Origin of the sequence: Mesorhizobium sp. B2-4-13, assembly GCF_006658535.1 — a bacterium.
Lineage (GTDB): Bacteria > Pseudomonadota > Alphaproteobacteria > Rhizobiales > Rhizobiaceae > Mesorhizobium > Mesorhizobium australicum.
The window spans coordinates 568,028-625,698 of sequence record NZ_VFVB01000003.1; the positions used below are offsets into that span (position 1 = coordinate 568,028).

50 protein-coding genes and 1 riboswitch (2 of these 51 running past the window's edge) are annotated in these 57,671 nt (G+C 64.6%); of the genes, 20 read left to right on the top strand and 30 right to left on the bottom strand.

Features of this window, described 5'->3' with window-relative positions; translation table 11 throughout:
* Both FJ936_RS10760 and FJ936_RS10765 read left to right on the top strand, forming a co-directional pair.
* Positions 1-1,151 carry the 3' portion of a sigma-54 dependent transcriptional regulator gene (locus FJ936_RS10760; protein ID WP_140787962.1) on the top strand. 205 nt of this gene lie to the left of the window's left edge, so the window shows 1,151 of its 1,356 coding nt (coding positions 206-1,356); the start codon falls outside the window, past its left edge; it ends in the stop codon at positions 1,149-1,151.
* A 28-nt stretch (positions 1,152-1,179) separates the two neighbouring features.
* Positions 1,180-1,605, top strand: a complete 426-nt coding sequence (locus tag FJ936_RS10765) for a GNAT family N-acetyltransferase (protein WP_140787964.1) — start codon at positions 1,180-1,182, stop codon at positions 1,603-1,605.
* Here FJ936_RS10765 and FJ936_RS10770 read toward each other — a convergent pair whose 3' ends face one another.
* The 9 genes from FJ936_RS10770 to murA form a co-directional block, all read right to left on the bottom strand.
* Positions 1,606-2,721 carry an anhydro-N-acetylmuramic acid kinase gene (locus FJ936_RS10770; RefSeq protein ID WP_141906552.1) on the bottom strand — a complete coding sequence of 372 codons (1,116 nt, stop codon included), beginning with the start codon at positions 2,719-2,721 and terminating at the stop codon, positions 1,606-1,608.
* Positions 2,721-3,728 (bottom strand): serine hydrolase, encoded by a 1,008-nt coding sequence (locus FJ936_RS10775; protein ID WP_140787965.1) that lies wholly within the window; start codon positions 3,726-3,728, stop codon positions 2,721-2,723. The genes FJ936_RS10770 and FJ936_RS10775 overlap by 1 nt, the downstream gene beginning before the upstream one ends.
* A gap of 250 nt (positions 3,729-3,978) precedes the next feature.
* Positions 3,979-5,727 (bottom strand): ABC transporter ATP-binding protein, encoded by a 1,749-nt coding sequence (locus tag FJ936_RS10785; protein ID WP_140787967.1) that lies wholly within the window; start codon positions 5,725-5,727, stop codon positions 3,979-3,981.
* Positions 5,724-6,563, bottom strand: a complete 840-nt coding sequence (locus FJ936_RS10790) for an ABC transporter permease (protein ID WP_140617422.1) — start codon at positions 6,561-6,563, stop codon at positions 5,724-5,726. Before FJ936_RS10790 ends, FJ936_RS10785 begins: the two co-directional genes overlap by 4 nt.
* Positions 6,563-7,522 carry an ABC transporter permease gene (locus FJ936_RS10795; protein WP_140715197.1) on the bottom strand — a complete coding sequence of 320 codons (960 nt, stop codon included), beginning with the start codon at positions 7,520-7,522 and terminating at the stop codon, positions 6,563-6,565. The genes FJ936_RS10790 and FJ936_RS10795 overlap by 1 nt, the downstream gene beginning before the upstream one ends.
* Before the next feature lie 31 nt (positions 7,523-7,553).
* A complete protein-coding gene (locus FJ936_RS10800) occupies positions 7,554-9,065 on the bottom strand; it encodes an ABC transporter substrate-binding protein (protein WP_140787969.1) in 1,512 nt (503 codons plus the stop codon).
* Positions 9,066-9,185: 120 nt separating this feature from the next.
* Entirely contained in the window at positions 9,186-10,109 is a 924-nt protein-coding gene (gene murQ / locus FJ936_RS10805) for an N-acetylmuramic acid 6-phosphate etherase (protein ID WP_140787971.1), read from the bottom strand.
* Between the two features lie 169 nt (positions 10,110-10,278).
* Entirely contained in the window at positions 10,279-11,160 is an 882-nt protein-coding gene (locus FJ936_RS10810; RefSeq protein ID WP_140787973.1) for an N-acetylglucosamine kinase, read from the bottom strand.
* Positions 11,157-12,413 carry a UDP-N-acetylglucosamine 1-carboxyvinyltransferase gene (gene murA / locus FJ936_RS10815; RefSeq protein WP_141906553.1) on the bottom strand — a complete coding sequence of 419 codons (1,257 nt, stop codon included), beginning with the start codon at positions 12,411-12,413 and terminating at the stop codon, positions 11,157-11,159. Before murA ends, FJ936_RS10810 begins: the two co-directional genes overlap by 4 nt.
* A gap of 151 nt (positions 12,414-12,564) precedes the next feature.
* Between murA and FJ936_RS10820 the strand changes: the two genes are divergently transcribed.
* Complete coding sequence (locus FJ936_RS10820; protein ID WP_140661518.1) at positions 12,565-13,425, top strand: MurR/RpiR family transcriptional regulator; 861 nt, start codon at positions 12,565-12,567, stop codon at positions 13,423-13,425.
* A gap of 4 nt (positions 13,426-13,429) precedes the next feature.
* Here the strand turns inward: FJ936_RS10820 and FJ936_RS10825 are convergent, their stop codons facing one another.
* From FJ936_RS10825 to FJ936_RS10835, 3 genes are all read right to left on the bottom strand, one after another.
* Positions 13,430-14,785 (bottom strand): glutamine synthetase family protein, encoded by a 1,356-nt coding sequence (locus FJ936_RS10825; RefSeq protein WP_141906554.1) that lies wholly within the window; start codon positions 14,783-14,785, stop codon positions 13,430-13,432.
* Positions 14,786-15,027: 242 nt separating this feature from the next.
* Complete coding sequence (locus FJ936_RS10830) at positions 15,028-15,726, bottom strand: GntR family transcriptional regulator (RefSeq protein ID WP_015318974.1); 699 nt, start codon at positions 15,724-15,726, stop codon at positions 15,028-15,030.
* Between the two features lie 183 nt (positions 15,727-15,909).
* Positions 15,910-17,970, bottom strand: coding sequence for a N,N-dimethylformamidase beta subunit family domain-containing protein (locus FJ936_RS10835; RefSeq protein WP_141906555.1), 2,061 nt, complete (start codon positions 17,968-17,970; stop codon positions 15,910-15,912).
* A gap of 433 nt (positions 17,971-18,403) precedes the next feature.
* On the opposite strand from FJ936_RS10835, the gene ftsZ reads away from it, so the two are divergent.
* Positions 18,404-19,441, top strand: coding sequence for a cell division protein FtsZ (ftsZ, locus tag FJ936_RS10840; protein ID WP_141906556.1), 1,038 nt, complete (start codon positions 18,404-18,406; stop codon positions 19,439-19,441).
* 74 nt (positions 19,442-19,515) lie between these two features.
* Here ftsZ and FJ936_RS10845 read toward each other — a convergent pair whose 3' ends face one another.
* The gene (locus tag FJ936_RS10845) at positions 19,516-20,241 is read right to left on the bottom strand and encodes an MgtC/SapB family protein (RefSeq protein WP_141906557.1); all 726 of its coding nucleotides are present in this window, start codon (positions 20,239-20,241) and stop codon (positions 19,516-19,518) included.
* A gap of 265 nt (positions 20,242-20,506) precedes the next feature.
* Here FJ936_RS10845 and FJ936_RS10850 point away from each other — a divergent pair, with 265 nt between their 5' ends.
* The 10 genes from FJ936_RS10850 to FJ936_RS10895 all read left to right on the top strand — a co-directional run bounded on the left by FJ936_RS10850 (position 20,507) and on the right by FJ936_RS10895 (position 32,321).
* Positions 20,507-21,481: a sugar-binding transcriptional regulator gene (locus FJ936_RS10850; RefSeq protein WP_015318970.1), complete on the top strand. Its 975-nt coding sequence runs from the start codon at positions 20,507-20,509 to the stop codon at positions 21,479-21,481.
* Positions 21,482-21,526: 45 nt separating this feature from the next.
* A complete protein-coding gene (locus FJ936_RS10855) occupies positions 21,527-22,972 on the top strand; it encodes an extracellular solute-binding protein (RefSeq protein WP_141906558.1) in 1,446 nt (481 codons plus the stop codon).
* 158 nt (positions 22,973-23,130) lie between these two features.
* Positions 23,131-24,054, top strand: a complete 924-nt coding sequence (locus tag FJ936_RS10860; RefSeq protein ID WP_015318968.1) for a sugar ABC transporter permease — start codon at positions 23,131-23,133, stop codon at positions 24,052-24,054.
* Between the two features lie 9 nt (positions 24,055-24,063).
* Positions 24,064-24,921, top strand: a complete 858-nt coding sequence (locus FJ936_RS10865; protein WP_140715182.1) for a carbohydrate ABC transporter permease — start codon at positions 24,064-24,066, stop codon at positions 24,919-24,921.
* Between the two features lie 2 nt (positions 24,922-24,923).
* Positions 24,924-26,042, top strand: a complete 1,119-nt coding sequence (locus tag FJ936_RS10870; protein ID WP_141906559.1) for an ABC transporter ATP-binding protein — start codon at positions 24,924-24,926, stop codon at positions 26,040-26,042.
* Positions 26,039-27,163: an ABC transporter ATP-binding protein gene (locus FJ936_RS10875; protein WP_141906560.1), complete on the top strand. Its 1,125-nt coding sequence runs from the start codon at positions 26,039-26,041 to the stop codon at positions 27,161-27,163. The genes FJ936_RS10870 and FJ936_RS10875 overlap by 4 nt, the downstream gene beginning before the upstream one ends.
* On the top strand, positions 27,163-28,716 hold the full coding sequence (locus FJ936_RS10880) for an FGGY-family carbohydrate kinase (RefSeq protein WP_041163902.1): 1,554 nt from the start codon (positions 27,163-27,165) through the stop codon (positions 28,714-28,716). Before FJ936_RS10875 ends, FJ936_RS10880 begins: the two co-directional genes overlap by 1 nt.
* A 10-nt stretch (positions 28,717-28,726) precedes the next feature.
* Positions 28,727-29,767 carry a 2-hydroxyacid dehydrogenase gene (locus tag FJ936_RS10885; RefSeq protein ID WP_181763120.1) on the top strand — a complete coding sequence of 347 codons (1,041 nt, stop codon included), beginning with the start codon at positions 28,727-28,729 and terminating at the stop codon, positions 29,765-29,767.
* A 46-nt stretch (positions 29,768-29,813) separates the two neighbouring features.
* Positions 29,814-31,331 carry a glycerol-3-phosphate dehydrogenase gene (locus tag FJ936_RS10890; protein ID WP_140787988.1) on the top strand — a complete coding sequence of 506 codons (1,518 nt, stop codon included), beginning with the start codon at positions 29,814-29,816 and terminating at the stop codon, positions 31,329-31,331.
* A gap of 48 nt (positions 31,332-31,379) precedes the next feature.
* Positions 31,380-32,321, top strand: a complete 942-nt coding sequence (locus FJ936_RS10895) for a TIM barrel protein (protein WP_140661507.1) — start codon at positions 31,380-31,382, stop codon at positions 32,319-32,321.
* A 54-nt stretch (positions 32,322-32,375) separates the two neighbouring features.
* On the opposite strand, the gene fba is transcribed toward FJ936_RS10895, so the two are convergent.
* Positions 32,376-33,440 (bottom strand): class II fructose-bisphosphate aldolase, encoded by a 1,065-nt coding sequence (gene fba, locus FJ936_RS10900; RefSeq protein WP_015318960.1) that lies wholly within the window; start codon positions 33,438-33,440, stop codon positions 32,376-32,378.
* Positions 33,441-33,711: 271 nt separating this feature from the next.
* On the opposite strand from fba, the gene FJ936_RS10905 reads away from it, so the two are divergent.
* From FJ936_RS10905 to FJ936_RS10915, 3 genes are read left to right on the top strand one after another with little or no spacing between them, the layout of a single operon-like run.
* Entirely contained in the window at positions 33,712-34,482 is a 771-nt protein-coding gene (locus tag FJ936_RS10905; protein ID WP_140661506.1) for a DeoR/GlpR family DNA-binding transcription regulator, read from the top strand.
* 18 nt (positions 34,483-34,500) lie between these two features.
* Positions 34,501-35,259: a triose-phosphate isomerase gene (locus FJ936_RS10910; RefSeq protein ID WP_141906561.1), complete on the top strand. Its 759-nt coding sequence runs from the start codon at positions 34,501-34,503 to the stop codon at positions 35,257-35,259.
* Positions 35,260-35,284: 25 nt separating this feature from the next.
* Complete coding sequence (locus FJ936_RS10915; protein ID WP_140787991.1) at positions 35,285-35,728, top strand: RpiB/LacA/LacB family sugar-phosphate isomerase; 444 nt, start codon at positions 35,285-35,287, stop codon at positions 35,726-35,728.
* A gap of 115 nt (positions 35,729-35,843) precedes the next feature.
* Here FJ936_RS10915 and dhaL read toward each other — a convergent pair whose 3' ends face one another.
* From dhaL to FJ936_RS10935, 4 genes are all read right to left on the bottom strand, one after another.
* The gene (dhaL, locus tag FJ936_RS10920; RefSeq protein ID WP_181763121.1) at positions 35,844-36,479 is read right to left on the bottom strand and encodes a dihydroxyacetone kinase subunit DhaL; all 636 of its coding nucleotides are present in this window, start codon (positions 36,477-36,479) and stop codon (positions 35,844-35,846) included.
* Between the two features lie 10 nt (positions 36,480-36,489).
* Positions 36,490-37,497 carry a dihydroxyacetone kinase subunit DhaK gene (locus tag FJ936_RS10925; RefSeq protein ID WP_140787993.1) on the bottom strand — a complete coding sequence of 336 codons (1,008 nt, stop codon included), beginning with the start codon at positions 37,495-37,497 and terminating at the stop codon, positions 36,490-36,492.
* A 75-nt stretch (positions 37,498-37,572) separates the two neighbouring features.
* The gene (locus FJ936_RS10930; protein WP_015318954.1) at positions 37,573-38,046 is read right to left on the bottom strand and encodes a 6,7-dimethyl-8-ribityllumazine synthase; all 474 of its coding nucleotides are present in this window, start codon (positions 38,044-38,046) and stop codon (positions 37,573-37,575) included.
* Positions 38,047-38,123: 77 nt separating this feature from the next.
* Positions 38,124-38,268: riboswitch (FMN riboswitch) on the bottom strand.
* Positions 38,269-38,370: 102 nt separating this feature from the next.
* Positions 38,371-39,546, bottom strand: coding sequence for an MFS transporter (locus FJ936_RS10935; RefSeq protein WP_140787995.1), 1,176 nt, complete (start codon positions 39,544-39,546; stop codon positions 38,371-38,373).
* A gap of 48 nt (positions 39,547-39,594) precedes the next feature.
* Here FJ936_RS10935 and FJ936_RS10940 point away from each other — a divergent pair, with 48 nt between their 5' ends.
* Positions 39,595-40,134 carry an Lrp/AsnC family transcriptional regulator gene (locus FJ936_RS10940; RefSeq protein ID WP_015318952.1) on the top strand — a complete coding sequence of 180 codons (540 nt, stop codon included), beginning with the start codon at positions 39,595-39,597 and terminating at the stop codon, positions 40,132-40,134.
* A gap of 17 nt (positions 40,135-40,151) precedes the next feature.
* Here the strand turns inward: FJ936_RS10940 and FJ936_RS10945 are convergent, their stop codons facing one another.
* Together FJ936_RS10945 and oiaX are read right to left on the bottom strand one after the other, a co-directional pair.
* Positions 40,152-41,480 (bottom strand): four-carbon acid sugar kinase family protein, encoded by a 1,329-nt coding sequence (locus FJ936_RS10945; protein ID WP_141906562.1) that lies wholly within the window; start codon positions 41,478-41,480, stop codon positions 40,152-40,154.
* A 2-nt stretch (positions 41,481-41,482) separates the two neighbouring features.
* Positions 41,483-42,733, bottom strand: a complete 1,251-nt coding sequence (gene oiaX / locus FJ936_RS10950) for a 3-oxo-isoapionate-4-phosphate decarboxylase OiaX (protein ID WP_140787999.1) — start codon at positions 42,731-42,733, stop codon at positions 41,483-41,485.
* Between the two features lie 212 nt (positions 42,734-42,945).
* Here oiaX and FJ936_RS10955 point away from each other — a divergent pair, with 212 nt between their 5' ends.
* Complete coding sequence (locus tag FJ936_RS10955) at positions 42,946-43,659, top strand: transcriptional regulator NanR (protein ID WP_140617398.1); 714 nt, start codon at positions 42,946-42,948, stop codon at positions 43,657-43,659.
* Here FJ936_RS10955 and FJ936_RS10960 read toward each other — a convergent pair.
* The 10 genes from FJ936_RS10960 to FJ936_RS11005 all read right to left on the bottom strand — a co-directional run bounded on the left by FJ936_RS10960 (position 43,635) and on the right by FJ936_RS11005 (position 56,638).
* Entirely contained in the window at positions 43,635-45,494 is a 1,860-nt protein-coding gene (locus FJ936_RS10960; protein ID WP_140788001.1) for a hypothetical protein, read from the bottom strand. The two genes, FJ936_RS10955 and FJ936_RS10960, sit on opposite strands and share 25 nt — an antisense overlap.
* Entirely contained in the window at positions 45,491-46,525 is a 1,035-nt protein-coding gene (locus FJ936_RS10965) for a Gfo/Idh/MocA family oxidoreductase (protein WP_141906563.1), read from the bottom strand. Before FJ936_RS10965 ends, FJ936_RS10960 begins: the two co-directional genes overlap by 4 nt.
* A 2-nt stretch (positions 46,526-46,527) precedes the next feature.
* Positions 46,528-47,592, bottom strand: coding sequence for an ABC transporter permease (locus FJ936_RS10970; RefSeq protein ID WP_140788005.1), 1,065 nt, complete (start codon positions 47,590-47,592; stop codon positions 46,528-46,530).
* The gene (locus tag FJ936_RS10975; RefSeq protein ID WP_140788007.1) at positions 47,592-49,133 is read right to left on the bottom strand and encodes a sugar ABC transporter ATP-binding protein; all 1,542 of its coding nucleotides are present in this window, start codon (positions 49,131-49,133) and stop codon (positions 47,592-47,594) included. Before FJ936_RS10975 ends, FJ936_RS10970 begins: the two co-directional genes overlap by 1 nt.
* Positions 49,130-49,792: a DUF2291 family protein gene (locus FJ936_RS10980; RefSeq protein ID WP_015318944.1), complete on the bottom strand. Its 663-nt coding sequence runs from the start codon at positions 49,790-49,792 to the stop codon at positions 49,130-49,132. The genes FJ936_RS10975 and FJ936_RS10980 overlap by 4 nt, the downstream gene beginning before the upstream one ends.
* 138 nt (positions 49,793-49,930) lie before the next feature.
* A complete protein-coding gene (locus FJ936_RS10985; protein ID WP_140788009.1) occupies positions 49,931-50,872 on the bottom strand; it encodes a D-ribose ABC transporter substrate-binding protein in 942 nt (313 codons plus the stop codon).
* A gap of 269 nt (positions 50,873-51,141) precedes the next feature.
* Positions 51,142-51,969: a phosphogluconate dehydrogenase C-terminal domain-containing protein gene (locus tag FJ936_RS10990; protein ID WP_015318942.1), complete on the bottom strand. Its 828-nt coding sequence runs from the start codon at positions 51,967-51,969 to the stop codon at positions 51,142-51,144.
* Between the two features lie 95 nt (positions 51,970-52,064).
* Positions 52,065-53,072 (bottom strand): ABC transporter permease, encoded by a 1,008-nt coding sequence (locus FJ936_RS10995; protein ID WP_140788011.1) that lies wholly within the window; start codon positions 53,070-53,072, stop codon positions 52,065-52,067.
* Positions 53,069-55,543 carry an ATP-binding cassette domain-containing protein gene (locus FJ936_RS11000; protein ID WP_141906564.1) on the bottom strand — a complete coding sequence of 825 codons (2,475 nt, stop codon included), beginning with the start codon at positions 55,541-55,543 and terminating at the stop codon, positions 53,069-53,071. Before FJ936_RS11000 ends, FJ936_RS10995 begins: the two co-directional genes overlap by 4 nt.
* A 72-nt stretch (positions 55,544-55,615) precedes the next feature.
* Complete coding sequence (locus tag FJ936_RS11005) at positions 55,616-56,638, bottom strand: ABC transporter substrate-binding protein (RefSeq protein ID WP_140617391.1); 1,023 nt, start codon at positions 56,636-56,638, stop codon at positions 55,616-55,618.
* A gap of 352 nt (positions 56,639-56,990) precedes the next feature.
* Between FJ936_RS11005 and nanR the strand changes: the two genes are divergently transcribed.
* A protein-coding gene (gene nanR, locus FJ936_RS11010; protein WP_140788015.1) for a transcriptional regulator NanR crosses the window boundary here: on the top strand, positions 56,991-57,671 show its 5' portion. 36 nt of this gene lie beyond the right edge of the window; 681 of the gene's 717 nt are visible here — the first part of the coding sequence; its start codon is at positions 56,991-56,993; its stop codon lies beyond the right edge, outside the window.

Here is a 57,671-nt window from a genome sequence, read left to right on the forward strand (position 1 = left end):
ACCGCGTCAAGGCTGTTGATCCCGACTTGCCGGTGATCCTGGTCACCGGGCATGGCGATGTCGATCTTGCGGTCGCCGCGCTCAAGGATGGGGTCTATGATTTCATCCCGAAACCCTATGCGGGGGAGCGTCTGGTGGAGGCGCTGAAACGTGCATCGGAGAAGCGGCGGCTGGTGATGGAAAACCGGCGGCTCCGCGAAGCCGCCGCACTTGCCGCGGACGGCATGCCGTTGATCGGCGAAGCGCCGGCCATAAGGCGGTTGCGCGAGACCTTGCGCCAGATCGCCGACATGGACGTCGACGTGCTGGTGGAAGGCGAGACCGGAACCGGCAAGGAAGTGGTGGCCGACCTCCTGCACCGGTGGGGCCGGCGGCGTGCAAAGCCGTTCGTGGCACTGAACTGCGGCGCTCTGCCCGAGACCGTCATCGAAAGCGAGCTGTTCGGCCACGAGGCCGGCGCGTTTACCGGGGCGCAGCGACGGCGGATCGGCAGCATAGAGCATTCCAGCGGCGGCACGCTGTTCCTCGACGAGATCGAATCCATGCCGCCGGCCCTGCAGGTCAAGCTGTTGCGGGTGCTGGAGACGCGCAGCCTCACCCCGCTCGGCTCGAACGAAACAAGGCGCCTCGATCTCCGGGTCGTCGCGGCGACCAAGGTCGATCTCGGCCGGCAGGACCAGCGCGGCGGTTTTCGCGAGGATCTCTATTTCCGCCTTAACGTGGTGACGCTGCGCATTCCGCCGCTGCGCGAGCGGCGCGGCGATATCGAGATGCTGTTCGGCCACTTCCTTGGCAAGGCGGCGAAACGGTTTGGCCGGCCTGTCGCCAAGGTGAACGCCGCCGTGAGCCATCATCTCCAGTCGCATGACTGGCCGGGCAATGTGCGCGAACTCGCCCATTTCGCCGATCGCGTCGCGCTCGGTCTTGGTCCCGATGACGAAACCAGGTCCTCGCCCGCACGACTGCCAGCGCCTGCCGCCGCACTGCCGGAGCGGGTCGGGCATTACGAGGCGCAGCTCATCCGCGACGCGCTGCGCGACCATGGCGGCGACGTGCGCGGCGCCATCGACGCGCTCGGCGTGCCGCGCAAGACGTTCTACGACAAGCTCAAGCGCTATGGCATCGCCGCATCTGACTTCCGTCCCTCTTGACGTTTCCAAGCGAGTATCCCGAAAAGCCATGAACACGATACTTGAAACGACCGCCGCTCCCCTTCCGGAAGAACTCGCCTTTCTCAGCGAACGGCTGACGGCGTTCAACGACGGCGATGTCGGCGCGTCCGAAAGGAAGGCGCTGGCGGTGTTCGTGCGCGACGAGATCGGGGCGATCGTCGCCGGCATTTCAGGCTACACCGCCTGGGGCTGGCTCTACGTGCAGTGGCTGTGGGTCGACGAAAGGCTGCGCGGCCAGCACATGGCAGGCCGGATGCTCGACGCGGCCGAACGCGAAGCCGTGGCGCGCGGCTGCCAAAACGCCTGGATCGACACATTCAATCCCAACGCCGCCAAGGTCTATCAGAGGCAAGGCTACCAGCCTTTCGGGACGCTGGCCGATTTCCCGGTCGGCCGCAGCCGCATCTTCCTGCGGAAGAAACTGGTCGACTGATCAGCCAGCCAGCTTTCCGCCGCGCATCGGCCGCGGCGCGCCCGTCGTGCTCGGGAAACTGATCGGCAGGCCGCGCAGCACGCGAACCGCGAGGAAGGCAAAACACTCCGCCTCCACCGCGTCGCCGCTCCAGCCGAGGCTTTCGGCCAGCACGACCTCGACCCCGGCGCGGCTGGCGAGCATCGCCATCATTGTCGGGTTGTGGCGACCGCCACCGCTGACCACCAGCATCTTCGGCCGGCTGGGCAGAAGGTCGAGCGCCTTGCCGACAGCGGACGCGGTGAAGGCGGTGAGCAGGGCCGCGCCATCCTCGGCGCTCAGGCTGTCGGCCATGGCCGCGCCGAAATCGAAACGGTCGAGTGATTTCGGATAGGCCTTGGTCAGATAGGGATGCTGCAACAGCTTGGCGAGCCGGGCTTCGTCCACCTTTCCCGCGCCGCCAAGCGCGCCGTCGCGGTCCATTTCGCCGAGCCCCTTCGACTTGATGAAGTCGTTGAGCGGCGCGTTGGCGGGGCCGGTGTCGAAGGCGATGACATTGTCGGCGCCGTCCCACCAGGTGATGTTGGCGACGCCGCCGAGATTGAGCACCGCCACCTCGCCACTGGCGCCGGCGCCGCGCATCAGCGCGGTGTGATAGGCAGCGGCCAAAGGCGCGCCTTGTCCGCCGGCGCGCATGTCGGCCGAGCGGAAATCGTAGGCGACCTTGGTGCCGAGGATGGCATGCATGAGCTCGCCGTCGCCGAGCTGCCGGGTCTGGCCGAGCCGTCCGACCTGCGGCGCGCGATGCAGCACGGTCTGGCCGTGAAAGCCGACGACCCCGATCTCGGCCATCGTCATGCCGTAACCTTCCACGAGTTCCTTCACCGCCGCCGACTGCGCGCGCGTCAGCGCCTCTTCGGCCTTGCGAAAAATCGCAGGTTCCGGCCCGGTGAAATTCCAGGCCCGCGCCGCCGCCAGCGTCTCTTCCAGCAGCGACCGGATCGACGCGGGATAGGGCATCAGCCGGTAAGTGCCGAAATCGTCTATCCGCTCGCCATCGGTCTTGATCAGGGCGACATCGATGTTGCCGTCAAGCACCGTGCCGGTCATCAGGCCGACGGCCCAGATTGGTTCCATCATTGAGCTCCATTGATGAGGTCGCCGACCGCTTGCCGAAGCTGAACGATGCCGCTGTCGAAATGACGTGTCGGATGGATCCGGTTGGTAAGCAAGGTCCACGCCTTGCCCTTGTCGAAGTCGATCCACAATCCTGTGCCGGTGAAGCCGGTGTGGCCGATCGTTCCCGGACCGCACAGCGCACCGCCGGACCAGCCTTGGTAAGGGCGCTCCCAGCCATGGGTGCGGGTGGCCGACAGGGGCTCGCGCATCAGCGCGATCAACCGTTCGGATGCGCCGGTTCCGTCCAGCAATCCCCAGGCGAAATCGAGCACCGAAGCAGCTGTGCCGAACAGGCCGGCATGACCCGCACCCTGCAGCGCCGAGCAATTGTCGTCGTGGACCTCGCCGGACAGCACGCGATGGCGCCAGGTGCAGTCCTCGGTCGCCGCGGCGGCATCGGGTTCCGCGAACCAGGCAAAGCCTGGGCCGGGTTCCATGGCGCGGATGCTCTTGCCCGACAGCCGCTCCATCGCAAAGCCGAGCAGGATGAAGTTGATGTCGGAATAGACAGGATCGCGCGCCCGCCATTCGCGCTGCAGGACGAAGGCGCGCAGCAGCTCGGGGTCCCGCCCATAGGTGTAGATCGGCTCGACGGCCGGAAAGGGCGTCTGGTGGCCCAGGCACTGGCGAAACGTCACCTCCCGCTCCCATGCGTTCGCGTCATACTGGCGAAGGTCGGGAAGCAGGGAAATCAGCGGCGCGTCGAGATCGATGATGCCGTCCTGCGCCAGCGCCAGGATACGCGGCGTGGTAAAGATCACCTTGGTCAGCGACGCCAGGTCGAACCAGGTCTCAACAGTCATCGGCCTGACCTTAGGCACAAGCTGCGCGGAGCCGATCGCTCTGGTGATGCGCTCGCCATTTCTGCCGACCAGGCCGAGCACGCCGCCGGGAATGCGCTTGGCCGCCACTGCCGCTGCGAGCGGTTGGAACGCGCGATCGAAGAGCCGGGCGAGGGGGCTCAATGCCGGCCACCGCACGTGGGCATGTCGTCAAACGGAAAAGTCGGCGATCCTTCGCACCCCCCTCTGTCCTGCCGGACATCTCCCCCGCAAGGGGGGAGATTGGCCGTAATAGCGGCTCTCGCGAATCGCCGACGTCGCAGGAAGGGGCGGGATGCCGAAGCTGCTAATCTCCCCCCTTGCGGGGGAGATGGCTGGCAGGCCAGAGGGGGGTGCTGTCCCGCCGACCGTGCATATCCCAGTGCACCGTCCATCACACCTCCACCCTCGCCATATGATCCCCGCCAAACTGCTCCCATCGCGCCGGCGCCGGCTCAAACCCTGGCGGGCGCACCAGCGAAGGCACCTGGCGTGTGTCGATCTCGAAATGCTCGCGCCGACGGTCGATAGCCGGAACGGCTGATATGAGCTTCTTCGTATAGGAATGTCTCGGCTTCGACAGCACGGACTGTGCGTCGCCGATCTCGACGATCTGGCCGGCATAGATGACGGCGATGCGGTGCGCGATCCGCTCGACCACCGCCATGTCATGCGAGATGAACAGATAGGCCAGCCCAAACTCGCGCTGCAGGTCGACCAGCAACTCCAGCACCTTGGCCTGCACCGACACATCGAGCGCCGACACTGCTTCATCGAGGACCACGACGGACGGGTTGAGCATCAGCGCGCGCGCAATGCACAGCCTTTGCCGCTGGCCACCGGAGAATTCATGCGGATAGCGCTCGAGGCTGTTCTTGGGCAGGCCGACGCGTTCCAGCAGGCGCGCCATTCTGGCCCGCGTTTCGGCATCCACCCGGCCGCCGGTGGCGATCACGGGTTCCGCCAGAATGCTCTCGATCGTCAGCCTTGGATTGAGAGAGGCATAAGGGTTCTGGAACACCATCTGTATGGGCCTGGCGCTGCGCCTCGGCGAGGCCGCTCGGGCGCCGACCGAGAAGCCGCCGCGCGCCGGCCGCACAAGCCCTAGCACCGCCTTGGCGGCAGTGGATTTGCCCGAACCGCTTTCGCCGACGATGGCCAGCGTCTCGCCGTGCATCAGGTCGAAATCGACGCCGTCGACGGCATGCACCGCGCCGGTGGCGCGGCTGAAGAAACTGCTCTTGAGGGGAAACCGAACCACGAGGCCATCGACCTTCAAGGCCGGTTCGGCGCTCGCGCCGTTGTCGCGTTGCCCATCCGAGCGCGTCGCGCGACCGCTGGCGAAATGCGGCACGGCGTGCAGCAGATGCTGGGTGTAGGGATGCTGGGGGCTGTCGAGGATCCGGTTGAGCTCACCCTGTTCGACGGCCTGCCCGTTCTGCATCACCATCACCTTGTCGGCGATGCCGGCAACCAGGCCGATATCGTGGGTGATGAAGATGACGGACATGCCGCTTTCGCGCTTCAGCTCGGCAAGCAGCGCCATGATCTGTGCCTGCACGGTAACGTCGAGCGCCGTCGTCGGCTCGTCGGCGATCAGCAGGCGCGGGTTGCAGGCCAGTGCAATGGCGATCATCACCCGCTGCAGCATGCCGCCGGACAGCTGGTTGGGCGTGTATTTCAGCCGCCTTGCGGCATCGGGAATGCGCACGCGGTCGAGTGCGTCCTTGGCTGCCGCAGTAGCCTGCCGGCCGGTCAGGCCGCGATGCAGGCGGAACGATTCCTCGATCTGGGTGCCGATGGTCAGCACCGGGTTGAGCGAGGTCATCGGTTCCTGAAAAATCATGCCGATCTCGGCGCCGCGAATGCCGGTCAGTTGCGGTTCGGTCGCGGTCGTCAACTCGAAGACGGTCCCATTGGCCCGCTTGAGCTTCATCGAGCCGCCAGTGATGCGGCCGCCACCGAAATCGACGAGCCGGTTGATCGACAGCGCCGTCACCGACTTGCCCGAGCCGCTTTCGCCGACAATGGCCAGCGTCTCGCCATCGGCGATATCGAAACTGACGCCGCGCACCACCTCGTTGGCCCGGGGGTCGCGGCCGAAGCCGACGCGCAGGTCCGAGACTGACAAGAGCGGGGTCATGCGAACGCGCTCCGCATCCTCGGGTCGAGGATGTCGCGCAAGGCGTCGCCCAAAAGGTTGAAGCCCAGAATGCTGATCATGATCGCCAGGCCTGGGAAGATCAGCAGCCAGGGTGCCGTTTCCATCAAATTGCGGCTGTCGCTCAGCATCAGGCCGAGCGACGCGGCGGGCGGCTGCGTGCCAAGGCCGAGAAAGCTCAAGCCGGCTTCGGTCAGCAGCGCCCAGGCGAGCGCCAGCGTCACCTGCACAGTCAACGGCGCCACGAGGTTGAGCAGCAGGTGGCGCGTGACGATATAGCTCGAACTGCTGCCGAAGGTTCGCGCGGCATCGACGAATTCGCGTGTCTTGAGCGACAGCGCGGGGCCCCGCACCACGCGCGTGAAAATCGGCGTGTAGACGATGCCGATGGCAACGACGCTGGTCCAGGTGCCGGGGCCGGCAACGGTGACGATGAGCAGCGCCAGGAGGATCGCCGGGAAGGCCAGCAGCACGTCCATGATCCGCATCACGACGCCGTCCCAGCGGCGCCCGAGCCAGGCGGCGGCCAACCCCAGGATCGTTCCGGCAAGCGCCGCGAAGGCCACCGAGAAGAAGGCGACGGTAAAAGACTGGCCGATGCCCGCCATCAGGCGGCTGGCGACGTCGCGGCCGAACAGGTCGGTGCCCATCCAGTAGGCGGCGCTGGGCGCATGCAGCCGGTCGATACGGTACTGCGTGATCGGATTGTGCGGCGTCAGCCCGAGCAGGCCGAGGATGGCAAGCAGCAGATAGACGCACACGATGACGCCGCCGATGCGGCCGCTGCCATGGCCGAAGATGGCACGCAGGATGCGCATCACTGTTCCCCCAGCCGGATGCGCGGATCGAGCGCGACATAGGCGAGGTCGACCAGGAGATTGACGATCATGAAGTTGAAGGCGATGAACAGCACGCTGCCCTGCACCAGCGCGTAATCGCGCTGCAGGATCGCGTCGAGCACCATGCGTCCGAGGCCGGGCAGGGCGTAGATCTGTTCGACGATGACGGCGCCGCCCAGGAGGTAGCCGAATTCTATGCCGCTCAGCGTCACGACAGGGATCAGCGCATTGGGAAGCGCATGCCGCCAGATGACGCTGCGCGCCGAAGCGCCCTTGCTGCGTGCGGTGCGCACATAATCGTCGCTCAACACGTCGAGCATTGCCGATCGCGCAATGCGGGTGACCGACGCCGCGAAGGCAAAGCCCAGCGTGATGGCGGGCAGGATCAACTGGCTGAGATTGCGCAAGGGATCCTGCCAGAGCGGCACGAATTCACCCATCGCCGGCAGTACGCCGAAGCCCGCCGACAGCGTGTAGATGATCAGCAAGCCAAGCACGAAGCTCGGCGTCGACTGGCCGATCATGGCGACGACGCGCACACCGAGATCGGACAGCTTCTCGTTGTGAGTGGCGGCGTAGATGCCGGCCGGCATGCCGACGGCAAGTGCAATGATCATAGAGAGGAGCGCCAGCTCCAAGGTCAGCGGGAAGCGCTCGAGGATGACGTCGAGAACCGGCCTGCCATAGGTGACGGATATGCCGAAATTGCCGTGCAGGATGCCGCCGATCCAGCGCCAGTACTGGACGAACCAGGGCTGGTCGATGCCGAAATAGGCGGCGAGCGAATCCCGTTGTGCCGGCGTCAGCAGGCCGGCCTCGGTGCCCAGCATCGCCGTGATCGAATCGCCGGGCACCATCCGGATCGCGACGAAGACCAGGATGGACACGCCAAGCAGCACGAGAGGAAACGTCGCCAGCCGTCGCAGGAGATAGTTCACGCCAGGAAGACCTCTCGTCCCGTTGCCGAAGCTACTGGATCGTCACCTTGCTCAGGCTGAACAGCGTGCCGGTCGGCGTCGGCACGAACCCGGATATGTTCTTCTGTTGCGCCGTATAGCTATAGGAGGTGTAGAGCCAGATCCACGGCGACATTTCGGCGAGGTGCTTCTCGAATTCGGCGAAGATCGCTTTGCGTTTGGCCGGATCGGTCTCTGCGCGGCCCTGCTGCATCAGGCTGTCGAGCGTATCGTCGATGTAGTTCGCCACCTTTTGCAGATTGCCTGATTTGGTCCAGTAGCGGTTGTACATGGTATAGGGGTCGGCCCGGCCGCCATTGAGCGCGATCGCCATGTCGAAATCGCCCTTCAGCCAGGCGTCGACATAGACGTTGAGCTCCATCATCTTGATATCGAGTTTGACGCCGATTTCGGCGAGCTGCGACTGGATGACCTGGGCTTCGGCCGCTGCCGTCGGCGGCTCGCCCGTGGCGCCGATCACGGTCGCCGAAAAGCCGTCGGCAAAGCCGGCCTCGGCCATCAGCTTCTTGGCCTTTTCGACATCGCGCTTGTAGCAGAACAACTGGCTGGGATCGGTGGCCAGCGCCGGGATGGTCAGCGGTCCGGTGACCTTGCCTTCGCCCAGCGCGGCGGTGTCCAGCACCTCCTGCCGGTCGATGGCGCAGGAGATCGCCTGGCGCACCTTGAGCTCGGTCATCGGCTTCCGCGACGGGTTGAGCTGTAGCACGTTGTAGGCCAGCACCGGCACGCGGTTCAATTGCAAGTTGGCTTCCTTCGGCACCAGCGTGGCGACGAGCGGATCGTTGAGCAAGGCGAAATCGATCTGCTTGGTGCGCATGGCGGCGAGGATCGCCGCCTCGTCGGGCAGCACACTGATCTCGATGCCGTCGACGCCGGTCGCGCCGCCGGCCCAGTTCTTGTTGGCGCTCAAGACTTCCTTGGCGTTGGGATCCCACTTGTCGAGCTTGAACGGGCCCGAACCGACCGTCCTGGTGCCGATCGAGCCGGCCTTGATCTCGGCCACCGGAACGATGGCCGCGTTGACGTCGCTCATTGCCGTCAGGATAGGCGCGTCGGCCTGCGACAGGTGGAACACGACGGTCGCTGCATCCGGCGTGTCGATGCTGGCGATCGACAGGAAGTTGGCGCGGGCGGCGGCGCCGGTCTTCTCGTCGAGAATGCGCTCGAACGACGCCTTCACGTCGGCCGGGGTCACCGCCGTGCCGTCCTGGAATTTCGCCTTGGGATCGAGCTTGAAGGTCAGCTCCTTGCCGTCCTTCGAAAACTCCCAGGAGGAGGCGATGGCGGGGATGATCCGCAGGCTGGCGTCGACGCGCACCAGCGGCTCATAGATCAGCTCCAAAAGCCGCAGCGACGAAAAGGCCGTCTGCTTGTGCGGATCAAGCCCGGTGGCGTCCTGGGACCAGGCCATGTGCAGCGTCGCCGCCTGCGCCGAAACCGTCCCGATGCCGAGCATCGCGGCAAGGGTGATGCCCGAAAGCAGCCTTCTTGTAAGATGAACCATTCTCGTCTCCCATTATTGAACTCGATGCCTTGCAGTTTCCGAGGACCGCTTCCAAGGCACACATGCTATGGAGTGTCGGCCCAGTCTATGCGGCTTGACGCCGTCTTGTCTAAAGCGGCTTCAGGTCGCTTCGTCGCCGATCGCCTTTCGTAGGAACCCTCCGGCCCTGGACAAAGCGGCCCGCGCCGCGTCCACGTCGAGGCCGGTGATGGTCACCAGGATCGCCAACTTGACGTCCTTGCCGGTCCGGTCGAGCGCCTGCCGCGCCTGCGGCGCGGTACAGCCGGTCGTCTGCATGACCATCCTGATCGCCCGGGCCACCAGCTTCCTGTTCGATGGGTTCAGGTCGACCATCAGATTCTGGTAGCTCTTGCCGATCCGGATCATCGAGGCCGTGGTCAGCATGTTGAGCACCAGCTTCTGCGCGGTTCCCGATTTCAGCCGCGTCGAGCCGGTGAGCACTTCGGGGCCGACGACCGGCGAGATCGCGATGTCGGCGATACCGGCAATGGCCGATGCCGGATTGCAGGAGAGGGCGACCGTCGTTGCGCCGATCTGCCTGGCATGGGTCAGCCCGCCGATGACATAGGGCGTGCGTCCGCTGACCGCGATGCCGACCACCACGTCGTCGGGTGTGAGTCCGATCCCCTGCAAGGCCTTGGCGCCCATCTTCGGGTCATCCTCGGCGCCTTCGAGCGAGCGCACCAGCGCGTCGGACCCGCCGGCAATCAGGCCGACCACCATGCCTTCGGGCACGCCGAATGTCGGCGGGCATTCCGAAGCGTCGAGCACGCCAAGCCGGCCGCTGGTGCCGGCGCCCATGTAGATGAGGCGCGCGCCCCTCTGGAAGGCAAGCACGATCCGGTCCACCGCGGCGGCAATCTCGGGCAGCACCTTTTCGACGGCCGCTGGGACGACCTTGTCCTCGTCATTGATCCTGCGCAGCACGTCGAGGGTCGGCAGCAGATCGATGTCGACGGTCCTTGGGTTCCGACCCTCGGAAACCAAGCGATCCAGCTCAGACATCAATCCTTGCTCGGTCATCCCAGCGCTTTCAAAAATTCTGCCGCACGGCGCCCGGCATGACTCGACTGGCAGCCAGTGCGGACGGACCTTGGGGTCCGTCATCGCAGTTTTTCTTTGTTAACTTTTTAGAATTTGATATTCGTATCGTCAACAGAGATTTGGAATATTTTATTCCGGCCCACGTTGGCTATCCCTTGCAAACCGAACGCTTGGCAAGAATGATCGCGCCGGATGCGGCGTCGCCGTCGGCGGGCTTCAGGCGGCGGCGCACATCGGGAGAAAGCCAGGGTTCGAGCGGGCTGGCGAGGCCGCCCAGCAACGTCACGCGCGGCGCGCCCTTCTCGAACAGCACCCGCACCAGCGTGTCGATCTGTTCGGCGGCACCTTGCACGATGCGGCGCCCCACGGGGTCGCCCTGGTCGGCATGGCGCATCACCATAGGTGCAAGCGCGGCATAGTCCGTGGCGCTGGCGCGGTCCATCCAGGCGACAGCCTCCATGGGGTCGCCCGCGAAGCGCTGCATGACCTCCGCCAGCAGCGCCGTGCGCTCGTGGCGGCCGTCATGGGCGCGCAATGCCAGTTGCACGGCTTTCAGTCCAAGGTCGGCGCCGCTGCCCTCGTCGGAGATCGGAAACCCGTAGCCGCCGGCGCGCAGGTCGCGGCCCTCGACGAAGCCGAGGCCGATCGAGCCGGTCCCGGCGATGACGATGGCGCCGTCCCGGCCGGAATGCGCGCCAAGGCAGGCACCGATGCCGTCGCTGACGAAGTCGATGCTGGCAAAGGGATGCGCGATTGCCCGCAACGCCTCAAGCGCGCCTTTGCGGCCGATGCCGGCAAGGCCGATGCCGGCATGGATCTTGGCGGTTTCGGCTGGCGCGAAACCTGCTTCCTCGATCGCCGCGCCGAAAGCTTTGGCGATGGAGGCCCAGGCTGCCTCGATGCCGAGCCGCGTCGTCGCCGGCCCCGACAGGCCCTGTCCCAGCACCGTGCCTTGCGCGTCCTCGAGACGGGCGCGGCAACCGGTGCCGCCGCCATCGACGCCGAGAAAATAATCCGCTTCGGTATTCATGCGCCCAGCCGCTCGATGCCGGCGCCGCACAGGCGCAGCTTGCGGTCCAGTTGCTCGTAGCCGCGGTCGAGGTGATAGACGCGGTTGATTGTCGTCTCGCCTTCACAGACCAGCGCCGCCAGCACCAGCGACACCGAAGCCCGCAGATCGGTGGCCATCACTTGCGCGCCGTGCAATTTCTCGCCGCCGCGCACCAGCGCCATGGTGCCTTGCAGCTTGATGTTGGCGCCGAGCCGCATCAGTTCGGGCACATGCATGAAGCGGTTCTCGAAAATGGTTTCGCGCAGCAGCGACGCACCCTGGGCGCAGCACATCAGCGCCATGAACTGCGCCTGCAGGTCGGTCGGAAAGCCCGGATAGGGTTCCGTCGTCAGATCCGCGGCCTTGAGCGGTCGGTCGCGCGACACGATCAGACCGCGATCGCCTGGCCAGACGCTGACGCCGGTCGCCTCCAGCAATTGCACCACCGAGGCCATGTGCTCGAGCCGGGCGTGCGTCAGTTCGAGCTGGCCGCCGGTGATGGCGGCCGCGATGGCATAAGTGCCGGCCTCGATGCGGTCGGGGATGATGTGGTGCCTGGCGGCCTGCCAGCTGGTGTCGCCCGCGATCAGGATACGGTGTGTGCCGGCGCCCTCGATGCGCGCGCCCATGGCAACGAGGCAGGCGGCGAGATCGGCCACTTCCGGCTCGCGCGCTGCGTTCAGGATCTCGGTTTCGCCCTTGGCCGCGGTCGCCGCCATCATGGCGGTTTCCGTCGCCCCGACCGATGGCGAGGGGAGCACGATGCGCGTGCCGGTCAGCCCGTTCGGGGCCGAGGCGACGATCAGGCCGTTCTCGACGGCGATCCTGGCGCCAAGCGCGGCGAGTGCGGCGACATGCATGTCGACCGGCCGCGCGCCGATCGCGCAGCCGCCCGGCAGCGAAACCCGGGCATGGCCGAACCGCGCCAGCAACGGCGCCAGGACAAGCACCGTCGCCCGCATTTTTCGTACCGTGTCGTAGGAGGTCTCCTTGGAAACGGCGGTACTTGTGTCGATTGTGGCGGCATGGGCGGACCGGGTGATTTCGGCGCCATGAAGTCGCACCACGCCGAGCATGTTTTCGACGTCGGTCACATCGGGCAGGTTGGTCAGTTCCAGCGGGTAGGGGCTGAGCAGCGCAGCCGCGATCTGCGGCAAAGCGGCATTCTTGGCGCCCGATATGGTGACCGCGCCTTCCAATCTCCGTCCGCCGACGATCCGCAATCTGTCCATGGCTGAAACCTTGACGGCCACATCCGGTGACCTGCCCGGGGAATCCCCGAGCGACCCCGGGTCGAGCTGAGAATTAATTCTGCGTTCTTGGCTGTCAATCAAAATTGGAATAATTTATTCCTCGTCTTGCAGTGAAGAGCGAGGGATTTCCGTGTCCGTCTTAAGCAGGATCAGTGCCGAGCTCGACGGCATGGCGCCCGGCGACCGCGAGATCGGCCGTTATATCATCGACAATCCCGACCAGATGCTGCGGCTGTCGACGGCGGCACTTGCGGCCGAGATCGGCCGCAGCCAGTCTAGCGTCGTCAAGTTCAGCCAGAAGCTCGGCTATGCCAGCTATCAGGAGCTCAAGCTCGCCGTCAGCGAGGCCAAGGCGCAGGATTGGCAGGTGCCGGCCGGCGTCATCCATGGCTCGATCGAGGTGGGTGATACTTTTCCGGTCATCCTGAAGAAGCTGATCGGCAGCAAGCTGCTGTCGATGCAGCAGACCGTCGCCGCCAACAGCGAGCGCATCCTCTCCAGGACGCTGGACCTGCTTGATGGCGCGCGGCGCATCCATCTGGTCGGCGTCGGCGCCTCCTCGCTGGTGGCGCGCGATTTTTCATACAAGCTAATGAAGCTCGGCCGCAATGTGCTGCATGACAGCGACAGCCACATCCAGATGGCCAACGCCTCGACGCTCGGGCCTGACGATGTGCTGTTCGCGCTGTCCTATTCCGGCGCCAGCATCGAAACCTTGCGTATCGCGGAGCTTGCCAGCAAGCGTGGCACGACGGTGATCGCCGTCACCGGCCTGCACGACAATCCGCTGAGCCGCGTCGCCGACATCCGCCTCTACACCCTCGCCGACGAGGAACGCGCGCGCTCTTCCTCCATCACCGCGCGCGACGCGCAACTGACGCTGACCGACCTTCTGTTCATTCTGCTGGTACAGAAGCAGCCCGACGCCAACGACTACGTTCACAACAGCGAGGCGGCGGTCACGGTGCTGAAGGCCGAGCGCTCGTCTTAAGGCCTCAGACGCTTTCGAGATAGGTCTCGATCTCGAAATCGCTGACGTTGAGGGCAAACGTATTCAATTCCTGGCGTTTGCAGGCGACGAAGGAGTCGCGCAGGATCGCCGGGAATATCTCCGCCACATGCGTCCCGCTTTCAAAGGTTGCGATCGCCGACGCCCAGTCCGGCGGCAGTTTGGCCGGGGCAACGCCTTGCCCGTCATTCCCCGCCGGGTCGCCTGGCGACATCTGCTTCTCGATGCCGATCAGCGCGGCGCCCAGTATGGCGGCAAGCACGAGATAGGGGTTGGCGTCGGCTCCCGAGACGCGATGTTCGATGCGGCGCGCGCCGGTCGGGCCGCCGGGGATGCGGATCGCGACCATGCGGTTCTCGTAACCCCAGGCGACCGCGGTCGGAGCGTAGGATCTCGGGCGCAGCCTGCGGTAGGAATTGAAGTGCGGCGCGAACACCAGCGTGCTTTCGGCCATCGCCGCCAGCAGCCCGCCGACCGCGTGTCGCATGGTGTCGGAACCCTGGTCGGTGCCGTCGTCGAACACGTTGCGCCCATCGGCATCGACCAGGCTGAAATGGACATGGAAGCCGTTGCCGGCGCGGTCGCCATAGGGCTTGGCCATGAAGCAGGCGGCAAAGCCGTGTTTGCGGGCAATGCCCTTCACCGTGCGCTTGAACAACACCGCATCGTCGGCCGCCCGCAGGGCGTCGGCGACATGGTTCAGGTTGATCTCGAACTGGCCGACGCCGTTTTCGGCGATTGCCGTGTCGACGGGAATGCCTTGCGCCCGGCAGGCTTCATAGATGTCGTGGATGAACGCTTCGAAATCGTCGATTTCGTCGATCGACAGCGCCGCGTCGGAATCGAGGCGCCGTCCGGTGACCGGTGAGACCGGTCCGACCGGCCGCTGCGATTGCGGATCGACCAGATAGAATTCCAGTTCGGTCGCCGCGACCGGCGTCAGGCCGAGCGCCTTGTAGCGATCGAGGATGCGGGCCAGTGCCCGCCGGGGGTCGCCTAGATAGGGCGCTCCGCTCTCATCGGCGAGCCAGAGCGGGACGAGCGCCGTCGGATGCGCCGTCCAATCCACCGGCAGAATGCCGCGACCCGTCCATTGGCAAAGGCCATCGGCATCGCCGGTCGAGAAGACCAGGCTGTTGCCTTCGATGTCCTCGCCCCAGACGTCGAGCCCGATCAGCGAGTAGGGCATGCGCAGCTTGCCCTCCAGCGCCTTGCGGGCCTGCTCGACGGGGATGCGCTTTCCCCGCATGATGCCGTTGAGGTCGCACACCGCGGCCCTCAGGCTCTGGATGTCGCTTCGGCTTTCAAGCCAGTTCAAAACGTCCGCAATTGCATCGCTCAATTTCAAACCTCTGGTTCCCTGCGGTGTCGCATCTGAGGCGAGCACCCTATTTTTACGACAAAGCAGCTGATGAGTTCATGAAGGCACCTCCGACATCGGTCGGAAAAGTTTCCTTCATCTTTTCAAGTCATTAGCCGGTATGTCGGGAGGCATTTCAGGAACCAATTGCGCGATCTGCGATCGCAACATAGCGACAAGGCAAGGGAAAGCCAAGTGGCATCTGGGGTGCAGGAGACACCGGTTTAGCTCCTCGCTTCCGGGAACCTGACCTGCCGCAGGATGTGGGCAGCACCTTCGTCGATGTCGCGAACGATGGCCGCCCGCGCTCGCGCACCGTCCTGCGCCTCGATCGCGGCAACGACTTCCTCGTGATAGTCGATATCCAGGATGGAGGAGAGGTCGTCCTCGAACCCCACGGCGAGGTTTCTGAGAAACGGGCCGACCTGCATCCACACTGTCTCGATCAGGAAGATCATCTGCTCGTTGCCGCAATGGCGATAGATCGAGAATTTAAAATCGTGGTTCTTCCTGAGATAGTCGCCGATATCGCCTTTGCGGGCCGTCAGGGTCAGTTCTGTGCAATGGCGTCGGATCGCCCGCAGATTGTTGCCGTTGATCAGTTTCGTCGCAAGCTCGGTCGCCGGGCCTTCGAGCAGTGTGCGCACGGCGGTCAATTGCGAGAATCGCTCGGCCGAGATCACCGGCACCTCGACGCTGCCATTCGGCATCGGGCTCAGTGCACGCAATGCCTGCAGCCGCATGAAGGCACTGCGCACCGGCATGTCGCTGGTGCCGAGTTCCCTGGCGAGCTTGCGCGAGGTCAGCTTCTGGCCGGGCAGGAATTGGCCCGACATCAGGGCTCGCACAAGCTCCAGATAGACCTTCTCGTGCAAGGGCACGGTGTCGACGGCGGTCAAACCGAAATGTGTTCTGCCGGCCATTGGCGGGGCGCACCTTCATCCGTTCTGAAAATGACCTGACGACGCGCGCCGCGGACAAAGCTTAGGCTCGGCATGGTGGGAACACCCAAGCCGCCGATTGATCGGGCATGATAGACGCTTCGATCGTTGCGCGGCAAGCAACCGCCGGAGCCGGCCGGTGCGGCGGGCTGCCTTCCTTTCCGGCTATCGATCCGGAGCCGGCCCGCTCTTTTCCAACGCCAGATGCGTCAGCAAATTCCTGGTGATCCGGCCGACGTCGTTCATGGCATCGCCCGCGGGCAAGGCGCCGCACCAGGCGACCGAACTCGCGCAGAAGATCAGACCGCCCGAGGGCAGATGGCGCAGCGTCATCTCCGCGCAGCGGCGCTCGTCGCGCTCTCTGTCACCTCCTTCGTACCAGCGCGTCGCGTCATGGACGAAGCTGTCCGGGAATCCGGTCGCGCGGGCAATGACCATGGTGTCGGGGGATGTGCCCAGATGCGGGTCGGTGGCATCGACCTCGTAGCCGGCGGCGCCTCCAAGCACGATGCCCTCGTCGCCGAAGGTCTCGCTGGTGACGCCGTCGAACAACCACGCGGCCGAGGGCTGACGGCTTTCCGGCGTACGCGTGAAAGGCCGCGCGCCATCGAAACCCATCAGCGAGATGGCGACGCCGGTCAGCGAGAACTCGCCGCGCCCGCTGGCGCGCAGGTAGCCTCCCGGCTGGTTGGTAATCGACAGTGACTGTTCGGCGATGGGGCCGTCCCAGGTCCGGCCCGCCTCGAGCGGCGAGCGGCGCAATTCCATCAGATCGTCCTGGAACGCCACCTTGCCGGCAAAGCCATTGCCGCCGAGATAGGCGATGCTGCCGCCCGCCGCCGCGAATTGGCGCAGCGCATGCTCCATCTCGACCGACATGTATTCGGGATGGCTGCCGGTGATGACCGCCTGATACTCCTGCAGGCCGGCAAGACCCAGTTCGTGCAGGTCGCGGTCGGTGATGAGATCGAAGGCGATATCATTGTTGTGGCAGAAGCGTAGAAAATGCAGGTCGACCGGCAGATTGTGCGGGCAGCCGCAGAGCGGATACTTGTAGTCGTCACGCAGCGTCGCCTTGGGCTTCCTGGTGAAACAGATCGACACGCCGCTGAGGTCGCTGTGATAGTCGTAGAGCGACTTCAGATTGTTATCGATCGCGAAGCGATGGCCGCGATCTTCGCACATCCATTCGTAGAGATGCGCCGGCAGGAATTCGTCCGCGTAAGCGAGATAGGTGGCCGTCGGCACCAGGAACAACAACGGCGCCCGGCGCTCCGACGAAGTGATGAAGAAGACGATACGCTCCGATCCTTCATCGTGACCGACCTCGAAGGCATAGACCCCGGCCGGCGCCTCGGCGGGAACCTGCAATTGGTATGAGGCCGGCCACTGCAACGCCCCCATGTCGTCGTCATGGCAATGCACGGCGTCGTAATGCGACGGCACCAGCCGGGGGTCGAAACTCGACCCGTCCCAGCGGCGCGAGGTCATGCAGAAGGCGGGCTGGTTGATCGTCTCCAGGAAGAGGACGCGATCGGTGCCTGTCGAGGCGAGCGGGCCGCTCGGCAGCAGGGTTGGAAACGTCCAGGCGATACGACCGGCCGCGGTTTGCAGGGAGACCGCCGAGAATTTCGCGTTGAGCGACCTGACATCGTTTGCCGTGCTGGTGCCGAAGACCATGTCACCGGGCAGGAGCCGCCACGGCAGGTCGAATCGACGATCCAGGCGAAACGGCGACAGGAGATCGTCCGAATCGATCCGCAGCACGGTCGCGCCGTCGCTCGACGAAATCTCGACCTTGAGCCAGGTGTTTGCCGGCAAGACCACGCCGCTATCGAGCGAGTTGCCGTCGTCGCCTGATATCAGCCGTCCGTCCTGCAAGCCGAGGCGCAGGTTTTCGCTCTCGAACAGCACGCGCGCGCCATCGTTGCGGGTCAAGTATACTTCGAAGGCGACGCCTTCGATCTCGGTGGCCTTGGCGAGTTCCGCAGCCGCAACCCTGAGGAAGGATCCGTGATCGAAATCGCGATGGGACACGGCATTTCCCGTCGGCTCGACGCGCCAGCCCATCGGCTCGGCCGCTTGCGTGTCGAGCCGTACGACGCGCACGTCGCGTACCGGCCGCGACGACGAGACATGAAGGGCGACTGGTGTTCCGGCCGCTGTATGCCAGGGAACGGTATAGCCTGAGACGGCCATGGCGCCGTGATCGACGGGGCGTTTCATCGCCGCATAAATCCGCGTCGCGATCCCGGCTGTCGCACTCTCATCGATGGCAAACTGGACAATTCTTTTCATACCTTTGGGTCTGGAGGGCCTATATCCCCGCGGCCTTGCTTGCTGACGAAGTTCGTAGAAATCTCGCTCAGCCATCGATGGCCACCGGCAAATGCGAGTTCTAGGCGTCCATCGCAGCATCCGCTTGGTGCCTGATCCACGACGACATTATCGCGATCGTCCGAAACCGGACAGTCGTTCTCGTAGGTTGGCCTCTTCACAAAACTTGACCTCCACGCACTTGCACGTCCGGCCGCTCTCTGGCTTTTTGGGGTACCCATCCGAACGGACTGATTCGCGTCATGCCGCTCGATTGCAATGTCTTGCAGGCAGTCTGTTTGTGGGTCGTGAAGCGCGCGCAATTGGCGAAGGAGAAGCAGGCATGGCCGAGTTCAAGAAGCCGGAAATCTCCGAGATGAGACCCAAGATCACCGTGATCGGCGTCGGCGGCGGCGGCGGCAACGCGATCAACAACATGATCGTGGAACAGCTTCAGGGAACCGAGTTCATTGCCGCCAACACCGATGCCCAGGCGCTGACCATGTCGAAGGCGACGCGGCTGATCCAGCTTGGCGCGCACGTCACGGAAGGCCTTGGCGCCGGCTCGTTGCCCGAGATCGGCCGTGCCGCGGCCGAAGAATCGCTGGACGAGATCATGGATCATCTGGCCGGCACCCACATGTGTTTCGTCACTGCCGGCATGGGCGGCGGCACCGGAACCGGTGCGGCCCCGATCATCGCCCAGGCGGCGCGCAAGGCCGGCATCCTGACGGTCGGCGTCGTCACCAAGCCGTTCACCTTCGAGGGCAGGCGCCGCATGCAGATGGCCGAAGAAGGCATCGAGCGGCTGCGCGAGGCCGCCGACACCGTCATCGTGATCCCCAACCAGAACCTGTTCCGGATCGCCGATGCCAAGACCACTTTTGCCGATGCCTTCGTCATCGCCGACAGGGTGCTTTATTCCGGCGTCAGCTGCATCACCGACCTCATCGTCAAGGAAGGCCTGATCAATCTCGACTTCGCTGACGTCAAATCGGTGATGCGCGGCATGGGCCGCGCCATGATGGGAACCGGCGAGGCTTCGGGCGAAGGCCGGGCGATGAAGGCGGCGGAAGCCGCGATCGCCAATCCGCTGCTCGACGAAATGTCGATGAAGGGCGCCAAGGGCGTGCTGGTGTCGATTTCGGGCGGCCGGGACATGACCCTGTTCGAGGTCGACGAGGCGGCCACGCGCATCCGTGAAGAGGTCTATGAGGACGCCGACATCATCGTCGGCGCCATCTTCGACAAGAGCATGGAAGGCCGCTTCAGGGTCTCGGTGGTGGCGACGGGCCTCGATCGTTCGCTCAGCGAGGGTGATGCCGATGCCGGCATGGCACATGGCCATTCCGTGTCGTCCGCCGCACGGACCTTGCAGTAACCTTTCTCTTCGATTGACCTCCCGGGCAGGCGACCCGCGGTATCTGCCGCGTCCCGGGGCAGAAAAATTGCTCTTCAGGACGCCTTCTCGCCGATGAACTCGAATCGCTCGATCTCGCATTCGCGCGCGGCCAGCGCCAGGATTTCCGTCGAGGGTTCGGCGGCGTCGGACTGCCTCCATTCGAGATTGAACGAGTACACGAAGCGGTCGCGGCTGGGATCATGCTCGATCTTGGCAAGGCGCGCGCCGTAGCCGAGCGGCCGCACCATCTCCGGAAGGTCAGGTGGGGATTCTTTTGCCCAGGAAACCGACAGGATCGCATGGTGGTCGCGCGGCAACTTGAGATCGACCCATTTCAACACCTGAAGTGTCAGTAGCGTCAGCACGGTTGCAATTGCCGCAAGACCAAACTGGCCGCCGCCAACGGCAAGTCCGATCATCGTCATGATCCACATGGTGGCCGCGGTGGTGATTCCAGTTACGAGATCGCCGCGCCGAAGGATGGCGCCGCCGCCGATGAAGCCGACGCCGGTCAGCACGCCAAGCGGCAGACGCAGCACGTCCATGCTGGCGAAGAAGTCCATTCCCTTGCCCGTGGTATCTAGCAGTATGTTGGCCTGGATCATGGCCACAGCGGCCGCCAGGGCGACCAGGATGGTCGTGCGAAGCCCGGCGGTGTGGCCACGCGCTTCCCTGTTCAGGCCGATGAGGAAACCAGCCAGCAGCGCAAGCAGCAACCGGGCGACAAGATCGGGCCATGTCGGATGAAGTGGCATATCGCAGCAAAGCGGCTCGAACATCGCCCTGTCAGGGCGGCGCTGGTGCTCCGCCCTCCATTTTTCCCAGGATTTCGGCGCCCTCGCTGACGACGTTGCTTGCGGCTGGCCGGTACGTCGCGACCTCGGGCTGTCGATGTAAGAACCTTTTTGCCCGCCTGAGGTTCCCGGCCGAACCGTCGCGCGGCAGCGGACCAAACGCCACGCGATTTGAAGGTGGCGCTTGACTTCGGCCGATCCGTGTGAAAAATTTTGCAGCAACTGATAAAAATATCACCGGGACGGAAACGTGGTTGGTTTTGGAAACGGCCTTTTGCGGGACGATGATGCCAGCATGGCGGCGCGGGCCGCGTGGCTTCATTACGCCGGCGGCCTGACCCAGTCCGAGGTCGCCAAGCGGCTGGGGCTGACCAGCCTCAAGGCGCACCGCCTCATCACCAAGGCCAACCAGGAAGGCCTGGTGAAGGTCTATATCGACGGCGAAGTGTCGGAATGCGTCGAGCTCGAGGACGAATTGTCCCGCCGCTACGGCCTCGACTATTGCGAGGTGGTTCCGGATTTCGATTCCGAGGATCTGCCGCTCAAGGCGCTCGGCATCGCCGGCGCGCAGTTCCTCAAGCGCGAGATCGAGCGCGGCGAGCAGGCGCTGATCGGCGTCGGCCATGGCCGCACGCTCGCGGCCTGCGTGGAATATCTGCCGCGCACCACCACCGACCGCATCCGTTTCGTCTCGCTGCTTGGTGGCCTGACGCGGAAATTCTCGGCCAACCCGCATGATGTCATCCACCGTCTCGCCGAACGCACCGGTGCCGAAGCCTATGTGATGCCGGTGCCGATGTTCGCCAACACGGCGGAGGACCGCATCGTGCTGCTGGGCCAGAAGGGCATTAGTGAGGTCTTCGATCTCGCCAGATCTGCCGACCTGTTGTTTGCGGGCATCGGCACCGCCGAACGCGAGGCTTCGCTTGTCGCCACCGGCATGATCGAGAAGGGCGAGATGGAGGAGATCCGTCGCAATGGCGGTGTCGGCGAATTGCTCGGCCATTTCTTTGACGAGGCCGGCAAGGCAGTGGCGACGACCGTTTCCAACCGGGCGCTGGCACTGGCGCGCGAGGATATCGCCAGCCGCCGGATTGTCGCCGTCGCTGGCGGCAGGATCAAGGTTCGCGCCATCAAGTCGGTGCTGGAGGGGCGCTATCTCAAGGGCCTGATAACCGACGAGCGCACGGCGCGATCGCTCGTGGAAGAGACGCCGGTCGGGTAGCCGGCAACAGTCCAGTTGAAACTACCCTGTGGAGGAGAAGACGAAATGCATGAGAAAGAGAAAGACCTCATAGACGCCTTCCTGCGCGGACAAGTCGACCGTCGCGGATTGATCAAGGGCCTGGGTGCCATGGGCCTCGCAGCCGGCACCGCCGGCACGCTGCTCAACCTCGGCCAGACCCGCGCGCTTGCCGCGGACTTCGACTGGCAGGCGCATAAGGGCAAGACCATCAAGCTCTTGCTTAACAAGCATCCATATGCCGACGCCATGATCGCCAATCTTGAGAACTTCAAGAAGCTGACCGGCATGAACGTCGTCTACGACGTATTCCCCGAAGACGTCTATTTCGACAAGGTGACGGCCGCATTGTCGGCGAGCTCGCCCGAATATGATGCCTTCATGACCGGCGCGTACATGACCTGGACCTATGGCCCAGCCGGCTGGATCACCGACCTCAACGAATGGATCAAGGATCCGGCCAAGACCAACCCGAACTATGCTTGGGACGACTTCCTGCCAGGCGTCAAGAATTCCTGCGCCTGGAACGGCAAGCCGGGCGGAGCTTTGGGATCGGAAGACGCCAAGCAGTGGTGCATTCCGTGGGGGTTCGAGCAGAACAACATCACCTACAACAAGGCGATGTTCGACAAGGCGGGCGTCAAGGTTCCCGGCAATATGGACGAGATGGTGGCCGCTGCCGCCAAGCTCACCAAGGATGTCGGCGGCGGCGTCTACGGCATTGGTGTGCGCGGCTCGCGCTCCTGGGCGACCATACACCCGGGGTTCCTGTCGGCCTACGCCAATTTCGATCAGAAGGACCTGAACGTGTCGGCCGACGGTAAATTGTCGGCCGCCATGAACACCGCCCAGTCCAAGGCTTTCCACAAGCAGTGGGTGCAGATGATCCAGGAGAGCGGCCCGAAGGACTGGTCGACCTACACCTGGTACCAGGTCGGCACCGATCTGGGCGCCGGCGCCTCGGCGATGATCTTCGACGCCGATATCCTTGGCTACTTCATGAATGGTGGCGACAACAAGATGGCCGGCAAGCTTGCCTTCGCCGCCTTCAAGGCGAATCCGGAGGCCAAGGCACCAACGCCGAACATCTGGATCTGGTCGCTGTCGATGTCCAACTTCTCCAAGGACAAGGACGCCACATGGTACTTCATGCAATGGGCCTCCGGACCTGAGCATGCGCTGTTCGGCGCCACCAAGATGGATTTTGTCAACCCAGTCCGCCAGTCGGTCTGGAAAGATGAGGTCTTCCGCGAGAAGCTGAACAAGAGCTATCCGGGCTATGTCGAGATGTTCGACGCCTCGGCACCCGGCGCCTCGATCAAGTTCACGGCGCAGCCGTTGTTCTTCGATCTCACCACCGAATGGGCGGCGACGCTGCAGAAGATGGTGTCCAAGGAAGTGCCGGTCGACGAGGGCCTCGACAAGCTCGCCGAGAGCATCAACGGCCAGCTCAAGGAAGCCGGCCTCGGTTAAGTCGCAACGAGGGCCGGCCTGCTTGGCGGTTCGGCCCTCGCAACATCTTTCATGTTTGCGATGCGGTGCCGAAAGGTGGCCGCCATTTCGCCCCACCGGCCGCCTTGCTCCCTTGGGCGGCCGGCCGGGCGAAGCGACAGCAACAACGGAGCAGCTCGATGACTGCGGTGGTATCGCAAAGGCTCAAGCCATCCGGCTTCAGGATCAGCAAGCGGGTGCTGCCCTATGTGCTCAGCCTGCCGGCCTTGCTGGTCTGCATAGGCATCCTGATCCCGTTCCTGACCTCGGTCGTTTACTCGTTCCAACGCTATCGTCTGAGCCAGCCCTGGGCGCGCCAGTTCAACTGGGGCGACAACTACATCTCCTTCTTCACCGACCCGAAATTCTGGAACACGTTGAAAGTGTCGCTGCTCTATGCCGGCACCACGGTCGTGCTGGAACTGCTTCTCGGTCTCGCCATCGCGCTGCTGCTGCAGAAGCGCTCGACGCTCAACAACTTCATCTCGATCATGCTGTTGATGCCGCTGATGACGGCGCCGGCGCTCGCCGCACTAATGTGGAAGCTGATGACCAATCCGGGCTTCGGCGTGCTGAGCTATCTCGCCAGCCTCATCGGGCTGCAGGATTTTCGCTGGGCGTCGTCACCGTCGACGGCGCTGTTCACCGTCGTGCTGGTCGACATCTGGGTCTACACGCCCTTCATCATGATCCTGCTGCTTGCCGGCCTGCGCAGCCTGCCGACGCAGCCCTTCGAGGCCGCCGCGCTCGACGGCGTGCCGAGGAGCTTCGTCTTCTTCCGCATCACCTTGCCGATGCTGACGCCCTACATCCTGACGGCGACCTTGTTTCGCCTGCTCGATTCCATCCAGCAGTTCGACATCATCTACGCCATGACACAGGGCGGGCCGGGCGACACACTGACCGTGTTCCAGGTCGAGGCCTATCTCAACTTCTTCCAGTCGACCAATGTCGGCCGCTCGGCGGCGCTGATGATCATCCTGTGGGCGATCACCTATTTCCTCTCCAACATCTTCATCAAGAACTGGCTCAGGCTGCGCGAACGCGCCCGCGGCCAGGCATAGGAGGCGGCGATGGAACATACCTCGCTTTTCGAACGCATCCTGCGCGGCGCGGCACTGACGCTGGTCGTGATCTTCTTCATGTTCCCGATCCTGTGGATCTTCATGATGTCGTTCCAGACCAACGAGACCATTCTGCGCATCCCGCCGCAGCTCATCTTCGAACCGACGCTCGCCAACTACACGGCGTTGATCACCGGCAAGCTGATGACGGCCGCCGGCACGCTCGACATCGCCTTCATGCGCAACCTCTGGAACTCGGTATTCCTGTCGGTGACCTCGGTGGCGGTTTCACTGCTGCTCGGCGTGCCGGCGGCCTACGCCTTCGCGCGCCACAAATTTCGCGGTTCGGAAGACATCGCCTTCACGCTGCTGTCGTTCAAGTTCGCGCCGGCACTTCTGGTGCTGCTGCCGCTGACCCTCTATTTCCAGAAGCTCGGCCTGGCCAACACCTATATCGGGCTGATCTGGGTCTACCAGCTGATCTGCCTGCCGCTGATCCTGTGGATCGTGCGCGGCTATTTCGAGGATATTCCGGCCGACATCGAATATGCCTACCGCATCGGCGGCCATTCCTGGTTCGCCACCTTTCGCAAGATCGCGCTGCCGCTCGCCGGCCCTGGCATCGCGGCGGCCGGCCTGCTTGCCTTCATCTTCGCCTGGAACAATTTCGTTTTCGCGCTGGTGTTGGCTTCGGCCGACAAGCAGCCGGTGACGGTCGGCGCGTTGGCCTTCATCACTTCATCGGGCATCCAGTACGGCCAGATTTCGGCGGCCATAGTCTTGTCGATCACGCCGACGCTGGCGCTCGCCCTTTACGCACAGCGCTATCTGGTCGAGGGCCTGTCGCTCGGCGCGGTGAAAGGATAGAAATGGCCAGCCTCGAACTCAGAAACGTCGTCAAGCGCTACAAGAGCCAGACCGTCCTCGACAATCTGTCGCTGACCGTCGCCGATGGCGAAACGCTGGTGCTGTTTGGTCCCTCGGGCGCCGGCAAGACGGTGCTGTTGCGGCTGGTCGCCGGCGTCATCGATCCGGACGAAGGCAAGATCCTGGTCGGCGGCGAGGACATGACCGATGTCGACGCGGAATTCCGCGGCGTCGGCATGGCGTTCCAGAATTTCGCGCTGTTTCCGCATATGAGCGCTTTCGACAATATCGCGACGCCGCTGGCGGCCAAGCGCTCGTCGCAGAGCGCGATCAAGGCCGGCGTCGAGAGCGTCGCCAAATTGTTGAAGATCGGCCATGTGCTTTCCCACAAGCCGCGCGCGCTCTCCAACGGCCAGAAGCAGCGCACGGCCCTTGCCCGCGCTTTGGTCGGTTCGCCGCCGCTCCTTCTGCTCGACGACCCCTTGCGCAATGTCGACGCCAAGCTGCGTTTCGAGATGCGGCTCGAACTGCCGCGGCTGCTCGCCGATCGCGGCGCCACCGTCGTTTACGTTACCCAGGACTACAAGGAAGCCATGGCGCTCGGCGACCGCATCGCGGTGATGTCGCAAGGCGTCATCAGGCAGCTTGGCACGCCCGAGCAGATCTATCGTGAGCCGGCCAACGTCGAGATCGCGCGGCTGTTCGGCGATCCGACCATCAACCTGCTCGACGTCAAGCCCGCGCGCGATGCCCGGGGGGGCTATGTCGGCCTGTCCAATGTGCAGGTCCATCTCGCCGATGCTCCCGAGGCCGCCATCGGCCGCGACTGCATCATCGGGCTGAGACCCGAGGCCCTGCATTTCGTCGGCGAAAACGAACCCGGCGCCGTTCCGGTGATCGTCGAGGCGGAGACGCCGCTCAACGAAAAGATCGTTACCCTGGTGCGCACCGTGCGCGGCCGTGAAATCCTGGTCTCGCGCCCGGCCGGAACGCCGGGGCGCAGCGAAGGCAAGGCGCATATCGCCGTCGACGGCAAGAGCGCCCTGCTGTTCGATCGGGCGAGCGGCGAGCGCATCGGCGCCAGGAATGTCGTCAAACTGCGCAACGGAGAAGCGGCATGAGCCCGAGCGCGCTCACCATATCAGGCGTCGACAAGTTCTATGGCCCGATCGACAGGGGCGTTCACGCCGTCAAGAACCTGACGATGGAGATCGGCAAGGGCGAAATCGTGGCGCTGCTCGGCTCGTCGGGCTGCGGCAAGACCTCGACCTTGCGCATGGTTGCCGGCTTCGAGGAGGTGTCGCGTGGCGCGATCGCGGTCGCCGGCCGCAAGGTACACACCTTGCCGCCGGTCAAACGCAATGTGGCGATGGCCTTCGAGGGCTATTCGCTCTATCCGCCGCTCACCGTGCGCGAGAACATGGCCTTTGCCCTCAAGGCCGCAAGGCTGCCCAGGAGCGAGGTCGACGCCAAGGTCGCCAGCATCGCCAAGCTGCTGGAAATCGAGGACATATTGGAGCGCTATCCCAGCTCCATTTCGGGTGGCCAGCAGCAGCGCGCCAGCCTCGGCCGGGCGCTGATCCGCGAGGCCGACCTGCATCTGCTGGACGAGCCGATGGGCCAGCTCGAGCCGCAGCTTCGCGCCGTGCTGCGCGGCCGCATCAAGCACTTCATCAAGGAACGCGGCCTGACCGCGATCCTGGTCACCCACGACCAGACCGAGGCGAATGCGCTGGCCGACCGCATCGCGGTGATGGAGGGCGGCGTGCTGCAGCAGTTCGATACGCCGGACCGGATCAAGGAGCGCCCGGCGAACCTGTTCACCGGCACCTTCGTCGGCGAGCCGCCGATGAACGTCTTCGAGGCCTTTGTCGGCACGACCGCCGGCCGCATCAGTCTCAAGCTGCCCGACGGGCTGTCGCTCGACTATGACAAGGACGCCTTCAGCACTCCGGTTCGCGACCAGCTGCTCAGCCGCGAGCGGGTGGTCATCGGCATCAGGCCCTATGCGGTCAGGCGCTCGAAGGAGGGTGTTCCGGCCAGGGTCTCGGCCAACCAATGGCTCGGCGACCAGACCCACATCGCCGCCGACTTCGCCGGCGGCTCGCTGGTCCTGGTGGAGCATGACCGCACCCGGCTCGACCTCGGCGCGCCCATCAATGTCAGCATCGATCCGAAGAACCTGCACGTCTTCGACCAGGCGAGCGGCAAGGCGATCTCGCACGGCATGGAGCTCGCATGATGCGCGATCTATTAATAGGCATCGATGCCGGCACTTCCGTCATCAAGTCCATCGCTTTCGACACGAAGGGCCGCCAGATCGCGGCCGCGGCAACGCCGAACCATTACGAGACGCTGCCGGGCGGCGGCGCCGAACAGGATCTGGCCCGCACATGGGCCGATGCCGCCACGACCTTGCGCCAGCTTGCCGACAAGGTGCCCGATCTCGCCAGCCGGACCGTCGCCATCGCGGTGACCGGGCAGGGGGACGGCACCTGGCTGATCGACGGCAAGGGCGAGCCGGTGGCCAAGGGTTGGCTCTGGCTCGACGCGCGCGCCGCGGGCGTCGTCGAGGAAATCCGCGCGCGGCCCGATGACCGGCTGCGCTTCGAGAAGACCGGCAGCGGTCTTGCCGCCTGCCAGCAAGGCTCGCAGTTCGCCTTCATGAAGCGCACCATGCCCGAAATGCTCGGCAAGGCCGCGACCGCGTTCCACTGCAAGGATTGGCTCTATTTCAAGCTGACCGGCGAACGCGCCACCGATCCGTCCGAAGGGACCTTCACTTTCGGCGACTTCCGCACCCGTGACTACAGTGGGGACGTGCTCGACGTCCTCGGCGTCGCCGATCTCAGGCACCTGCTGCCGCCGATCGTCGACGGCACGAGCCACAGCGCCGGACTGTCGCCGGCCGCCGCCGAAGTCACCGGCATGCTTGCCGGCACACCCGTCGTGCTCGGTTATGTCGACGTCGTCTGCACCGCGCTCGGCGCCGGCCTCCTCGACCGCGAGCGCAAGCCCGGCTGCTCGATCATCGGTTCCACCGGCATGCACATGCGGCTGGCCGAGACCCCTGATGATGTGCAGCTCAACGAAGCGGCGACCGGCTATACGATGGCGATGCCGGCGCCGGGCGTCTTCGCGCAGATGCAGTCCAACATGGCGGCGACGCTCAACATCGACTGGGTGCTTGGCCTCGCTTCCGGCATCCTCGCCTCGCAAGGCATAACCCGCAGCAATGGCGAGATGATCGCGCTGGTCGATGCCTGGATCGCGGCCTCGCAGCCGGCTTCGCTGCTCTACCAGCCCTACGTGTCGGAAGCCGGCGAGCGCGGACCGTTCGTCGATGCCAATGCCAGGGCAGGCTTCGTCGGCATTTCGTCGCGTCACGGCTACGCCGATCTGGTGCGCGCCGTCTTCGAGGGCTTGGCCTTCGCGGCGCGCGATTGCTACGCCGCCATGGGCCCGCTGCCACGCGAAATTCGCCTGACCGGCGGCGCCGCCAGAAGCCCGGCGCTGCGCAAGATCCTGGGTGCGGCCATTGGTGCCGACACGCGCACCAGCGCGCGAGAGGAGGCCGGTGCGGCCGGTGCCGCAATGATCGCGGCGGTCTGCGTCGGCCAATACGCCTCCATGGACGAATGCGTCGGCGAATGGGTGACGCCGCTGCTCGGCGAGGCCGAGCCGAGCGACCCGGATCTCGCCGCGATCTACGACAGGATGACCCCGTCCTACATGCTGGCGCACCAGGCCCTGCGGCCGGTCTGGCGTGCCATGGCGACATCGCAGGAAAATTGAGAAGTCGAGTATGCTGAGGAAAATAGCGATCATTGGCGACAACTTCATGCTGCCGGAGGTGTTTCGCGCCAAAATCGAGAAGGTGGCCAGTGGCGACCTCGATATCAGGACATTGCAGACGGCCTGGCCCGACGAGCCGATGGAGTTCGGCAACGCCGCGCTCGGCCTCGACAAGGTCAAGGAATATTTCGGCCATCCCGACGAGGTCGTCGACTTCATCGGCGATGCCGAAATCCTCGTCACCCAGCTTGCGCCCCTGTCGGAGGGCATGATGCGGCGCCTGCCGGGGCTCAAGCTGGTCGCGGTGTCGCGCGGCGGCCCGATCAACATCGACATGGAAGCGGCCAGGGTGCACGGCATCACCGTGGTCAATGTGCCCGGCCGCAACGCCACTGCCGTGGCTGAGTTTACCATCGGCGCCATCCTGGCCGAGACGCGGCTGATCCGAGTCGGCCACGAGGCCTTGCGCAAGGGGGAATGGCGCGGCGATCTCTACCGCGCCGACCGCACCGGCCGCGAGCTCGGCGAAATGACCGTCGGCGTGGTCGGCTACGGCAATATCGGCACGAAGGTGGTGCGCCTGCTGCGCGCCTTCGGCTGCCACGTCCTGGTCAGCGATCCCTATGTGCAACTGAGCGCCGAGGATCGCAACGCTGGCGTCGAACTGGTTGCGCTCGACGACCTCCTGTCGCGCTCCGATGTGGTCACGCTGCATTCACGGGTGACGCAGGAGACACGCGGTCTGATCGGCAAGGACACCATCGCGCGGATGAAGCCGGGCGTGATCTTCGTCAATACGGCGCGTGGCCCGCTGGTCGACTACGACGCACTCTACGAGGCGCTGGTTTCAGGGCAGATCGCCAGCGCCATGCTGGAAACCTTCGCGGTCGAACCGGCGCCGTCGGACTGGCCCTTGCTGCAGCTGCCCAACGTGACGCTGACGCCGCATATCGCCGGCGCTTCGGTGCGCACCGTGACCTATGCCGCCGAGCAGGCCGCCGAGGAAGTCCGCCGCTACCTGGCCGGCCTGCCTCCGGTCAATCCGTGCTGAGAGCGATGGCCATGATGCGAAAATCAGGCAGCGGGGTGACGGCAAGATGAGCGTCGGCCCTGACATAGTCGACCTCTTCGTCATCGGCGGCGGCGTCAACGGCGCCGGCATCGCGCGCGACGCCGCCGGCCGCGGGCTTTCCGTCATCCTGTGCGAAAAGGACGATCTCGCGGAAGGCACCAGCTCGCGCTCGGGCAAGCTCGTCCATGGCGGTCTGCGCTACCTCGAATACTACGAGTTCCGCCTCGTGCGCGAGGCGCTGATCGAGCGCGAGGTGCTGCTGGAATCGGCGCCGCACATCATCTGGCCGATGCGCTTCGTGCTGCCGCACAGCCCGGACGACCGGCCGGCATGGCTGGTGCGGCTCGGCCTCTTCCTCTACGACCACCTCGGCGGCCGCAAGCGGCTGCCCGCCACGCGGACGCTAGATCTGCGCACCGCGCCCGAGGGCGCGCCGATCAAGGACAGTTTCAAGCGCGGCTTCGAATATTCCGACTGCTGGGTCGACGATGCCCGCCTCGTCGTCATCAATGCGCTCGACGCGGCCGAACGGGGAGCGAAGGTCCTCACCCGCACCGCCTGCACCGCGGCCCGCCGCGAGGGCGGCCTCTGGGTTGTCGAGATGCGCGACGTCAGGACCGGCATCAAGACCAGTGTACGGGCCCGCGCGCTGATCAATGCCGCCGGCCCTTGGGTCAACGACATCGTCAACCGCGTTGCCGGCCAGAACTCCAGGCGCAATGTCCGCCTCGTCAAGGGCAGCCATATCGTCGTGCCCAAATTCTGGGAGGGAAGGCAGGCTTATCTCGTCCAGAACAACGACAAGCGCGTTATCTTCATCAATCCCTACCAGAACGACCTGGCCTTGATCGGAACCACCGACATCCCCTACGAGGGCCGGCCCGAGGATGTGAGGGCGGATGAGAGCGAGATCGATTACCTCATCAAAGTGGTCAACCGCTATTTCAAGCGCGGCCTTGCGCGGGGCGACGTGGTCCATTCGTTCTCCGGTGTCCGGCCGCTCTATGACGACAACGCCGACAATCCGAGCGCGGTGACGCGCGACTATATTTTCGAACTCGACGCGCCGGACGCGCAGGCGCCACTGCTTTCCGTCTTCGGCGGCAAGATCACCACCTTCCGCAAACTGGCCGAGCATGCGCTGGACAGGATCGCACCGTTCTTTCCCCGCATGGGCAAAGCCTGGACCGCGAAGGCGCATCTGCCCGGCGGCGACATCGCCAATGCCGACTTCGAACAGTTTCTTGGCAACCTCGCAAACGAGTATCCATGGATGCCGGCATCGCTGCTCAAGCATTACGGCCGGCTCTACGGCACCAGGACGCGGTCCGTGGTCGGCGGCGCCCGATCGCTCGCCGCACTGGGGCGGTGCTTCGGCAAGGATTTCTTCGAGCGCGAGGCGAACTACCTCTTCGAACAGGAATGGGCGGAAGACGCGGCCGACATTCTCGAACGGCGCACCAAGCATGGCCTGCATTTGTCCGCCGAGGAGAAGTCGGCCTTCGAGCATTGGTGCGCGAGCCGGCAGGCGAGGGCAGGCTGATGGCGCTCATTGCCCCTGTTCGGCGCCGGCGTTGAAGGGATCGCGACCTTGGCTTTCACGCTCTCCCTCAACACCAATCCGCTGGTCAACCGCTTCGCCGAGCCGGACGACCTGATCGATACCGTCGCCTATGAAATCGGCATTCGCGACGTTCAGCTCACGCATGAATTCGTCAACCCAGGCTGGCCGGCGGCGACGATCGTCAAGTTCGTCCGCCTGTTCCGCAACGCCTTGAATCGCACCGGCGTGCGCGTCACCTCCGGCATGACCGGCCCCTATGGCCGGCTGAACCATTTCGGCCATCCGGATGCCGATGTGCGCCGCTACTATGTCGACTGGTTCAAGACCTTTGCCGACATCTCGGCCGAGCTTGGCGCCAGCGGCATGGGCACGCAGTTCGCCATCTTCACGCATCGGGACTATGACGATCCCGCCCGTCGCGCCAGGCTGTTCGACATCGCGCTGGACTGCTGGCGCGAGGTCGCCGAGCACGCCCGAGCGGCAGGCCTGACCTATCTGTTCTGGGAGCCGATGTCGGTCGGTCGCGAATTCGGTCACACGATCGAGAATTGCCGGATGCTGCAGGACGCGATCGACGCGGCCGGCATGGCCATTCCGCTGGAGATGATGGTCGACATCGACCATGGCGACGTCACTTCCTCCAATCCGGCCGACATCGATCCCTATGCCTGGGCCGAAGCTTTTCCCCTGAAGTCGCCGATCATCCACATCAAGCAATCGTCGATGAACAAGGGTGGCCATTGGCCATTCACCGCGGCCCACAACAAGGACGGCCGCATCACGCCTGAGAAGCTGCTGGAGACGGTGCGGCGCGGCGGCGGTACCGACAACGAAATCTGCCTCGAACTATCCTTCCGCGAGCGCGAGCCGGTCGACCATCAGGTGGTCGCCATGATCCGCGAGTCGGTCGATTATTGGGCACCGTTCATTGACGCCGGCAGGGCCGGGATTTCGCCGAAAGCCGGATAGAAATCGGACAGGAGCCCATGCGGCTCCTGTCCATGAAATGCAACCGGATCGAACTCAGGCGAATTTCGGATCGAGGCTGCCCGACTTGTAGCGCTTGGCCATTTCCGAAACCGGTAGCGGCTTGATCTTCGGCGCATTGCCGGCGGTGCCGAACTGCTCGAAGCGCTCCTTGCAGAGCTTCCTCATCGCCGCCATCGCCGGCGTCAGATATTTGCGCGGATCGAACTCGCTGGGATTTTCGGTCAGCACCTTGCGGATCGCGCCGGTCAGCGCCATGCGGTTGTCGGTGTCGATGTTGATCTTGCGCACGCCATGCTTGATGCCGCGCTGGATCTCTTCCACCGGGACGCCCCAGGTCGGCTTCATCTGGCCGCCATATTTGTTGATGATCTCCTGCAGGTCCTCCGGCACCGAGGACGAGCCGTGCATGACCAGATGCATGTTCGGCAAGCGCCGGTGGATCTCCTCGATCACGTTCATTGCCAGCACCGCGCCGTCGGGCTTGCGCGAGAATTTATAGGCGCCGTGGCTGGTGCCCATGGCCACCGCCAGCGCATCGACATGGGTGTCGCGCACGAACTGTTCGGCCTGCACCGGATCGGTCAGGAGCTGGTCGTGACTGATCGCGCCTTCGACGCCGTGGCCGTCTTCCTGCTCGCCGCCGCCGCTCTCGAGCGAGCCCAGCACGCCGATCTCGCCTTCGACCGACACGCCGCCCCAATGCGCCATGTCGACGACGCGCTTGGTGATGCCGGAATTATAGGCATAGTCGGCCGGCGACTTGCCGTCTTCCTTGAGTGAGCCGTCCATCATCACGGAGGTGAAGCCGTGCTGGATCGCGGTGACGCAGGTGGCTTCGTTGTTGCCATGGTCGAGATGCATGCAGACCGGGATGTCGGGATGGATTTCGACCAGCGCGTCGATCAGCTTGGCCAGCACCACGTCATTGGCATAGGCGCGCGCGCCGCGGCTCGCCTGCAGGATGACCGGGGACTTGGTCTCCTCGGCAGCCTCCATGATGGCGAGGCCCTGTTCCATGTTGTTCATGTTGAAGGCCGGCACGCCATAGCCGTATTCGGCGGCGTGATCGAGCAATTGTCTCAGTGTGATGCGAGCCAACGATTAGTCTCCCGTATCTGGTTTCGAACTGTGGTTGCGGGCCGCCCGCGCATCGTTCAGCCCACCGATGCTTCTGGCCGGAATCCCGCGCAACCGCAACCGTGACAGACCGTCCCGGCAGCAATTCTTGTTACAGCGGCGCGATAAAAGCCGGCGAAATATCCCACAAAAATGTCCCATTATCACAAAAATCATGATACCTATGCGATCATATCTGTTATATCTTCGTTCGATCAAGGAGCCAGGGTTCTGCGTTGGCGGGTCGGCGAGAATGAAGAGCGACAACAGACGCCAAGGCATCATGGACTTCCTGGTGGATGCCGGCGCGGCGAGCGTCGACGATCTTGCCTCCCGCTTTGGCGTCTCCAGGATGACCGTGCATCGCGACCTCGACGAGCTCGAGGAGAGCGGTTTGCTGCGCAAGGTGCGCGGCGGCGCCTCGATCCAGCCGAGCAGTCTGTTTGAAAGCGATTTCCGCTACCGGCAGAAGCAGGCGATCGGGGAAAAACAGCGCCTTGCGGCGGCGGCCGTGACCATGATCGAACCCGGCCAGACGGTCATCATCGACGACGGCTCGACCGCAGGCGGTATCGCACGGTATCTCGTCGATCTCAGGCCACTGACGGTGATCACCAACAATCTCGCCGTCATCCAGGATCTGGCCGGTGCCGCAGGCATCAACCTGATCGCGCTCGGCGGCCAGTACTCGAAGAAATTTCACGGCTTCTTCGGCTTGCTCGCCGAGGCTTCGCTGCGGTCGCTGCGCGCCGATGTCGCCTTCCTGTCGTCGTCCGCCATCCATGGCGCCTCCGCCTTCCATCAGGACCAGGAAGTGGTGCAGGCCAAGCGACTGATGATGGCCGCGGCGACACGCAAATATCTGCTGGTGGATCACGGCAAGTTTGGCCGCAGCGCGCTGCATTTCCTGACCGATCTCAAGGCATTCGACGCCGTCTTCACCGGGCGCGGGCCGGAGCTCGGAATGCGCGACACGCTGGATGCGGCTGGCGTCTCGCTGAGGGTGGTCGCCGACAAGGACTGAGGATCAAGGGGTGTACGCGTGGTTTACTGGGTCGGTACAAGCTGGAAGATGAACAAGACGCTCGCCGAGGCGCTTGATTTTGCAGGCGCACTGGCCGGCTTCGTGGCGGGTTTCGACGATCGCATCCAGCCTTTCGTCGTCCCGCCTTTCACGGCGGTGCGCGAGGTCGGGCAGGCGCTGTCGACGACGCGCGTCAAGGTCGGCGCGCAGAACATGCATTGGGCCGACGCCGGCGCCTGGACCGGCGAGATCTCGCCGGTGATGCTGAACGATTGTGGCCTAGACCTGGTCGAACTCGGCCACAGCGAAAGGCGCGAGCACTTCGGCGAGACCGACCGCACGGTTGGGCTGAAGACGGCGGCGGCGGTCAAGCACGCACTGATACCGCTGATCTGCGTCGGCGAGACGCTGGCCGAGCGCGAAGGCGGCAAGGCCGATGCGGTGCTGACCAGCCAGGTCGAGGGTGCACTGCAATTCCTCGAGGGCGAGGCGAGGGAAGCAAAAATCCTGTTCGCCTACGAGCCGGTCTGGGCGATCGGCGACAAGGGCATTCCGGCCAGTTCCGACTATGCCGACAAGCAGCAGGCGCTGATCAAGAAGGTCGCCGGCGGTCTGCTGCCGTCCGTGCCGCCGGTGCTCTATGGCGGCAGCGTCAATCCCGGCAATGCCGCGGAACTGATCGCTCAGCCCAACATCGACGGCTTGTTCATCGGCCGCTCGGCCTGGCAGGCCGAAGGCTACATCGACATCCTGCGCCGCGCGTCGGCCGCCATCTGAATCATCGAACTGGAAAGGACAAAAAATGAAAATAGCCATTGGAGCCGACAGCGCCGGCAAGCCGCTGCTCGACGTCATATCAGCGCATCTGGCGACCAAGCCGGGGCTCACCGTCAGCGACCTCAGCCAGGCCGGCTTCTATGCCGATCTGTCGCGGAAACTTGCCCAGACGATCGTCAACGGCGAGAACGATCGCGGCATCCTGTTCTGCGGCACCGGCATCGGCGTCTCGATCTCGGCCAACAAGGTGCCGGGCATCCGCGCCGCACTCACCCACGACACCTATTCGGCCGAACGCGCGGCGAAATCCAATAACGCCCAGATCATCACCATGGGCGCCCGCGTCATCGGTCCGGAACTCGCAAAAGCGATCGTCGACACCTGGCTGGCCTCAGAGTTCGACGAGAAGGGCCCGTCGGCCGGCAATGTCCAGGCCATCAACCGGCTCGATGAAGCAAAGCAGGCTTAGAGTAATTCCAGGAAAAGTGTGAACGGTTTTCCCGGGAAAGCGCGAAGCGCTTTCCCTTGGGAATTGCGTAAAAACAAAGAGATAGAGCACCGTTTCCGTGAAACGGTGAACTGCTCTAAGCCAGGCTCGCGCGCAATGCCTCGATGACGGTCACGGCCGATGCGGCGCCGGGGTCGACATGGCCGAGCGAGCGTTCGCCGAGCCGCGAGGAGCGGCCCTTGGCGGCGATCATGTCCTTGGTCGCCTCGGCACCCCGGCGCGCCGCGCCCACTGCCGCGTCGAGACTTTCGGCAAGGCCTTTTCCCGCTGCATTGCTGGCGCCGGCCGCTTCCGCCGCCGGCAACCAGGCGTCGACCATCGTCTTTTCACCGATCTCGGCCTTGCCGCGATCGCGGATGCCTTGCGCCATCGCCTGGAACAGGGCGACGACATCCGCATCAGCCAGCGCCGTCTTGCCCTTGACGGCAGCGGCGGCGCGCATGAAGGCGGTGGCATAGAGCGGGCCCGACGACGCGCCGACCGCGTTGAGGAACGATTTCGCCGCCGTGTTGAGAAGCGCGGTCGGCTCGGTCGCCGCCAAGTCGAGTGGCGCCAGCGCGTCGCGCACGGCATTGAAGCCGAGCGCCATGGCGATGCCGTGATCGGCGTCGCCGATGACGCCGTCGAGCTGGCAGAGCCGGTCCTTGTCGGCTTCGATCGCTACGGCGATCGCATCGAACATTCTCTTCAGGCCAGCGCTATCGATGCTCACGGATCACTCCTCAGCCGGCGCGGAACATGGCGCAGTCGCACGGATGGTCGAGCATGGTCTGCAGCTCGCCATCGAGATGGAACAGCGTCACCGAGGCGCCCGCCATTTCCAGCGACGTGCAGTAATTGCCGACCCAGGTCGCGTGGACCGAAACGCCGATGGCGTCGAGCCTCTGCTTGACCCGGCGGTTCATGATGTAGAGCTCCATCAGCGGCGTCGAACCCAGCGAATTGACCAGCACCGCGACCTTGTCGCCGCGCTTCGGCGCCATCTCGGCGAAAATCTTGTCTAGCATCGCGTCGGTGATTTCGTCGGCGGTCCCGAGCTTGCCGCGGGCGATGCCGGGTTCGCCATGGATGCCCATCCCGATTTCCATCTCGTCCGTGCCGATCTCGAAATTCGGCCGCCGGGTCTGCGGCAGCGAGCAGGGCGACAGTGCCACGCCCATCGTGAAGGTGCGGTCGTTGGCCTTGCGCGCGACGCGCTCGCATTCGTCGAGGGAGAGCATCAGGTCGCAGGCGGCACCGGCCGCCTTGAAGATGAAGAAATTACCCGCGACACCACGGCGCTTCCGCCGCTGGTCACGCGGCGCCGAGGCGACGTCGTCGGTGGTCAGCACCGTGCGCACCTCGATGTCGTCCATGGCGGCCATCTCGGCCGCCATGTCGAAATTCATCACGTCGCCGGCATAGTTGCCGTACATGAACAGCACGCCGGCGCCGCCGCTGATCGCCTTGGTGCATTCGACGATCGGATCGGGCGGCGGCGAGGCAAAGACGTTGCCGACAGCCGCCGCGTCCGCCAGCCCCTTGCCGACAAAGCCGAGAAAGGTCGGCTCGTGGCCGGAGCCGCCGCCGATCACCAGCCCGACCTTGCCGGGCCTCGGTCCATCGCGGGCGATGATCGAGCGCGGACTGCCGTCCACGCTCCCGAGATGGCGAGGATGCGCGGCCAGGATCCCTTCGAGCATTTCGTCGACGGCACGGTTGCCGTCATTGATGATCTTCTTGGTCTGCACCGGCATCCTCCCGAACTCAGTATTTTCCGGGATACTACAGCCCGTTACCGGGATTTCCACCCCGGCAGCGCCGCTTCAGGCCGCGATCTTTTCCCGCGCGGCGAGTATCTGCACACAGGCGTTTGCCGCTTCCTTCCCCTTGACCGTGAAATGCTCGAAGAAGAAGCGATGATGCTCGGCGCTGTCGTGGAAATTGTGGGGCGTGAGCACCGCCGAAAGCACGGGCACGCCGGTCGACAACTGCACGTTCATCATGCCGTCGATAACGGCATTGGCGACGAAGTCGTGTCGGTAGATGCCGCCATTGACGACGAATGCCGTGCCGAGGATCGCGGCGTAGCGGCCGGTCCCGGCAAGCGTCTTGGCATGGAGCGGAATTTCGTAGGCGCCGGGCACGTCGAAGATGTCGACGGCAAAGCGTCCGCCGCCAATCTCGGCCAGTTCCGCCCCAAAGGCTTGCACGCACTGGTCGACGATGTCGGCATGCCAGCGCGCCCTGATGACGGCGATGCGGATTGTTTCATAGTCTTTGTGGGAATGCTGATTCATGGGTCCATCCTTCCGTTTCGAACCAGAATCAGGACGCACGATACGAAATGCGGCCCGCCGGGGCGGTCCGTCTTCCGTTTCGTTCTCTTTCATCCGGACTCTAACCGTCGGCTCCGGAATCACACCGGATCTGCTGACCTCTCCGATACCGGAAAGCGCTCGCGGGCTTCGGCCGAAGCCGTTACCGCCGGTGGGGACTTTCACCCCGCCCTGAGAACATTAACGCGCTTTGTATGGAAGGATGGTGGGGCCGCTGTCAACTACGCGACAGGCCGCTGGCCAATCACGTTGTGCCGACTGGAGCAATGCGACGGGAGGAAAGTTCTAGCGTGTGCGCCATGCCGCCGCGCCAGCGGCAATCAGCATCAGCAAGGCCGCAACTGCCGCGCATGTGGCGAAGCCGAAGCCGGAATAGAGCGGCCCGAAGCCGGTGGTGCCGACGAACACCGCGAGGTAGGTCACCGCGCTGTTCAGCCCCATGATCGTGCCCCGCCGCGACGGATCGAGCGCCGACAGGCGCATCACCAGCACGTTCAGCCCGAAATGGTTGGCAAGCCCCCAGGCAGCCACCATGGCGAGCGTCAAGCCATAGCTGCCGCTGGTCGCGGCGATCGCCACGTAGACGATGGCCACGAGAAGATAGGCGAAAGGCATGACACGCCGGGCGCCCAGGCGATCGATGATGCCGTCGAAGAGCGCCGCGGTGCCAAATCCCGCGCCATAGGCGAGGGCGGCCAGCCCGTTGGCGCTGACCGGCTGCCCCAGCCCGCTGTGGAGGTGGTCGCCAAGATAGCCATAGACACCGTAGAAGGCGGTCATGAAAGCGCCGCAAGCAACCAGGAGGGGCACAATGCCGGGGATGTTCAACGCCGCCAGCGGGGCGGGCGCCGGTCCGGCCTTCCGGACATCCGGGAGCGACGATGCGCTGAGGCCGCCAAGCGCCAGCGCCGCCAGCACGGCCACGGCGACAAAGACGGCGCGCCAGTGCACGAGATCGGCAAGCACCGCCGACAGCGAAACGCCGGCCACCATGCTGAGCGTCCACCCGGTCAGCACCACGCCGATCGTGCCGCTTTCCCGCCCAGGCGGGGCGATGGCCGCGGCACTGGCATAGATTGCCGGCATGGCGACGCCAGCGGCGATCCCAGCGACAAGCTGCGCGGCAACCAGCGCGCTCACCGTTGGCGCGACCGCGCTGCCGACCAAGGCCAATGCCAGTAGCAGCAAGGCCGCCTGCAGCATCCGCCGCGCGCCGAGCCGGTCGATATGGCGTGCCAGGAACAGGGCGCTCGCGGATGTGCCGAGGCCGAACGCGGCCGCCGCCATCATCACCATGGGGACGCTGGTCGAGAACGACACGGCCACTGCCGGAGCGATCGGACCTAGCACAAGGGAATTCGAGCCGATCACGGCGATGCACCCGGTCAAGAGATAGGCGAGGGCCGGGATGGGCGGCCTGGTGTCCGCGCCCAAGGCTGTAGCTTGATCGTTGTTCGACATATCATCATAATGGCCGTATTAAATTCCGTGACAATCGGGAATACCGCTATGGATGAAGAAACAGATGGCATTCCGCGGAACAGGCCGGCGGCCCGGGATGTCGACGCGACCGACCGAAAAATATTAGGCGTTCTCGTCGAAGACGCGACCGTCAGCTATGCCGAGCTCGGCGATCGCGTCGGCCTGTCGCCGCCGGCAGCGCACGAGCGCGTCAAGCGGCTTCGGCGCAGCGGCGCCATTCGCAACACGGCCGCCATCATCGATCCCAACGCGGTGCGAAAGCCGCTGCTCACCTTCGTTCACATAGACACCAGCGGCTGGGGCAAGACCCCGGAACTGATGGCGATCTCGGAATATCCCGAGGTCGAGGAGATCCACACCGTCGCCGGCGATACATGCGTACTACTCAAGGTGCGCACCGAGGACACCAAGGCGCTCGAAGGCCTGCTGTTGCGTCTCTACGAGACACCAGGCGTCACCTCGACGCGCAGCTACGTGGTTCTGGCGACCTATCTCGAACGGCCGGTGCAACCCGGCATCACGGCGCAGTGGCCGACGCCGAAGCACATGGGCAAGCCGTTGTATTGAACGACCTGGCTCGTCGCTTAGCTTCCCAGCCGGATCGTCTCGAAATAGGCGTCGGTGCCGACCTGGCCGCCTTTCAGCGCTATTTCGAGGCCATCGATCTCACCGCCGCCATGGGCGACGCAGAGCGGAGATCCCGGCGATTGCGGCAACGGCATGCGCACAGTCAGCGCGTCGATGGCCAATTGTCCGAGCGCGTGGCTGGACGTATCGCCACCAGCGATCACCGCGCGCTTGAGTTTCTGCTCGGCGATCAGACGGCGCAGGATGGTCCCCAGCGCCCGCCCGAGCGTGTTCCGGGCGCCCTCGATCCGGTCGATCTCGGCGCCGCGATCGGCCTGTGGACCAAGCGCGGTGTAGAGGATGACGCTGCGGCCCTTGGCAAGGCTCGCCAGCCCGGCCGCGACCGCCTGCTCGATCGCTTCGCCGGCGCCCTCGCGGACCAGCCGCATCGCATCCATCTCAATACCCTCGAACCCGTGGGCGAGTGCGTGGCGGATTTGCTTTTCCGTGGTGGGCGAGACGCTGCCCGACACCACGGCGAGCCGATCCACCGGACCGGGCGACGCGAATGCCGCATGCCCCGACACGATGCCTTTGGCGGCCCACTCGGCAAGCAAGGCATATTCGGCGCCGGAGGATCCGACGACAAAACCATGGCCCTTTTCATGGATGCGCCAAAGCAGTTCGCCGACCCGCTGCTGAGTCCGGAGGCTATCGACGTCGAACAGGACGATGTCCTTGTCTCGCAGGATCTGATCGACCGTTTGCGAAAGATCGTCCGCCTGCAGCGCCGCCAGGTCGACCAGACCGGAACTTAGGCTGGTCTGGCGCGAAAGGTGGATGAGCAGGTCGGCCTCGTCCATCGGCGTCACCGGATGCCTGCTCATCACCGGATGCCGGTCGATGCGGAAATACGCGCCGCGGAATGCCGCGAAGAGATTGCCGAAGGCGGTGTAGCGCTTGAGCTGCGGCGCCCCGACCACCATCGGCACGCTCGCTCGGCCGAAAATACGCCTGCCGATTTCGGTGGCGCGGCCAATGCTGCCGACCGCCGGGCTGGAATCGAAGGTAGAGCAGATCTTGTAGTGGCAGATCGCCGCCCCGAGGCCTTTCAGCCATTCGAAGGCCGGCGTCAGGTTTTCCTCCATCCATTGCGGCGTTTCGCTTCGGCTGGTGCCCGCCAATCCAACCGCGCGGCAATGCGAAAATCGCGCCAGCAAGGACGGATCGGGCTGGTTCATGAACAGCACCGTCGGAACGCCGCCGAGCTCAAGCGCCTCCATGACGTCCGTCGAACCGGTAAGGTCGTCGCCATAATAACTGAGGAGCAGGTTTTGCGCGGCCATGCTCATGCTGCCTTGCCGTCGCCGAACTTTTCGATCGATCGGGCCAGTTCGATGTGATCGCGGGCATAGTCCGCCAGCGCAATGCCCTCGACCGCCGCCTGCCAGGCTTGCAGCACGGCCCGCACGCCGGCACCGGGTCCGTCCGGATGGCTGACGATGCCGCCGCCGCAGAGGTAGAGGAGGTCGACCGTGCGGCCGGTGCGCTCATAGGTTTCGGGTGCCTGGCCGCCCCATTGGCCCGAGCAGGCCACGGGCAGCGCGCAATCGTCTGATGAAAACAGCGGCGTCGTCACTGCCTCGAAGGAGCGGATGAAGGAATCGTCCGGCTCCCAATATTTCGAGCCGATGCCGTTGATCTGGAACTGGTCGACGCCGAGCAGCCGCCAGAATTGCTGCCAGACCTTGAAGTCCATGCCGAGGCCGGGGTGGCGTGTGAGAATGTCCCAGCCATTGCGATGGGCATGCAGCACCAAGCCGGAACGCTTCCGCAGAAAAGCCATGCCACCGAAGCCGATCGAGTTGATGTTGACGACCGCGCAATTGCCGCCGGCTTGGAGCACAAGATCGTGGTTGCGCATCATCTCGTCGGGATCGGCATGCGAGATGCCGAAGGCATACATCACCTTCTTGCCGGTCTTCTGCTCATGGTCGAGAATCCCTGGCATGATCGCCTTCACCCGCTCCGCCAGCGGCGAATAGGCAGGGCTCATCAGCTTCTCGTCGTCCTTGATGAAATCGACGCCGGCCTCGATCAGTTCGCTCACCATCGCGGCCGTCTCGTGCGGCCTGAGACCAAGCGCCGGCTTGACGATGGTACCGATGATCGGGCGGCCCTCGACACCGGTCAGCCCGCGGCTGCCCGCAACGCCGAACTGTGGACCCGGATGGGCACCCCGGTATTGTTCCGGCAGCTTCATGTCGATGACGCGGATGCCGGACAGGCCCCTGATCGAATAGGTGCCACCAATGGCAATGGTCATCAGTGCCGACAGGTCGGTGCCGATAGCGTCGAAGGGGAAGGCGATGTCGACATCGGCGCGCCGGAAGGGCCCGCGGCCGGATCCCGGGAGAGAGGGTTGCGTGGCATCCGGCAGGTGCCGGATCGCCAGCACGCGCGCCGCCACGCGCGCCTTCAGCTCCTCGGTCTCGCCCGGCAGCGCGACGAAGGTGCCGGTCGACTGGTCGCTGGCGATCTTGGCGGCCAGCGCCTCGATGCTGCCAGGGGTTTCGATGCGATAGGTAAGCGTGATCATGGTCGGTCGGCCGCTCGAAAAGGGTTCGAAAAAAGTTTCGTCGCGCAGGAAATCTGGTATAATGAGTACATAAGTATTGCAAGAAATATCCGCGCCTCGACAAGAGCGGTGGGCTGCGGCAAAGCTGGAGCGAACCCGCTCCAGGCGCGGGCATTCCGGTAATCCTGCCGGGAATGCTAAACAGGAACCGGGCCAGGGAGTGATTCGTCACGATGAACCGTTCGGAGCCGATCGTCCGGCGCAAACTTTCCGACGAAGTCTTTGCAAGACTGAAGCGGCTGATCACCAGCGGCGAACTGCAGCCGGGCGACGACATGCCGTCCGAGCGCGAGTTGATGGAGCGCTTCGAGGTCGGCCGGCCGGCGATCCGCGAGGCCATGCAGGCGCTGAGCAATATGGGGTTGGTCGCCATCTCGCATGGCGAGCGCGCCAAGGTGCTGCAACTCACCGCCAAGTCGATCATCAAGCAGGTCGACGGTGCGGCCAAGATCATCCTGTCCTCGTCCCGGGACACGCTGGAGCACCTGAAGACCGCGCGCATCTTCTTCGAGCGCGGCATGGTCAGGGAAGCTGCGGAAAGGGCCAAATCAGAGGATGTGCAACTGCTGAAGGCGACCGTGGCCGAGCAGCGCGCCGCGCGCGGCGATTCCGAAGCCTTCATCTCCGCCGACATGAAATTCCATACCCAGATCGCGTCCATTTCAGGCAATCCGATCTATGTCGCCGTCAGCGAAGCCACACTGGGCTGGCTGAAGGAATACCACACCGAAATGCTGATCTGGACCGGCAAGGAAAAATACACGCTGACCGAGCACGAAGAGATCATCGACCGCATCGAGCACGGGGATGCCGACGGCGCCGAGAAGGCGATGATCAAGCACCTCGAGCGCTCGCGTGCGCTCTATGTGATGAATTCCGAGAAGTAACCGATCCTGGTAATCGCATAGGGAGACATCACGAGATCGCCCCGGCCAAGCGCGGAAGCGTCGACCCGCATGTCGTTCGGTGTCAGGTTCGCCAGCCAGACGATGGTCTCGCCCGACGCGGAGCGGCCGGCCAGCGCCAGGACCCGCGTCTCGTCGCTCGTCATGGCGGAAACATGCGTCAGCCCGGCCAACTCACAAAGCCCTTTGACGGCCTGGAAAATCGGCCGCGGCGATCCCTCTGCGACGGGTTCGCCCGATCCCGCGACCACGCCGAACGGTCCGGCGAAACTGGACAGTGTCAGCATCTCCAGTCCCGCCGGTGCGACGCGCGCGGCATAGCCGATCGTCCATGCGGCGGCGAACTGCGCGGCGTGGCGGGGGTCGCGGTTCGCCATGGCGATGCGCTGTCCCTGAGGATTGTCCTTGGTCGCACCACCATAAGGGTTCTGGCGCATGGCGATCGTCGATGGTCCGATCCGGTACGGCTTTGTCCCGAAGATCGCCCGCGTGGACCGGGTGATGAAGGGCAGCGCCTCCAGCGATTGCATCACGCTGAGATCGTCGGCGGCGTGCACGATCGGATTGGTGCAGTGGGTGATGAAATCGAGCTGGCCGGCTGGAACACGCTTGCGGTTGAGTTCGGTGAAATAGCTGAACATGCCGCCGCCGAGGCGGAGGCCGGGAAAGGCCCGGCGGGCGGCCGCGTAGACGTCCTCGAGCGGTGGGCATGCCGGCCACGCACTGCCCGGCGGCGTCGACTGGCGGTCGACTGCAGGCGATACCGCGATGGCGTCGAGCCGCAGGCCTGCCCGGCACACCATGTCGGCGATCTCGGAAAGTTCGGCGTCCAGATCGCCGGCACAAGCGACCACGCACTCCAGCGTCGTCGAAACAGGATAGGCGGCCGCCAGCCGGGCATGGGCGCGCAGCGCCTCGCGGCCGTGACCACGCGTCGGGTCGAAGTGGAAAAGCAGTTGCCGGGGACCGAGCCCTCGCAGCAACGGCAGGTCGGCAAGTGCCGCCTCGATCTCCTCGGGATAGACCACGATGCCGATATCGGGCAGCTTCGCGCCGGCTTGCCCGAGCTCGACGCGGACCGGTTCGGCCGGCGCCGCCGAGGCAGGCACATTGGCATCGCCGGTGATGCGCAGGCTGATCGTCTGGCGCATCGGTTCGCCGGCTGGCAGCACATACGGCCATGGCAGCGCCAGCGGCCGCACATAGGTCTTGTAGGAGGCGTCGGACCAGTTGCGCTGGTCCTCCATCTCGAATGCGTCGCCTTCCATCCGGCATTGCGCGACAACGCCGGGCCGCACCTGATGCGTGATGGCGCGCAAATCCTTGAACGGCTGCCAGGGGTCGATCAGATCGGGGAGTTCCGTCTCGACCACGCTGCCGTCGGTGTGCTCGACGGTCATCGGGCTGCCGGCGAGGCCGGCGATCGGGTGCAGGATGCAGAAGCCGCAGCGGTTGGTTTCGAAATCGCTCTCGGGGACCGCGGTCACATCGAAGACCAGCCTGCCGTCGGCGGACCCTTCGATCGTCGCGTGGAAGCCGAGCCGGCTGCCGTCCGGACTGAGGCAGCTTGCCGCGTAGCCGACGGAGAAACGGTCGTCCTTCTGGTCGATGGTCAGGTCCGTCAGGTCGGGCTCATAGGTGCCCCAGTCGCGGTCGCGCACGATATAGGCGATGGCGCGCAGCACTTCGGTGCCGCCGTGGCGGATGGTGCGCAAATTGCCGTTGACCAGTTCCGCGCTCAATGCGCCCGCACGCAGCGTGACCGGCTTGGGCTCGGCCGCGCGCGTGCCGTAGAGCTGGAAAGCGTCCGCCGTCATCTGAGCAGCGCGTCGATCTGCACCGGTTCTCGGCTGGCGGCACCCGCATAGGCAGCCTCGACCAGGGCGAATGTCCTAAGATTGTCCGCGCCTGAAGTCGCCGGTTCCTGGCCTGATGCAAGGCAGTCGACCCAGTGCCGCTGGATGGCGGCAACGCTTTCCTGGATGTTGTGCCACGGTCGCGAGGCCCAGGGCAGCAGCGGCGGCGAGACGTCGCTCACCCTGGTTCCGCTCTTGCCGGTGACGGTCAGCCGGTAGCCTTGCGCCAGCCGGATCGTGCCGTCGCTGCCATCGAGTTCGATGAGCGTCTCCGGGAACGGCTCCGCGGCAAGCTTGGTCGCATAACTGCAATCGACCACCGAGGTGGCGCCGCCAGCGTGGTCCATGAGGATCGTGGCGACATCCTCGCCGGCGATGGCCGGGTTGATGCGTTTGGTCCGCGCGGTCAGGCTCGACACATCGCCGAGCAGGAAGCGGGCGATATCGAGGATGTGGATGCCGAGGTCCTCGATGATGAAGCGCTTGCCCGTCGCGAGATAGGGCTGGCCGGAAAACACGTCATAGCCGGAGCGGAAGGAGATGCGTCCGAAGAAGGGCGTGCCGATCTCGCCGCTGTCGAGCACCGCGCGCACCGCCTGGATCGGCGATTGCCAGCGAAAATTCTCATGCACCATCAGCGGTACGCCGGCATCCGCGCAAGCCTTCACCATCGCCTTGGCATCGCCAAGCGTTGGCGCGAATGGTTTCTGGCAGATCACGGGAACGCCGTGCGCGGCCGCCATCTCGACCAGCGGCCGATGGCTGCCGACCGTGGTGGCAATGTCGACGAAGTCGAGCGTCTCGGCGGTGAAAAGTTCCGCCGCGTCGGTGTAGCGCCGCGTCACGCCGAACTGGTCGCCGACTATCTTGAGCCGCTCGGGATCGCGGTCGCAGATAGCGACGATCGAAGCGCCCTCTATGTCGTGCCAGGCATGCATCTGGTTGACGGCGAAGAAGCCGCAGCCGATCAGCGCTCCACTTAAGCTCGCCATGCTCAACCCGCCTTGGCCATCTGCATCAGGGTGACGCGCTGCTGCAGCCGGCGCTGCGCCTGGTCGACGACGACGGCGACGATGATGACCAGCCCCTTGATCACCATCTGCCAGAACGAACTTACGCCCATCATCACCAACCCGTCCGACAGGATGCCGATGACGAAGGCGCCGACTATGGTGCCGCCGATCGTGCCGCGCCCGCCCGACATCGAGGTGCCGCCGAGCACCGCCGCGGCGATGGCGTTCAATTCGAAGCTCTCGCCCGTCGCCGGATGCGAGGCCATCAGCTCCGAGGAGATGATCAGGCCGACGATCGCGGCGCAGAAGCCGGAGAACATGTAGACGAACATCTTGACCATGTTGACGCGCACGCCCGAGATCCGCGCCGCCCGCTCATTGCCGCCGACGGCGAAGATGTGCCGGCCGAGCGGGGTGTAGCGCGCGAGATAGGCAGCCCCCAGCGCCACCACGATCAGAATCCAGATCGACACCGGCAGGCCGAGCAGCCGGCCGGCGCCGAGGAAGCCGAAGCCGGTGGTGCCGAGTTCCGGCTTGCCGACCAGGTTGGGGAAGGTGCGGCCGTCGGAGGACAGCAGCGCGAAACCGCGCGCGACATAGAGCACGCCGAGCGTGGCGATGAAGGGTGCGACGTTGAGCCTGGTGATCAGCAGCCCGTTGACGGCGCCGATCGCTATGCCGACCAGAAGCGTGATCAGGGCGATCTCGACGACGTTGAAATAGATGGTGTAGCCGATCTGCAGGTCGATGCCGTTGAGCACGAGATAGCCGGCCACCATGCCGCACAGGCCGACGATCGAGCCGACCGAAAGATCAATGCCGCCGGTGATGATGACGAAGGTCATGCCCATGGCTAGGAAGGCGTTGAGCGCCACGTGCTTGGCCATCAGGATCAGGTTCGCCGCAGACAGGAAGTTCGGCGCGGCGATCGAGAAGAACACCAGGACCGCGATCAGCGCGATAAAGGTCCTGAGCTTCATCAGCGTCAGCAGCGCCGAGCCGCTGGTAGCGGAAGGAGCGGTCGCCTTGGCCGGAATGTCAGTCATCAGCGTTGCTCCCCATGTGCGGCCGGTCCGTGGCCCAGCGCCGACGCGGCGACGATCGCCGCCTCCGTCGCTTCGGTGCGGTCGAACATGCCGGTCAATCTGCCATTGCTCATCACCGCGATGCGGTCGGACAGCGCCATCACTTCGTCGAGGTCGGAGGTGGCGAACAGGATGCCCAGCCCGTCGCGCGAAAGCTTGCGCATGGTGCGGAAGACATCGGCCTTGGCGCCGACATCGATGCCACGGCTGGGCTCGTCCATCAGAAGCACTTTCGGTCCGGTGAGCAGCGCCTTGCCGATCACCACCTTCTGCTGGTTGCCGCCCGACAGCGACGAGACTTCCTGCGCCGGGTCGGCGACCTTGATTGCGAGTTCCCGCACCATCTGCATCACGGCCTGCCGCTCGGCGCCGCCTCGGATATGGAACAGGCGCACGAAGCGCGACAGGCTCGCCAGCGTCAGGTTGCTGGCCACCGAGAGGATCGACACCAAACCTTCGCGCTGGCGGTCCTCGGGGATCAGGGCAAGCCCGCGCTGCATGCGGCGCGTCGTGTCGCGCTCCTTCACTTGCCTGCCGGCGATGAAGATCTTGCCGCTGGCATGGCCGTGGCGGCCCATGATGCAGTCGAACAATTCGCTGCGCCCGGCGCCCATCAGCCCGTATATGCCGAGGATTTCGCCGGCGCGCAGCGACAGCGAGACATGGTCGACCGCCAGTCCGCCGGTGACGCGCGGCAGGCAGATCTCCTCGGCGCGGAAGATTTCCTCGCCTGGCTGGTGGCCGTCGGCCTTGGCGAAATCCTTGGCGTCCGAGCCGATCATCTGCCGCACGATCCACTGCGTGTCGACGTTCTTCATTTCCTCCTGGCCGGTGATGCGCCCGTCGCGCAGCACGGTGACCGTATCGCCGATGCGGATCAGTTCTTCCAGCCGGTGCGAGATGTAGACGATAGCGACGCCGCGCGCCTTGAGGTCGGCGATCACCTTGAACAGGATTTCGACTTCCGTGGCACTCAGCGCCGAGGTCGGCTCGTCCATGATCAGGATCTTGGCGTCGAGCGATACCGCTTTGGCGATCTCGACCAGCTGCTGCTGGCCGATGCGCAAGTCCTCGACCAGCATGTCTGGCCGGATGCCGGCCTCGAGCCGGTCGAGGAATTCGCCCGCCCGCTTTTCCTGTGTCTTGCGATCGATCTTGCCCAGCCGGTTGGTGATCTCGCGTGTGGCGAAGATGTTCTCGGCCACGGTCATATTGCCGAACAGGTTCAGCTCCTGGAACACCATGCCGATGCCGCGCGCGACCGCGTCTCCCGACGAGGAGAAGGAAACCTCTTCGCCTTCGAGCAGGATACGGCCGAGGGTCGGCTGCTCGACGCCGGCGATGATCTTCATCAGCGTCGACTTGCCGGCGCCGTTTTCGCCGACCAGCACGTTGACGGCCCCCTTGTGCACCTCGAAGTTCGCCTGCTTGACCGCGACCGTGCCGGCATAAACCTTCGAGACGTCCTCCAGCTTGAGGATAACCTCGTGAGCGGGGCTCATGGCTTCGGCCCGATCTCGGCCTCCGCCGGGGTCACCAGCGGCAGGTCCTGGCCGCCTTCGATCGTATAGGCGCCGATCACCTTGGCGGTGCGGCCCTCAAGCGCCTCGCGAGGCAGTTTGGACAGCACGGTCTTACCGGCATAGGCGTTGAAGGCCTTGCCGAACTGGGCGAAGTCGATCTGATTGGTGAAGTCGTTGAACTGGACGAAATCGAGGCTGTCTCTAAGTGCAGTGCCGCGTATCGCCGGCCCGATCTGGACGCGCGCATCGGCCTTGTCGTCGCCGTCCACGTCGACATCCATCGTTGCCGCGCGCGACTGCGTGTTGGCGGCGACGATCTTGCCCTCGACGCGGACCGCGAAGGTCCATGGCGAATTCGCCTGCTTCCTTGGATTGCCGTATTTGGCGCCGGCCGCCGCCGGATCGGTTTTCGCCAAGGCATGGACCTCGGCGAACGGCCCAGCCTTCTGCCTGAGGTAGGGGATGACCTTCGGGGCCCAGATGTCCTCGACCATCTTGTCCGGGTTAAAGGCAGACGCGCTGTTTTCACTCTGCGCCACCGGCGTCGGCAGGATTTTGCAACCGCCGAGGCCAAGGCCCGCGAGCGCGACAAGCGTCAGCCAACTAAAAGGGGTTAGCCAGGTCAATGTCTTCGGCATGGCGGTCAAAAGCACCCGGAACGTGAAATTAGAGCAATTCCAGGAAAACTGTGAAACGGTTTCCCGTCCGGAATTGCATCAAAATAAAGCACTGAGGGGCGAACGCGTGTCCGCCCCTCGCAATTATATCGTGCCGGCTCAGTTCTTCAGCGCGAAGGTTTCCAGCTTGGCGGCATTGTCGCCATTGATGAGCACGCAGTCCATCAGCTGCTTTTCCTTCTCGGGCGACTTCTTGTTCTTGATGAAGTCGTTGGCCTGTTCGACCGCCATCTGCGCCTGGGCGTAGGCCGGCTGCAGCACCGTCGCCTTGATGCCGCCCGAGGTGATGGAATCGCGCACGTCGTTCGAACCGTCGAAGCCGACGACGATGACATCCTTGCGGCTCGCCGCCGCGAGCGCCGCATAGGCGCCCATCGCCATCGTGTCGTTGCCGGAGATGACGCCCTTGATGTCGGGGTTGGCCTGCAGGATCGATTCCATCTTGGAGTAGGCCTCGGTCTGGCTCCAGTTGGCCGATTGCTGCGCGACCATTTTCAGGTCCGGATAATCGTCGATGACGTCATGGTAGCCCTTGGAGCGGATGCCGGCATTGGTGTCGGATTCCTTGCCGACCAGCTCGACGAAATTACCCTTTTCGCCCATCAGCTTGACGAACTCCTGCGCGCCGAGCTGGGCGCCCTGGTAGTTGTTGGAGACGATCTGCGCCACGGCAACGCCTGTGGCGTTGATCTCGCGATCGATCAGGAAGGAGGGAATGCCTGCGTCCTTGGCCTTCTGCACGGCGGCGACGGTCGCGTCGGCGCCGGCATTGTCGAGGATGATCGCCTTGGCGCCGCGGCCGATCGCGGTATCGATCAGCTCGGACTGCTTGTTGGCGTCGTCGTCATGCACCAGCACCAGCGCCTCGTAGCCGAGTTCCTTGGCCTTGGCCTCGGCGCCGACGGCTTCCGCCTTGAAGAACGGATTGTCGTGCGATGGGGTGATGATGGCGATCAGGTCCGCCGCGTAGGCGGGCATCGCCGTGCCGAGCGCCAGCACGCCGGCGAAGGCGGCAAGCGTCATTCTGCGTGTCAGTTTCATGAAGTCCTCCCGTTTGAAAAGCCTGTGTCTCGATCGTTCGAGCCACTTGTCTGTGTTTGAATTCGTCAGCGTGTGAAGGTTGCGGAACGCCCGGGCTCAAGCCACCAGCTCCGCCAAGGCAAGTTCCTATTCCCCCATCCTCCACCCGTCTCAGCATCGAACTCCCGGCGAAGCGTGATCCGAGCGAACATTAGCTTAGCTAACTGGTATGATGAGTCAACCACAAATTCAGGTGATCTGTACCTAAGGCAGATCTGTACCTAAGACGCTCAAGTGATCCGCTGGATGCTGGCCGCGATCTCTTCGGGCTCGAAGACGCGCTTCCAGTCGTCGCGCATCAGCACCGGCTTGCCAAACTCGATCGCCTTGTTGCAGGCATCCGAGAACACCCCCTTGGTTTCGCCGAAGATGACGGCGCCGAGCACGTTCATGTGGCCAAGCAGGAAGTCGAGTGCCGCCTGCTGGTCGACGCCGCGCGCCACCACCTCGTCGACCGCTTCCTTCATGACGACCAGCAGCGAGGCGCACACCGTTTCCGAAAGTCCCGGCTCGAGCAGCGCCATCTGTTCGACGGAAACGCGGTGCGAGCGCATTACCGGCGCCCAGATGATCTTGGCGATAGCCTCCCCCTTGGCGTAGTCGGCCTCCGGTCCCTGCATCAGTGCGCTGACCATGTGCTGCTTGGCCTTGACGCCGCCGAAATAATCCTTCTTGGCCGCCATGTCGGTCTCGTCGTTGAAGATCGGCGGATGACAGGGATGGGTGACGAAGTAGGTCAGGTCGGGACGATTAGGCAGATGGCCGGCAAACGGTGCGGCGGCATCGAGCACGATGACCATCGTGCCCGGCGCAAGCTTGCTCTCGATGCCGGCCGCGACCTTGCCGATATGGGTGTCCGGCACGGCCAGGATCACCACGTCGGCGCCTTCCAGCGCCTCGTCGGCGCTGACCGTGTCGAAGCCCAGTCCGGTCTTCAGCCGCTCGCGCCCGGCCTCGCTGACCTCGACATGGCGGATTGTATAGGGCGAACCGCGGAAATTGGTCGAAAGGCGGTAGCCCATTTTGCCACCGGCACCGAACAGCGCAATCGTCGTCATCTAGCCCTTGCTCCTTGGTCGCGGACGCCGGCATTGCCGATCGTCACCTTATCTACTGGTATGATCACTCTACCACAGCTTGGCAAGAGAAATCATCACTCGGATTTCAGCGTGCCGTCGTCGCCTGCGCGGTCGACGGCGGCTCGTCTCGACAGCACCTGGCGGCCGGCCAGCGCCAGAACGAAGATGACGACGATGCCTTGCACGATGTCCTGCGCACCTGGCGGCAGGCCGACGATCTGCATGGTGGTGACGACGAGGATCAAAAGGATGCTGGCGAACAGCGTGCCGACGGCGCTGGCCGAGCCGCCGAAGATCAGCGTTCCGCCAAGAACCACCGCGGCGATCGACTGCAGAAGATAGGGCTGGCCCATTTCGAGGAAGGCGCCGCCTATATAAGCGCCGAGCAGCAGCCCGTTGAGCGAAGCCAGCACCGCCGAGATGATGAACGCCGACGCGATGATCCGGTTGTTGCGGATCGCCGCCAGTCGCGCGGCGGTGCGATTCTGGCCGACCGCCGACAGCAACTGTCCGAACACCGTGTAGCGCAGCACGAACGCGGTCGCGGCCACGCCGACAATGGCGATGACGGCCATGATCGGCACGCCGGAGACGCGGCCCGTCGCCAGCGTCTTCAAGAGCGGGCTGACGGCGAAACTCGATATGGCGCGGTTCGACAGCAGCGTTGCCGTCGCCAGCACATAACCCGTCGCCAGCGTGGCGATGATGGCTGGTATGTTCAGCCCGACGACGAGCAGCGAGTTCAAGCCGCCGACCGCAAGGCCGAGCAGGATCGCCGCACCCACGCCGATGGCGAGGTTGGCATCCTGGCCCTTGATGGTGAGCAGCGCCACGAAGGCGCTGAGCGTGATTACCGACGCCACCGAAAGGTCGATATTGCCGCGCCCGGTGGTGACGACGAACATCTGGCCGATGCCGACAACGGTCAGGAACGACGCCGATAGAATGATGCCCGACAGGCTGGAGAGGCTGAACCGGTTGGTGACGATGGACAGCACCAGCCAAAGAACGAGCACGCCGATCGCCGACCAGACCCAGCGGTTCTTCTGCGCCCAGAGGCTGAAGGCGGCGAGACCGTTCATTGTTCGCTCCTGCGGTCGGCGGTCAGGCTGCGCAGCGTCAGCAGGGCGATGAGGATCAGCCCTTGCGTTGCCGCGTTGAAGTCGCTGCTCACGTTCAGCGTGCCGAGCAAGGCGCCGATCAAGGCCAGCGTGACCGCCCCGGCGACGGCGCCGACCGGCGAGATGACGCCGCCCAGCAGCGAGCAGCCGCCCATCACCACGGCGGCGACGCTGAGCAGCGTGAACGAATTGCCGGAATTGATATCGCTTGCCGTGTTGATCGCGGTCAGTGACAGGCCGGCGGCAGCCGCGAACAGTCCGGCGACGAGGTAGCGCACCAGCGCATAGCGCGTCGGCGACCAGCCGGAGCGGATCATGGCGGTCGGATTGTTGCCGAAGCCGCGCAGCACCACGCCGAGCGGCAGCCGGTCGATCACCAGCACCACCAGCGCGACCGCGGCGATTAAGATGATGGAGGTGGGCGGGAAACCCAGTGACCAGCTGAACATCGCCGACAGCCATTCGGGGCTGGCGCCGCCCGGCGTCGGCTGCAGCGCGTAGCCCAGTCCCATCCAGATGAAAGAGGCGCCAAGCGTGACGACGATGGCTGGGATCTTGCGTGCCTGGATCAGGCCGCCAAGCCCGGCATAGGCGGCGACCGCCGCCGCCAGCGCCAGCGCGCCGAGCCATGGCTGATCGTAGAGCAGCGTGGCGGAGAGCACGCTGACCAGGCCGGCAAAGGCGCCGACGCCGAGATCGATCTCGCTGCCGCCGACGATGAACATCTGCGCCGCCGTCACCAGCACCAGCGACAGCGCCGGCATCAGGAGCAGGTCGAGCCCGAAGATCGAAGCGACCGCCGGGTTGGCCGAGATCATCACCGCCAGCACGGCGGCGAGGCCGATGAAGGGAGCCGCGTTCACCAGCCGGCGGGCAAGCCCGGCGCCGGCGGTGCTGTGTCGCGGGCCGGCGCGCGTGTCCGCCTGCTGGGCGAAGGATGCGCCGACGACGGCCGATTCCGTGATCGCCGCTCCGCTCAATTCCTTGACGATGCGCCCGCCCGAAAACACCAGCACGCGGTCGCAGGCCAAAAGCTCGGCATCTTCGGTCGTATGCCAGACCAGCGTGCGCCCGCTGCGCGCTATCTCGTTGCAGAGCCTGTAGAAGTCCTGCTTGGTGGCAATATCGACGCCGCGCGTCGGATCGTCGAGCAGCAGGATCGGAGCGTCGGCGACGAGCGCGCGCGCAACCAGCGCCTTCTGCTGGTTGCCGCCGCTGAGTTCGAGGATGTTGGAGCTGAAGCGCTTGTCGTCGAGCCGCAGCCGGCCGGCCGCTTCGGCCGCCGCCTCGCGGTTGGCACGCTGCGAAACCAGCCCCAGTGCCGGACGGCGGGCAAGGCTGCCGATGCTGATGTTTCCAAGCACGCTCCACAGCGGGAACACGCCTTCCTTCTGGCGGTCGCCGGCAATGAAACCGGCATCGCCGCTCCGGGTCACCGCGGCCCCTCTGGCGGAATCCGGCTCGAAAATGGCGTGCAGCAACTCCTTCTGTCCGCTGCCCTCGAGCCCTGCCAGTCCGATGATCTCGCCGCGGCCGATCTCGATGTCGCGGCCGAGCCCGGCGGTCAGGAAGCCGGACAGTTTGACCAGCGCCTCGCCGCTGCTGGCGGCAGTGGCGCTGTGCTGGTGGATCGAATTGGCGTCGCCGCCCATGAGCTGCACAAGTTGGCCAATCGAAGTGCCGGCGACATCGCCGCGCCAGGCGGTGCGCCCGTTGCGCAGCACCATCACCTGCGTGGCGATGTCGATGATTTCCTGCAGCTTGTGGCTGATGAAGATGAAGGCAAGGCCGGATTTGGCTCGTTCGCGGATGAAGGCCCGCAACTGCCTCGAGCGGTCGAGGTCGAGCGAGGAGGTCGGCTCGTCGAGCACGATCAGCTTGACACCCGGCGTGGCGGCGGCGCGCGCGATCTCGACCATCTGCCGCTCGGCGATGGAGAGATGGCCGACTTCGGAGTTCACATCGATGCCGTTGGCGGGAAAGACGGCGTCCAGCGCCGCCCGGGCGCGGGCTCGATAGAGCGCGCGCCAGCCAGGCCGGTTGGCCGCTTCGCCTGGCGTCTCCAGGAAGAAGTTCTCGGCGACGGAAAGGTTGGCGCACAGCGACAGTTCCTGATGCACCATGCGGATGCCGCGCCTTTGCGCCTCCGCCGTGTCGTAGTCGGCGAAGCCCACATCCTGGCCGGTGAACGAAATCGAGCCGAGGGTCGGTGACGTCGCCCCGCACAGGATACGCATCAGCGTCGATTTGCCGGCGCCGTTGCCACCGACCAGACCAATGATTTCGCCGGCCGAGACGGCGAGGTCGATCTGCGCATTCGCCAGCGTCGGCCCGAAGCTCTTGGTGATCCGCGACAGCGAGACGACGTTTGGCCTGGTGTCGGGCACCGTAGCGGCTGCACCCTCCGGATCGGTTACGGCGAGATGGGACATTCGTCCTCCGTTTCTTACGGGCAGGGACCGGGCGCGGCCGTTTGGCGCGCCCGGTCCCTGGCAATGGCAGCCTTACTTGCTGAGCAGGTTCTGCTTGACCCAGTCGAGCGAATAGGTAGGGCTGATGATCTGGCCGCCCGGCAGCTTCGCATACTCCTTGAGATTGCTGGCATCGACCGTCGCCACCGGCATGATCATCAGCTTCGGTGCCTTGCCGCCCTTGAGCAACGAAAGGCCGAGCCAGAACGCGGCGCCGCCAATGCCCGGCGTGGTGTTCATCGAGACGGTCTGGTAGCCGTTCTTGGCATTCTCTTCGGCCCACCATTTGACGAAGTCGGTGCCGCCGCCGCCTTCGATGATCGGCATCTTGCCGGCATAATCGCCGCCATACTGGACGAAGGCCTGGGCGATGCCGACATCGTCGCTGCCGCCCTGGCCGAGCACGGCGTCGACATGTGGCAGCGAGGGCAGGACGTTGGCGATCGCCGCCTGCGCGACCGAGGCGGTCGCCTGGCCGTAGACGGTGGCAACAACCTTGATGTCGGGATATTTCGCCAGCACCGACTGCTGCGCGTTGAACATGTCGTTGTCGGGCGCAGAGCCCTTCACGCCGCGCACCTGGATGACGTTGCCCTTGCCGCCGATCATCTTGAAGACGGCTTCGGCCTGGGCCGCCTTGTAGCCCTTGAAGTCGAAGTTGAGCTGGTAGTTGCAGGGCGCCGAAGCAACCGAATCGAAGGAAACGACGATGATGCCGGCCTTGCAGGCCTTTTCGATGATGCCGTTGACCGCGGTCTCCGAGGCGGCGTCGACGGCGAGCACATCGACCTTCTTGAGGATCAGCTCGGCGATCTGGCTGTTCTGCTGCGCCACCGAGCCGTCACCGTTCATGATGATGTAATCGGCGATCTGGCCACCTGCCTTGGCTTCCTTGGCCGAGGCCTCGAACGCCTCCACCATCTGGTGGCGCCAGGTGTTGCCGTAATAGGCGTTGGCGAGCGCGATCACCGGTTTGTCCGACGATGCGATCGCCGGCAAAACAGAAGCACTGGCCAGCGCGGCGCCGGCAAGCGCCGCCACAATTGAAAACTTCATGATCTCTCCTCCCAAAAACCGGCCGACCTGATCGGCTCGTCTGTCACTCCGTAAAGGTGTCTCTTCCGAAGGACACCATACCAGCTACATGTTATACCAGCATACCAAATAGGCAAGCCACTCGGAACCTCATTTGACTGAGTCGACGGGAGCAACGCGCCCGCCGGGTTCTCCGTCTCATCCCTGGCCAGTCGGGCCGTGCCGACACTATGTTTGCCGTCACGGCCGCGTCGAGACTGGCCACACTGGACGCTAGGTCATCATATATGTAATGTCAATTATTAGCGGGGACCTTGCCTGTTGGTGCGACTCGGGATCGATTGCCCCCGGGAAACGATCAGGAGAGATGCGGATGGAACCGGTCCAGAAGAAGAAGTTGTATGTCGAGGTGCTCGATCGGCTGATGGCGGCGATCTCGACATCCGAATTTCCGCCCGGTTCCCAATTGCCGTCGGAAAAGGAACTGATGACGATGATCGGCGTCGGGCGGCCGTCGATCCGGGAAGCGATGCTGACGCTGCAGCAGATGGGGCTCATCCGGATATCGCACGGCGAACGGGCGCGCGTCATCAACCCGACGCCGGAGGTGATCGTCGATCAGGTCTCCGCGGCAATGGTCATGATGCTGGCGACGAATTCGCGCGGCCTCGAAGAACTCAAGGAAGTCAGGCTGTTGCTGGAAACGGGCCTGGTTCGGATCGCCACGCGACGCGCCACGGCCAAGAGCCTGGAACGGCTTGCCGGGACCTTGCGCCACCTACGCGAGGCGAAGGGCGACCAGGCTCGGTTCGTAACCGTCGACATGGAATTCCACGCCGTCATAGCGGAAATGAGCGGCAATTCGATGATCGCGGCCGTGGCCAAGGGCATGCTCGAATGGCTGTCGCGCTTCAAGCGCGATCTCGTGGCCGTGAAAGGCGCCGAGCGTCTGACGGTCGAGGAACACGAACGCATCTACAAGGCGATCGCCAGCGGCGACGCCGAAGGCGCCAGCGCCGCCATGGCGGACCATATAGGCCGCGCCAACGAACTC

Excerpts from the sequence above, each read along its gene's own strand:
- FJ936_RS10765 (WP_140787964.1), top strand. The coding sequence starts at position 1,180 with ATGAACACGATACTTGAAACGACCGCCGCTCCCCTTCCGGAAGAACTC.
- FJ936_RS10770 (WP_141906552.1), bottom strand. The coding sequence starts at position 2,721 with ATGGAACCAATCTGGGCCGTCGGCCTGATGACCGGCACGGTGCTTGAC.
- FJ936_RS10785 (WP_140787967.1), bottom strand. The coding sequence starts at position 5,727 with ATGACCCCGCTCTTGTCAGTCTCGGACCTGCGCGTCGGCTTCGGCCGC.
- FJ936_RS10790 (WP_140617422.1), bottom strand. The coding sequence starts at position 6,563 with ATGCGCATCCTGCGTGCCATCTTCGGCCATGGCAGCGGCCGCATCGGC.
- FJ936_RS10800 (WP_140787969.1), bottom strand. The coding sequence starts at position 9,065 with ATGGTTCATCTTACAAGAAGGCTGCTTTCGGGCATCACCCTTGCCGCG.
- murQ (WP_140787971.1), bottom strand. The coding sequence starts at position 10,109 with ATGACCGAGCAAGGATTGATGTCTGAGCTGGATCGCTTGGTTTCCGAG.
- FJ936_RS10810 (WP_140787973.1), bottom strand. The coding sequence starts at position 11,160 with ATGAATACCGAAGCGGATTATTTTCTCGGCGTCGATGGCGGCGGCACC.
- murA (WP_141906553.1), bottom strand. The coding sequence starts at position 12,413 with ATGGACAGATTGCGGATCGTCGGCGGACGGAGATTGGAAGGCGCGGTC.
- FJ936_RS10830 (WP_015318974.1), bottom strand. The coding sequence starts at position 15,726 with ATGGCCGGCAGAACACATTTCGGTTTGACCGCCGTCGACACCGTGCCC.
- FJ936_RS10835 (WP_141906555.1), bottom strand. The coding sequence starts at position 17,970 with ATGAAACGCCCCGTCGATCACGGCGCCATGGCCGTCTCAGGCTATACC.
- ftsZ (WP_141906556.1), top strand. The coding sequence starts at position 18,404 with ATGGCCGAGTTCAAGAAGCCGGAAATCTCCGAGATGAGACCCAAGATC.
- FJ936_RS10845 (WP_141906557.1), bottom strand. The coding sequence starts at position 20,241 with ATGTTCGAGCCGCTTTGCTGCGATATGCCACTTCATCCGACATGGCCC.
- FJ936_RS10855 (WP_141906558.1), top strand. The coding sequence starts at position 21,527 with ATGCATGAGAAAGAGAAAGACCTCATAGACGCCTTCCTGCGCGGACAA.
- FJ936_RS10860 (WP_015318968.1), top strand. The coding sequence starts at position 23,131 with ATGACTGCGGTGGTATCGCAAAGGCTCAAGCCATCCGGCTTCAGGATC.
- FJ936_RS10865 (WP_140715182.1), top strand. The coding sequence starts at position 24,064 with ATGGAACATACCTCGCTTTTCGAACGCATCCTGCGCGGCGCGGCACTG.
- FJ936_RS10870 (WP_141906559.1), top strand. The coding sequence starts at position 24,924 with ATGGCCAGCCTCGAACTCAGAAACGTCGTCAAGCGCTACAAGAGCCAG.
- FJ936_RS10875 (WP_141906560.1), top strand. The coding sequence starts at position 26,039 with ATGAGCCCGAGCGCGCTCACCATATCAGGCGTCGACAAGTTCTATGGC.
- FJ936_RS10880 (WP_041163902.1), top strand. The coding sequence starts at position 27,163 with ATGCGCGATCTATTAATAGGCATCGATGCCGGCACTTCCGTCATCAAG.
- FJ936_RS10885 (WP_181763120.1), top strand. The coding sequence starts at position 28,727 with ATGCTGAGGAAAATAGCGATCATTGGCGACAACTTCATGCTGCCGGAG.
- FJ936_RS10890 (WP_140787988.1), top strand. The coding sequence starts at position 29,814 with ATGAGCGTCGGCCCTGACATAGTCGACCTCTTCGTCATCGGCGGCGGC.
- FJ936_RS10905 (WP_140661506.1), top strand. The coding sequence starts at position 33,712 with ATGAAGAGCGACAACAGACGCCAAGGCATCATGGACTTCCTGGTGGAT.
- FJ936_RS10915 (WP_140787991.1), top strand. The coding sequence starts at position 35,285 with ATGAAAATAGCCATTGGAGCCGACAGCGCCGGCAAGCCGCTGCTCGAC.
- FJ936_RS10930 (WP_015318954.1), bottom strand. The coding sequence starts at position 38,046 with ATGAATCAGCATTCCCACAAAGACTATGAAACAATCCGCATCGCCGTC.
- FJ936_RS10935 (WP_140787995.1), bottom strand. The coding sequence starts at position 39,546 with ATGTCGAACAACGATCAAGCTACAGCCTTGGGCGCGGACACCAGGCCG.
- FJ936_RS10940 (WP_015318952.1), top strand. The coding sequence starts at position 39,595 with ATGGATGAAGAAACAGATGGCATTCCGCGGAACAGGCCGGCGGCCCGG.
- FJ936_RS10945 (WP_141906562.1), bottom strand. The coding sequence starts at position 41,480 with ATGGCCGCGCAAAACCTGCTCCTCAGTTATTATGGCGACGACCTTACC.
- oiaX (WP_140787999.1), bottom strand. The coding sequence starts at position 42,733 with ATGATCACGCTTACCTATCGCATCGAAACCCCTGGCAGCATCGAGGCG.
- FJ936_RS10955 (WP_140617398.1), top strand. The coding sequence starts at position 42,946 with ATGAACCGTTCGGAGCCGATCGTCCGGCGCAAACTTTCCGACGAAGTC.
- FJ936_RS10960 (WP_140788001.1), bottom strand. The coding sequence starts at position 45,494 with ATGACGGCGGACGCTTTCCAGCTCTACGGCACGCGCGCGGCCGAGCCC.
- FJ936_RS10965 (WP_141906563.1), bottom strand. The coding sequence starts at position 46,525 with ATGGCGAGCTTAAGTGGAGCGCTGATCGGCTGCGGCTTCTTCGCCGTC.
- FJ936_RS10970 (WP_140788005.1), bottom strand. The coding sequence starts at position 47,592 with ATGACTGACATTCCGGCCAAGGCGACCGCTCCTTCCGCTACCAGCGGC.
- FJ936_RS10975 (WP_140788007.1), bottom strand. The coding sequence starts at position 49,133 with ATGAGCCCCGCTCACGAGGTTATCCTCAAGCTGGAGGACGTCTCGAAG.
- FJ936_RS10980 (WP_015318944.1), bottom strand. The coding sequence starts at position 49,792 with ATGCCGAAGACATTGACCTGGCTAACCCCTTTTAGTTGGCTGACGCTT.
- FJ936_RS10985 (WP_140788009.1), bottom strand. The coding sequence starts at position 50,872 with ATGAAACTGACACGCAGAATGACGCTTGCCGCCTTCGCCGGCGTGCTG.
- FJ936_RS10990 (WP_015318942.1), bottom strand. The coding sequence starts at position 51,969 with ATGACGACGATTGCGCTGTTCGGTGCCGGTGGCAAAATGGGCTACCGC.
- FJ936_RS10995 (WP_140788011.1), bottom strand. The coding sequence starts at position 53,072 with ATGAACGGTCTCGCCGCCTTCAGCCTCTGGGCGCAGAAGAACCGCTGG.
- FJ936_RS11000 (WP_141906564.1), bottom strand. The coding sequence starts at position 55,543 with ATGTCCCATCTCGCCGTAACCGATCCGGAGGGTGCAGCCGCTACGGTG.
- FJ936_RS11005 (WP_140617391.1), bottom strand. The coding sequence starts at position 56,638 with ATGAAGTTTTCAATTGTGGCGGCGCTTGCCGGCGCCGCGCTGGCCAGT.